The 51,989-nt window shown below is 51.5% G+C and carries 52 protein-coding genes, 2 tRNA genes and 1 pseudogene (1 of these 55 running past the window's edge); 4 read left to right on the forward strand and 51 right to left on the reverse strand.

Features of this window, described 5'->3' with window-relative positions; translation table 11 throughout:
* Positions 1 to 372, reverse strand: partial view of an FtsW/RodA/SpoVE family cell cycle protein gene (locus tag QO008_RS01460; RefSeq protein ID WP_126465440.1) — the 5' end (the start) only. The gene continues 897 nt to the left of window position 1, outside the view; only the first 372 of its 1,269 coding nucleotides appear in the window; the start codon lies at positions 370 to 372; the stop codon falls past the left edge of the window.
* Positions 373 to 376: 4 nt separating this feature from the next.
* A complete protein-coding gene (locus tag QO008_RS01465) occupies positions 377 to 814 on the reverse strand; it encodes an FHA domain-containing protein (RefSeq protein ID WP_307383678.1) in 438 nt (145 codons plus the stop codon).
* A gap of 131 nt (positions 815 to 945) precedes the next feature.
* Between QO008_RS01465 and QO008_RS01470 the strand changes: the two genes are divergently transcribed.
* From QO008_RS01470 to QO008_RS01485, 4 genes are read left to right on the forward strand one after another with little or no spacing between them, the layout of a single operon-like run.
* Positions 946 to 1,545, forward strand: coding sequence for a regulatory protein RecX (locus QO008_RS01470; protein WP_164715216.1), 600 nt, complete (start codon positions 946 to 948; stop codon positions 1,543 to 1,545).
* Positions 1,536 to 1,808: a GIY-YIG nuclease family protein gene (locus tag QO008_RS01475; protein ID WP_164715218.1), complete on the forward strand. Its 273-nt coding sequence runs from the start codon at positions 1,536 to 1,538 to the stop codon at positions 1,806 to 1,808. Before QO008_RS01470 ends, QO008_RS01475 begins: the two co-directional genes overlap by 10 nt.
* Positions 1,798 to 2,592 (forward strand): threonine/serine exporter family protein, encoded by a 795-nt coding sequence (locus tag QO008_RS01480; RefSeq protein WP_307383680.1) that lies wholly within the window; start codon positions 1,798 to 1,800, stop codon positions 2,590 to 2,592. Before QO008_RS01475 ends, QO008_RS01480 begins: the two co-directional genes overlap by 11 nt.
* Position 2,593: 1 nt before the next feature.
* Positions 2,594 to 3,094, forward strand: coding sequence for a threonine/serine exporter family protein (locus QO008_RS01485; RefSeq protein WP_126465444.1), 501 nt, complete (start codon positions 2,594 to 2,596; stop codon positions 3,092 to 3,094).
* Positions 3,095 to 3,133: 39 nt separating this feature from the next.
* Here QO008_RS01485 and QO008_RS01490 read toward each other — a convergent pair whose 3' ends face one another.
* The 49 genes and pseudogenes from QO008_RS01490 to QO008_RS01730 form a co-directional block, all read right to left on the reverse strand.
* Positions 3,134 to 3,550, reverse strand: a complete 417-nt coding sequence (locus QO008_RS01490) for a SoxR reducing system RseC family protein (RefSeq protein WP_126465445.1) — start codon at positions 3,548 to 3,550, stop codon at positions 3,134 to 3,136.
* A 4-nt stretch (positions 3,551 to 3,554) separates the two neighbouring features.
* Positions 3,555 to 5,333, reverse strand: a complete 1,779-nt coding sequence (gene aspS / locus QO008_RS01495; protein ID WP_126465446.1) for an aspartate--tRNA ligase — start codon at positions 5,331 to 5,333, stop codon at positions 3,555 to 3,557.
* Positions 5,334 to 5,341: 8 nt separating this feature from the next.
* Positions 5,342 to 6,874, reverse strand: coding sequence for a Mur ligase family protein (locus QO008_RS01500; protein WP_307383683.1), 1,533 nt, complete (start codon positions 6,872 to 6,874; stop codon positions 5,342 to 5,344).
* Complete coding sequence (hemZ, locus tag QO008_RS01505) at positions 6,871 to 8,247, reverse strand: coproporphyrinogen dehydrogenase HemZ (RefSeq protein WP_307383685.1); 1,377 nt, start codon at positions 8,245 to 8,247, stop codon at positions 6,871 to 6,873. Before hemZ ends, QO008_RS01500 begins: the two co-directional genes overlap by 4 nt.
* The gene (locus QO008_RS01510) at positions 8,244 to 8,864 is read right to left on the reverse strand and encodes an MBL fold metallo-hydrolase (RefSeq protein ID WP_126465449.1); all 621 of its coding nucleotides are present in this window, start codon (positions 8,862 to 8,864) and stop codon (positions 8,244 to 8,246) included. Before QO008_RS01510 ends, hemZ begins: the two co-directional genes overlap by 4 nt.
* A complete protein-coding gene (gene dtd, locus QO008_RS01515; protein WP_126465450.1) occupies positions 8,864 to 9,313 on the reverse strand; it encodes a D-aminoacyl-tRNA deacylase in 450 nt (149 codons plus the stop codon). The genes QO008_RS01510 and dtd overlap by 1 nt, the downstream gene beginning before the upstream one ends.
* A 9-nt stretch (positions 9,314 to 9,322) precedes the next feature.
* Positions 9,323 to 11,479 carry a RelA/SpoT family protein gene (locus tag QO008_RS01520; RefSeq protein WP_307383688.1) on the reverse strand — a complete coding sequence of 719 codons (2,157 nt, stop codon included), beginning with the start codon at positions 11,477 to 11,479 and terminating at the stop codon, positions 9,323 to 9,325.
* A gap of 4 nt (positions 11,480 to 11,483) precedes the next feature.
* Complete coding sequence (gene recJ, locus QO008_RS01525) at positions 11,484 to 13,202, reverse strand: single-stranded-DNA-specific exonuclease RecJ (RefSeq protein ID WP_307383690.1); 1,719 nt, start codon at positions 13,200 to 13,202, stop codon at positions 11,484 to 11,486.
* Complete coding sequence (gene scfB, locus QO008_RS01530; protein WP_307383692.1) at positions 13,199 to 14,560, reverse strand: thioether cross-link-forming SCIFF peptide maturase; 1,362 nt, start codon at positions 14,558 to 14,560, stop codon at positions 13,199 to 13,201. The genes recJ and scfB overlap by 4 nt, the downstream gene beginning before the upstream one ends.
* Before the next feature lie 44 nt (positions 14,561 to 14,604).
* Positions 14,605 to 14,751 (reverse strand): six-cysteine ranthipeptide SCIFF, encoded by a 147-nt coding sequence (scfA, locus tag QO008_RS01535; protein ID WP_126465454.1) that lies wholly within the window; start codon positions 14,749 to 14,751, stop codon positions 14,605 to 14,607.
* Between the two features lie 19 nt (positions 14,752 to 14,770).
* A complete protein-coding gene (gene yajC / locus QO008_RS01540; RefSeq protein WP_232006449.1) occupies positions 14,771 to 15,115 on the reverse strand; it encodes a preprotein translocase subunit YajC in 345 nt (114 codons plus the stop codon).
* A gap of 18 nt (positions 15,116 to 15,133) precedes the next feature.
* Positions 15,134 to 16,249, reverse strand: a complete 1,116-nt coding sequence (gene tgt, locus QO008_RS01545) for a tRNA guanosine(34) transglycosylase Tgt (RefSeq protein WP_307383696.1) — start codon at positions 16,247 to 16,249, stop codon at positions 15,134 to 15,136.
* Positions 16,246 to 17,277, reverse strand: a complete 1,032-nt coding sequence (queA, locus tag QO008_RS01550) for a tRNA preQ1(34) S-adenosylmethionine ribosyltransferase-isomerase QueA (RefSeq protein WP_307383699.1) — start codon at positions 17,275 to 17,277, stop codon at positions 16,246 to 16,248. The genes tgt and queA overlap by 4 nt, the downstream gene beginning before the upstream one ends.
* Positions 17,278 to 17,287: 10 nt before the next feature.
* The gene (locus tag QO008_RS01555) at positions 17,288 to 18,517 is read right to left on the reverse strand and encodes a SpoIID/LytB domain-containing protein (RefSeq protein ID WP_307383702.1); all 1,230 of its coding nucleotides are present in this window, start codon (positions 18,515 to 18,517) and stop codon (positions 17,288 to 17,290) included.
* Positions 18,514 to 19,524: a Holliday junction branch migration DNA helicase RuvB gene (gene ruvB / locus QO008_RS01560; RefSeq protein ID WP_126465458.1), complete on the reverse strand. Its 1,011-nt coding sequence runs from the start codon at positions 19,522 to 19,524 to the stop codon at positions 18,514 to 18,516. Before ruvB ends, QO008_RS01555 begins: the two co-directional genes overlap by 4 nt.
* Positions 19,525 to 19,537: 13 nt before the next feature.
* The gene (ruvA, locus tag QO008_RS01565) at positions 19,538 to 20,128 is read right to left on the reverse strand and encodes a Holliday junction branch migration protein RuvA (protein WP_307383706.1); all 591 of its coding nucleotides are present in this window, start codon (positions 20,126 to 20,128) and stop codon (positions 19,538 to 19,540) included.
* 7 nt (positions 20,129 to 20,135) lie between these two features.
* Positions 20,136 to 20,630 carry a crossover junction endodeoxyribonuclease RuvC gene (ruvC, locus tag QO008_RS01570; protein ID WP_126465460.1) on the reverse strand — a complete coding sequence of 165 codons (495 nt, stop codon included), beginning with the start codon at positions 20,628 to 20,630 and terminating at the stop codon, positions 20,136 to 20,138.
* A gap of 38 nt (positions 20,631 to 20,668) precedes the next feature.
* Positions 20,669 to 21,325: a hypothetical protein gene (locus QO008_RS01575; RefSeq protein WP_126465461.1), complete on the reverse strand. Its 657-nt coding sequence runs from the start codon at positions 21,323 to 21,325 to the stop codon at positions 20,669 to 20,671.
* 164 nt (positions 21,326 to 21,489) lie between these two features.
* The gene (asnA, locus tag QO008_RS01580; RefSeq protein ID WP_126465462.1) at positions 21,490 to 22,488 is read right to left on the reverse strand and encodes an aspartate--ammonia ligase; all 999 of its coding nucleotides are present in this window, start codon (positions 22,486 to 22,488) and stop codon (positions 21,490 to 21,492) included.
* A 221-nt stretch (positions 22,489 to 22,709) separates the two neighbouring features.
* On the reverse strand, positions 22,710 to 23,345 hold the full coding sequence (locus QO008_RS01585) for a zinc dependent phospholipase C family protein (RefSeq protein ID WP_307383710.1): 636 nt from the start codon (positions 23,343 to 23,345) through the stop codon (positions 22,710 to 22,712).
* A 68-nt stretch (positions 23,346 to 23,413) separates the two neighbouring features.
* Positions 23,414 to 25,081, reverse strand: coding sequence for a glycosyl hydrolase family 18 protein (locus QO008_RS01590; RefSeq protein WP_307383714.1), 1,668 nt, complete (start codon positions 25,079 to 25,081; stop codon positions 23,414 to 23,416).
* 81 nt (positions 25,082 to 25,162) lie between these two features.
* Entirely contained in the window at positions 25,163 to 25,507 is a 345-nt protein-coding gene (rplS, locus tag QO008_RS01595; protein ID WP_126465465.1) for a 50S ribosomal protein L19, read from the reverse strand.
* Positions 25,494 to 26,243 (reverse strand): tRNA (guanosine(37)-N1)-methyltransferase TrmD, encoded by a 750-nt coding sequence (trmD, locus tag QO008_RS01600; RefSeq protein WP_307383718.1) that lies wholly within the window; start codon positions 26,241 to 26,243, stop codon positions 25,494 to 25,496. Before trmD ends, rplS begins: the two co-directional genes overlap by 14 nt.
* The gene (gene rimM / locus QO008_RS01605) at positions 26,240 to 26,740 is read right to left on the reverse strand and encodes a ribosome maturation factor RimM (protein WP_307383720.1); all 501 of its coding nucleotides are present in this window, start codon (positions 26,738 to 26,740) and stop codon (positions 26,240 to 26,242) included. The genes trmD and rimM overlap by 4 nt, the downstream gene beginning before the upstream one ends.
* Complete coding sequence (locus QO008_RS01610) at positions 26,724 to 26,963, reverse strand: KH domain-containing protein (RefSeq protein ID WP_126465468.1); 240 nt, start codon at positions 26,961 to 26,963, stop codon at positions 26,724 to 26,726. Before QO008_RS01610 ends, rimM begins: the two co-directional genes overlap by 17 nt.
* A 301-nt stretch (positions 26,964 to 27,264) precedes the next feature.
* A pseudogene (gene rpsP, locus QO008_RS01615) lies at positions 27,265 to 27,510 on the reverse strand (30S ribosomal protein S16); the annotation flags it as partial.
* Positions 27,511 to 27,525: 15 nt separating this feature from the next.
* A complete protein-coding gene (gene ffh, locus QO008_RS01620) occupies positions 27,526 to 28,866 on the reverse strand; it encodes a signal recognition particle protein (protein WP_126465470.1) in 1,341 nt (446 codons plus the stop codon).
* Positions 28,856 to 29,215 (reverse strand): YlxM family DNA-binding protein, encoded by a 360-nt coding sequence (ylxM, locus tag QO008_RS01625; RefSeq protein WP_126465471.1) that lies wholly within the window; start codon positions 29,213 to 29,215, stop codon positions 28,856 to 28,858. Before ylxM ends, ffh begins: the two co-directional genes overlap by 11 nt.
* Before the next feature lie 71 nt (positions 29,216 to 29,286).
* Positions 29,287 to 30,450, reverse strand: coding sequence for an alanine racemase (gene alr, locus QO008_RS01630; RefSeq protein WP_126465472.1), 1,164 nt, complete (start codon positions 30,448 to 30,450; stop codon positions 29,287 to 29,289).
* A gap of 94 nt (positions 30,451 to 30,544) precedes the next feature.
* Positions 30,545 to 31,882: a signal recognition particle-docking protein FtsY gene (gene ftsY, locus QO008_RS01635; RefSeq protein WP_126465473.1), complete on the reverse strand. Its 1,338-nt coding sequence runs from the start codon at positions 31,880 to 31,882 to the stop codon at positions 30,545 to 30,547.
* Positions 31,851 to 35,405 carry a chromosome segregation protein SMC gene (gene smc, locus QO008_RS01640; protein WP_307383763.1) on the reverse strand — a complete coding sequence of 1,185 codons (3,555 nt, stop codon included), beginning with the start codon at positions 35,403 to 35,405 and terminating at the stop codon, positions 31,851 to 31,853. Before smc ends, ftsY begins: the two co-directional genes overlap by 32 nt.
* The gene (locus QO008_RS01645) at positions 35,405 to 36,388 is read right to left on the reverse strand and encodes a radical SAM protein (protein WP_307383724.1); all 984 of its coding nucleotides are present in this window, start codon (positions 36,386 to 36,388) and stop codon (positions 35,405 to 35,407) included. Before QO008_RS01645 ends, smc begins: the two co-directional genes overlap by 1 nt.
* Positions 36,372 to 37,046, reverse strand: coding sequence for a ribonuclease III family protein (locus tag QO008_RS01650; RefSeq protein WP_126465476.1), 675 nt, complete (start codon positions 37,044 to 37,046; stop codon positions 36,372 to 36,374). The genes QO008_RS01645 and QO008_RS01650 overlap by 17 nt, the downstream gene beginning before the upstream one ends.
* Complete coding sequence (acpP, locus tag QO008_RS01655; protein ID WP_126465477.1) at positions 37,043 to 37,276, reverse strand: acyl carrier protein; 234 nt, start codon at positions 37,274 to 37,276, stop codon at positions 37,043 to 37,045. Before acpP ends, QO008_RS01650 begins: the two co-directional genes overlap by 4 nt.
* Positions 37,273 to 38,229, reverse strand: coding sequence for a phosphate acyltransferase PlsX (gene plsX, locus QO008_RS01660; RefSeq protein WP_307383727.1), 957 nt, complete (start codon positions 38,227 to 38,229; stop codon positions 37,273 to 37,275). The genes acpP and plsX overlap by 4 nt, the downstream gene beginning before the upstream one ends.
* A 202-nt stretch (positions 38,230 to 38,431) precedes the next feature.
* Positions 38,432 to 38,515 (reverse strand) — tRNA-Leu (locus QO008_RS01665).
* Positions 38,516 to 38,556: 41 nt separating this feature from the next.
* Positions 38,557 to 38,633 (reverse strand) — tRNA-His (locus QO008_RS01670).
* Positions 38,634 to 38,679: 46 nt separating this feature from the next.
* Complete coding sequence (gene rdgB, locus QO008_RS01675; protein ID WP_307383729.1) at positions 38,680 to 39,264, reverse strand: RdgB/HAM1 family non-canonical purine NTP pyrophosphatase; 585 nt, start codon at positions 39,262 to 39,264, stop codon at positions 38,680 to 38,682.
* Between the two features lie 47 nt (positions 39,265 to 39,311).
* A complete protein-coding gene (locus QO008_RS01680) occupies positions 39,312 to 40,520 on the reverse strand; it encodes an N-acetylmuramoyl-L-alanine amidase (protein ID WP_307383733.1) in 1,209 nt (402 codons plus the stop codon).
* An 85-nt stretch (positions 40,521 to 40,605) separates the two neighbouring features.
* Positions 40,606 to 41,613, reverse strand: coding sequence for an AIR synthase related protein (locus QO008_RS01685; protein ID WP_126465481.1), 1,008 nt, complete (start codon positions 41,611 to 41,613; stop codon positions 40,606 to 40,608).
* Positions 41,614 to 41,625: 12 nt separating this feature from the next.
* A complete protein-coding gene (locus tag QO008_RS01690; RefSeq protein ID WP_126465482.1) occupies positions 41,626 to 43,086 on the reverse strand; it encodes a type IV pilus biogenesis protein PilM in 1,461 nt (486 codons plus the stop codon).
* 72 nt (positions 43,087 to 43,158) lie between these two features.
* Entirely contained in the window at positions 43,159 to 43,866 is a 708-nt protein-coding gene (locus QO008_RS01695; protein WP_164715219.1) for a prepilin peptidase, read from the reverse strand.
* A gap of 4 nt (positions 43,867 to 43,870) precedes the next feature.
* Positions 43,871 to 44,236: a prepilin-type N-terminal cleavage/methylation domain-containing protein gene (locus tag QO008_RS01700; protein WP_307383739.1), complete on the reverse strand. Its 366-nt coding sequence runs from the start codon at positions 44,234 to 44,236 to the stop codon at positions 43,871 to 43,873.
* Positions 44,237 to 44,246: 10 nt separating this feature from the next.
* Entirely contained in the window at positions 44,247 to 45,437 is a 1,191-nt protein-coding gene (locus QO008_RS01705) for a type II secretion system F family protein (RefSeq protein ID WP_307383741.1), read from the reverse strand.
* 8 nt (positions 45,438 to 45,445) lie between these two features.
* On the reverse strand, positions 45,446 to 46,786 hold the full coding sequence (locus QO008_RS01710) for a GspE/PulE family protein (protein WP_307383745.1): 1,341 nt from the start codon (positions 46,784 to 46,786) through the stop codon (positions 45,446 to 45,448).
* The gene (gene topA, locus QO008_RS01715; RefSeq protein ID WP_307383747.1) at positions 46,770 to 48,860 is read right to left on the reverse strand and encodes a type I DNA topoisomerase; all 2,091 of its coding nucleotides are present in this window, start codon (positions 48,858 to 48,860) and stop codon (positions 46,770 to 46,772) included. The genes QO008_RS01710 and topA overlap by 17 nt, the downstream gene beginning before the upstream one ends.
* 23 nt (positions 48,861 to 48,883) lie before the next feature.
* Positions 48,884 to 49,963 (reverse strand): DNA-processing protein DprA, encoded by a 1,080-nt coding sequence (gene dprA / locus QO008_RS01720; protein WP_307383765.1) that lies wholly within the window; start codon positions 49,961 to 49,963, stop codon positions 48,884 to 48,886.
* Entirely contained in the window at positions 49,960 to 51,486 is a 1,527-nt protein-coding gene (locus QO008_RS01725; protein WP_307383749.1) for a YifB family Mg chelatase-like AAA ATPase, read from the reverse strand. Before QO008_RS01725 ends, dprA begins: the two co-directional genes overlap by 4 nt.
* Position 51,487: 1 nt before the next feature.
* Positions 51,488 to 51,847 carry a YraN family protein gene (locus tag QO008_RS01730; RefSeq protein WP_126465490.1) on the reverse strand — a complete coding sequence of 120 codons (360 nt, stop codon included), beginning with the start codon at positions 51,845 to 51,847 and terminating at the stop codon, positions 51,488 to 51,490.
* Positions 51,848 to 51,989 lie beyond the last annotated feature (142 nt).

Genomic DNA, 51,989 nt, shown 5'->3' on the forward strand with positions numbered 1-51,989 from the left:
TACGGCGAGGGCGAGGGAACCGAACCGCTCGAGATTGGGCAGGATGCGCACGATAAAATAAGTGGCATAAAAAAACAAAACCCCTATAAAAGCCCATTGGAGTTGCTTGATACCCGTTTCCGGATCGATACGAAAGATCGTAGTGACACCAATCGTCAGTAAAAGGGATACGATTAAAAATATATAATTATCGCCCGTCGTGATCTTGCCCAAGATAAAGTTTGAAATATAGATTACGAAGATCAGGCCGCCGGCTAAAAACAGAAACTGTCTATCCAGCTGGCCGTCGTAGGTATAAAATACCAAGACGATGGCGAGAATTTCGAAGATCAGCAAGAGGTCGCGCGGACGTCTGAGCAATTTTTCTCTCATGGGATCACCTACCTTGATCGACAAACAGGAATTGGATAAATCCGACGCCGATGCGGTCGCCGTTTTTCAGTTCTGCCTCTTCATAGAGCGTATTCCCGTTTAAGAAAGTTCCGTTGGCACTGTGGAGATCTCGGATATAATACTTTCCGTCTGCTTTTTCGATCACCAAGTGATTTTTAGAGACGAAATTGTCTTTGATCACGATATCATTTTTGCTGCTTCGACCCAATTTCGTCGTGCCGCGCAATACATAGTATTCCTGCATTTTGAAGTTCAACGAATCCAGTCGGTTGACGACTTTCAGATACGCCTCATCTTTTTGAATATCTGTCGCCTTCATAGATCGGATGTCCAAATAGATCATCCGAATGATCGTAAAGATAAACAGATAGATGATAAATATAAATATATATTTTAAAATTTGCGACAGTATTGCAATCATCTGACACCCCATTCAATTTTAAGTAAATATTATCACAGAAAGGGCGCATTATCAATGAAAGCCGCGCCTCACCCTTTGGGGATCGAGATCGCAAAAATCGCGATCTATGATAAAATAAATCCGTGATGTCTATGATTATTTTACGAATTGAAAAGGCGGGGAAAGATTTCATCCTCCGCGGCGATAATGAGGAAGAAATACGCATTACAGAATCCGTTTTCGTGCGTCATAATCTCTATAAAGGCAAAGATCTGTCGCAAGACGAGATTCGAGAAATCCACGCGGATTCAAAGAGACAAGAGGCGATCGATATTGCTCTATCCAAGCTCAGAAACCGCAAGACCGAAGGCGAGATTCGCAGACTGCTTTCAGAGCGGGAATTTGCCGATACGACGATCGATGCCGCGATTTCCTATCTGGAGACGTACGGATACGTCGACGACAGAGAATATGCGATCTTATATTGCCGCGACAAAAAAAATATCAACGGCTACGGACCGATTAAAATCGCCTATCTGTTGCGACAAAAAAAGGTGCCGGACGATTGCATCGACCGGGCGCTAGCGGAGTATTCCGTCGAAGAAGAAATCGAAAAGATTCGTGCCCTCACGGAAAAACGATTTGTTCGAGGTGGTTCTTTGAAAAAAGAGAAGCCGAAGATCATTCGATTTTTTATGAACCGTGGCTTTCACTACGATGCGATTCGGAAGGGGATGTCGGAATGGACATAATTTCGCATTACGTCTATATACTCCGCTGCGCCGACGGAAGCCTGTATACAGGCTATACCACCGATCCCCCGCGTCGCCTGAAGGAGCACAACGCGGGGATCGCCGCCAAATATACCCGCGGTCGACTGCCCGTAAATATGGTATATATAGAAGAACAAGAAAGCCGATCGGATGCGTTGAAGCGGGAATACGCCCTGAAGCAATTGACCCGACAAAAAAAATTGGATTTGATACGAAGAAAGGAGGACGCCAATGAAAAATAACAGACCGAGCATTCAATCCGCTGCGGAAGCGAAGGAACTGATGAATCTCGCATTGACCACCGGGCAAATGCTAATCGGCAACGGCGCGGAGATCTATCGGGCGGAAGATACCATTATGCGTATGTGCGAATCCCGCGCCAATATCCGCGACGTCGACGTCTTCGCCTTAAGTTCCGCCATATTTCTGTCCCTCGATTACGACAACGAGACCATTACGATTTTTAAGGACATCGATTCCTATGGAACGCATTTGGGACGCATACAGGCGCTGAATGCCTTCTCGAGAGAATTCGTCGAGAGCGATATTTCCCTTCGGGAGGCGCGGGAGCAGCTCCTGTCGATCTGGTCCATACCGGTCGCCCCGCCCCTTACAAAAATGTTCTTTACCGGCATGTGCAGCGGCTCATTTGCCATGCTCTTCGGCGGAAACTGGGCGGATCTCGTCTATACGTTTTTTGTCGGCGCGATATTGAGTTTTTGCTTATACCTAATGTCGAAACGGAATCTCACCTTTTTTCCGGAAGCCTTCTTCGGTACCTTGATCATCTCACTGCTCGCCCTTGTCGGTTCCTTTTGTTTCGCCGAACTCCATATGGATATGATTATTATCGGCTCTATTATGCCCTTGGTGCCGGGTATGACGATCACCAATTCCTTTCGCGATATCATCAGCGGCGACTATCTCTCCGGCGTTATCGGAATTACGAAGGGCATCTTCGTCGCCCTCGCCATCGCTCTGGGCGTGGGCTTTGTCTTGAGTTTCTTAAAAGTATTGGGAGGCTGATATGTCCGGAAATATTCTATTGCTGTTTATAATCTCCGTCGCTGCGACCATCGGCTATGTGGTGCCCGTCGACGCCCCGAAACGCGCTATTTTACCCGGCGCCGTTATCGGCGCGATCGCCTATCTGATTTATTTGAAGGTCATGGATTTGGGCGGAAACGCCTTCTTCGGCGCCTTTGTCGCGGCATTTATGATCGGCAGCTGCGGCGAACTCTGCTCGCGCATCTTCAAAATGCCGTCGACCATCTTCAGTATGTCCGGCTTGATTACCCTGGTACCCGGCGGCGGCATGTACTATACCATGAGCTATCTGATCCAGGAAAATATGGATTTGTTTCTGAAAGAAGCGGTAAAGACCTTTTCAATCGCCATCGCGCTTTCTGTGGGCATCGTCGCCTCTACCCTTTTTTCGAGATCGCTGAAGAGTTTTCGACAGAGATCTATGAAAAACTCCTCCCGCCCTTTCGGCCGCTACCGGGACTTTCCGTCGATCAAATCATAAATTATGAACATGAAAAAAACGCGGGTCACCCGCGTTTTTTTACATGATTCTTTTCATCCTGGGCGAAGTGTCCTGTTCTCTTCCCGCATCCGCCCGTTTTAATACGAAATAACTAATAAGCAGCGACAAAAATCCCAATCCAAAGATATACAGATCCCGATTTGCTACGCTATCTGCGATCAAGTATTGACCGGCAAAGACGGCGATCAAAAATATCGCTAAGGGGATGCCGTACAATTTATAGATCGAACGCAAGACAAAGGTGTCGTTTACATACAACTCGACCCAATCTCCCACCTTGGCACCCAGTTCATTGGGCACTGCAATGTATTCGGTCTTCGATTCACAGGCGCCATTTGTGCAGGTGGCACAGGCGGAACCGCATGCGCCCTTTCGCGTCACTTCCATATATGCCATGCCGTCTTTTACCGATACGACATGTCCCAGTTGATCCATAGAATCACTCCTCTACTACGCGTATATGCACTTCTTTCAATTGTTCCGCGGGAAGTTCTACCGGCGCTCCAGTCAACAGGTCGCTCGCCGATTGCGTCTTGGGAAAGGCGATTACGTGCCGCATATTTTTCTCTCCCGTAAGAAGCATGATCAGGCGGTCCAAACCATAGGCGAGTCCGCCGTGCGGCGGCGCACCGTAGCGGAAGGCTTCGATCAGAAATCCGAATTTTTCTTCCGCTTCTTCTTTGCTGAATCCCAGCGCCGCAAACATCTTATTTTGTACCGCAGCGTCGTGGATCCGAATGGATCCGCCGCCCATTTCGTCGCCGTTGATGACGATGTCGTACGCCTTGGCGCGACAGTTTGCGGGATCGGATTCGATCTTGTTCAAATCTTCGTCCATGGGAGCGGTAAAGGGATGGTGTTTTGCGACATAGCGCGCTTCCTCTTCGTCGTATTCGAAGAGGGGGAACTCTACGATCCAAAGCGGTGCGAGCACGTCTTCGGGGATCAGGTCCATCTCCTCGGCGATGTGGTTTCTCAGATTTCCCAACGCAGCGTAGACCACGTCGTTTTTATCGGCCACAAAGAGTACGAGGTCGCCTTCTTCCGCGCCCGTGCGTTCAAAAATCGCATCCATACCTTCTTCGCCGACGAACTTCAGCACCGGCGACTGCGTGCCGTCAGCATTCCGCTTCGCCCAGGCGAGTCCGTGGGCGCCGAAGTCCTTCACATAATCGGTGAGTTTGTCTATTTTTTTTCGGGAATAGAAGGCGGCGCCATCTTTTACGACGATGGCGCGCACGCTGCCGCCTCCCGCCACGGCGTCGGCAAATACCTTAAAGCCCGATTCCGCCACCAAATCCGAAACATCCTTCAGCTCCATCGCAAACCGCACGTCGGGCTTATCCACCCCGTAGCGATCCATCGCCTCTCGGTAGGTCATGCGGGGAAATGGCGTGGGAATTTCTTTTCCCAAAATTTCACGGAAGAGATGGGAAAGATAACGCTCGTTGACGTCGATCACATCTTCCGCCTCTACAAAGCTCAATTCCATATCGATCTGCGTAAACTCGGGTTGGCGGTTAAAACGCAGGTCCTCGTCGCGGAAGCAACGGGCGATCTGAATATACCGATCAAAGCCGCCGACCATCAAAAGCTGTTTCATCAGCTGCGGGGATTGCGGCAACGCATAAAACGCGCCTTCGTGAATGCGGCTGGGAACCAAGTAGTCCCGCGCCCCTTCGGGGGTGGGCTTGTTCAACATAGGTGTTTCTACTTCCGCAAAGCCTTCCGCATAGAAGAAGTCCCTGGTTAATTTATATACCCGGGAACGCGTTCTGAGAATCTCTTGGCTGCGGGGCTTGCGCAAATCCAAGGTTCGGTATTTTAGGCGCAGGTCGTCGGAAACCGCGTCGTCGTCTTTGACATAGATCGGCGGCACGTCGGATTCGGACAAAATTTTCAGCTCTTCTGCCAAGATCTCTATTTTCCCCGTGGGAAGCTTGTCGTTTACAGAACTGCGCGGGCGCACGGTGCCTACCACCGCGACGACAAATTCCGATCGCAATTTGGTCGCCTTTTCGAATAAGGCGGCATCCGTCTCGCCATTACAGACCGCCTGCACAATGCCGGTGTAGTCGCGAATGTCGGTAAATACCAAAGAACCCAGGTCGCGCGATTTGGCGACCCACCCCATGACGGTGACCTTCTCACCGATATGTTCTTCTCGTAACGTCCCACATAAATGGCTCCGTTTCAGAGCACCCAGTGCTTCTCCCATGATTCCTCCTAACAAATTCTATTGTCTATTTTCTGCAACCAATACGTCTTTTCTTCGCCACGGGAACGATCGGCGAGATCCTGCCAGATCACCTTCGCGGCATGATCCATGCCCTGGCAGCCGGCGAGGAGCAAGACGTCTCCGGACTCTACCGCCGGCAGAATGCGGCGGATGGAATCGTCCAGTCGTTCGATAACGGGGATTTCGTAGCCCGCGTCCTGCATGACATTTTGAAAGGCTTCCAATTCCGCATCGGTGACCACATCCTTCGAAGAAACCGCCTCGACGCTTTTGGTCGCATAGAAAGTCTTTAGCGGCAACCTCGCCATCCATTTCGCCGTTTCCACGGCATTTTCTCGATTGAGTTCGGCGCCCCGGCTGCCCCGAATGGCATAGAGGATGTGAAGATTCTTGTATTCCATCGCGTGCAGGGTCTCGAGGGTGACCTCTATGTTTTTCGTATTGGCAAAATGGTCGTCGAGGATCATATAATCGCCGCGGTAGATCAGTTCAAAACGCCGTTCCACGCCCGAAAATTCTTCCATGGCGCGTCGGACGGTTTGGGGATCGACGCCGCCCAACAGTCCGAAGGTCATTGCCATCATGGCATTTAATACCGAATGGTATCCCGCCACCTGTAAATGCACGGGGATTTCTACACTCGGAAGCGTCCACCGGCCTTTCGTCGATTCCCGCGCCACGCGATACGTAAACTCGGCAAAGCCCGTCGAAATGTCTATACCCTCGATGCGCGCCATCGCCTCTTCGTCGATGGCGGCGGTAAACACCTGTCCCTTGGTGTCTTCGGCAAGTGCCGCAATCAAAGGCGCATCCACATTTAATAGCACGGCGGTGTCTTCGTCGGCATGGCGGATCAGTCGGCTCTTATAGTGAAAGTAGTTTTCGAAGGTGCCGTGCTGTTCCAAGTGCTCCACGGAAATATTGTTAAAGCTGACGATGTCGAATTCGATGCCGCGCGACCGATAGAGTTCCTGGGCGGAGGAAGAAACCTCCATTACCACCACTTCGATCCCCGCATCGGCCATATTTCTAAGATGTTCTTGCAGGTGGATGCTTTCCGGCGTCGTCAAAATCGCAGGAATCGACACATCACCGTATTGTACCGCCACGGTACCCACCATGCCGACCCGATAGCCCGCCGCCTTAAAGATATCGCGAACCATAAAGGCGGTAGAAGTCTTGCCATTGGTGGCGGTGACGCCGAATATTTCCATCTGCCGCGAAGGATGGTCAAAGTAGATACAGGCGAGGTCGGCAAGCGCCTTGCGCGTGTTTTCGACGCGCACCTGCGGAATATCTGCTTCCACGAATTTTTCTACGACCGCAAGATAGGCACCCTTTTCTTTGGCTTGTGCGACATAATCGTGTCCATCCGCCAAGACGCCTTCGATGGCGACGAAGATGTCTCCCGTCTCGATCTCTCGAGAGTCGTGGGAGATGCGGCGAATTTCAACGTCTTCATCTATTTGTCCTCTCCGCTCGGCAATGGGTATGCCGGCGAGCAATGTATTGAGTTTCATAGTAATTCTCCTAAATACTTGGATTTTTTCCGCACGACTTCGCCGAAACGATCCGTATAGTCTCTTAAATTACGGAAATTCGAAAACTTCATAACGGTCTTTCCGGACGCATCGACCAATTTCGTCGTCGCCGACATTCCCACGCCGATGACCGAATGGATTTCTTCCATCATAATCATATTATACAACGATTCGTACCCGGGCAGCGAATAGCCGATATTCGATCCATTGCCGAGTATCCTCTTCTGCCGGTACAGATAATGGGGAATGTAGCCGGCCGCTTTTAAGCGGTTATAGCTGTATTGTTGCATGCGCGTCGTATTCTTTTGGAAGACGCCGCGGTTTTCGAAGATCTTCGATCCGTTTTTCAAAGACAATACGTGCACGGTGATATTTTCGGGAGAGAGCGGGATCAACGAATCCAAGGTATACGAGAGTTCGTCCATCCCCTCTCCGTCTAGGCCGAGGATCAAATCCATATTGATCGCCATATCCGTGGTATTTCGTACCAAATCGTATGCGTTTAAAATGTCCTCTTTATTGTGAGGACGTCGAATGCGCACCAAGGTCTCATCGACCATGGTCTGGGGATTGATGCTGATCCTCGATACGGGATAGCCTTTGAGCATCGCCATCAATTCCGGCGTAATCGTCTCGGGCCTTCCGGCTTCGAGGGTAAACTCCCGGTCGCCAAAAGAGCGCAAGCGATCGAGTATCATCGCCAGCTCTTCCGCCGCGATGGAGGTGGGCGTGCCGCCGCCAATATATATGGTCGCGGGCGCCTTGTCGAGTTTTCTGAGAACGAAGTCCAGCTCCATCAGCAGGTACTTCATATAGTGGCGTACGGCTTCTTTGTTTCCGGACCCGATGGTGGGATAGCTGCAGTACTCGCACCGACTCGGGCAAAAGGGAATGTGGATATATAGCGAGTATCCTTTTCCCTTTAAGTGATCGGTCTTTGCCGCTTCCAAACGGGCAATCTCCAGCAACAGATCGGCGATCTCCGGATGCACTAAATACGACTCGATCAAAAAGTCTCGTGCCGCATCTCCCATAATTTTTCTGCGTTTTTGCATAAATTTGACCGGTCTCGTACCGGTCAAAGAGCCCCATAGGGATTTTTCCTTCGCGGGATGATCCACTTCGCGCACGATCCAGGCGGCGATATGGCGTTTGGTTTCGTACTCCCCTACATTTTCGAATGTCTTTTCGTATTGGCGCTCGCCCACGGACAAAATGGCGCGCTTTGTATCCGCCGTCGTCTCGAGTACGAGAAAAAGCTCGCCCGAGGTCTCGAAGGCGGGAAAATAAATCCGCAAGAGCTCGTATAGGGTGTGGATCTCGGAATCCGTTGCGTTTACGATACGAATCATAGGAGCTGCCGAATAAAGGGATTAGAGCGCTTCTCATCGTCGATGGTGGTCTCGAAACCGTGACCGGACAATACGACGGCGTTTTCGTCGCAGTTTGTCAGTTTTCTGAGGGAATCCGCCATGGCGTGGATATCGCCCAAGGGAAAGTCGGTCCTTCCGATCGACCCTTGAAACAAGGTGTCGCCGCTCAAGATCAGGTCCTCGTAAAAGTAGCAGACGGAACCGGGGGTATGCCCGGGCGTATGCATCACGCGAATTTCGCCACATTCGAGTTCGATCGTATCGCCGTCTTCGACCAACACGTCGGGCGCACGATCGGGCACTTCGCCGCCCAACATGGCGACAAAGTTGTGGTCGGCGCTCTCATAGATCACCATCTCCTCCTTGTGCATATATACTTTCACGCCCAAAGCGTCGCGAACGCGATTTAAGGCCGATATATGGTCGCCGTGGGCGTGGGTAAGCAAAATAGCCTCGACTTTTACGCCCGCAGCTTCGACGATGGCGAGAATTTTATCGCCCTCTGCACCGGGATCTACGAGAAATCCGCGCTTCTTTTCGTCATAGACCAAATAGGCATTGGTCATACCGCCGACGAGTATTCTCTGATAGCCCATTAGAAGCTCCTTTCGCTGTCTAATAAAATCGTCACTGGACCGTCGTTAATCATCTCTATCTGCATATCGGCGCCAAATTGACCCGTAGCGACAGAAAATCCCTTCTTTTCTACATAGGCAATCAAATCCTCGTAGACCGCTTCCGAGATCTCTCCTTTGGCGGCGCGGATATAACTGGGACGGTTGCCTTTTTGGGCATCGCCGTAGAGCGTAAACTGACTGACAATCATAATTTCGCCCCCGGTGTCTTGGACGTTGACGTTCATAACGCCTTCTTCGTCGGGGAAAATTCGTAGGCCCGTGATTTTCTTTCCGATATATTCGATATCCTTTTTGTCGTCTTCTTCTCGAATGCCTATGAGTACCATCAATCCCGCGTCGATCCGCGAAATAATTTCCCCGTCGACGGAGACGGTAGCATATTTTACTCGTTGCACCACTGCGCGCACGTTGACCTCCTAACCGCTGACCCGATATACTTCAAATACATTTTCGATATTTTTGAGCTTCTTTAGCAGACGCGAGAGCTCGTCGATATGATGGATTCGCACCGTAATGCGAACCACCAAAAAATGATCCTTGTCTTCCCGCGCCGAAAGGTTTTGAATGTCCAGTCGGGAATCGTGAATCCGATTGGCGATATCTGCCAATACATTGTTTTTGTTGGCGGCGCGAATTTCGATCTCCGCGCTATACGTCTCGTTTTCGCCCATATCCCACCGAACAGGAATCAATCTCTCTTCTTCCAGGTTGTTCTTCAGATTGATGCAGTCCGAGCGGTGGATGCTGATCCCGCGGCCCATGGTAATAAATCCCACGATTTCGTCTCCGGGTACAGGCGTACAGCACTTGGCGATGCGGACCTTTACATTGTCGATACCCTTTACCTGAATGCCGTTGGTGTTTCGCTGTTCCTTCTTTTCCGCCACCGGGATCTCTTCGGCGCGCACCGGCGCAGTCCTGTGCTTTCGCTCTTCCTTCTTCATATAGTCGGAGAGTTTCGCGGTCACCTGCCGCACGCTCATACTGCCGTAGCCGATCTGCGCGTATAGATCGTCGAGGTCGTCGAATTTCAGACGCTCCTTTACATCTTCCATCCAATCGTCACGAACGAAATCGGAGGGTCGGTATCCCAGTTTTTTGGCCTCTTGTTCGATCATTTCTCGTCCGCGCAGGATATTCTTGTCCCGATCCTTGACCTTAAAGTACTGTTTGATCTTGGTCTTCGCCTGCGGGCTCTGTACGATTTTTAGCCAGTCGAGAGAGGGCTGTGAATTCTTATTGGTAATGACTTCGACGATCTCCCCGTTTTTGAGTTTGTGGCTCAACGGGACGATCCGGCCGTTGATCTTTGCGCCCACACAGGTATTTCCCACTGCGGTATGCACCCGGTAGGCGAAGTCGATGGGCGTAGAGCCATCCGGCAGATTGATCACATCGCCATTGGGCGTAAAGACAAATACTTCGTCGGCAAAGAAGTCGACCTTCAAAGTTTCCATAAATTCGTTGGGGTCTTTGAGGTCCTTTTGCCACTCCAAAAGCTGGCGCAGCCAAGTCAGATTTTCGTCAAAACTGGTGGACTTCTTCGTGCCTTCTTTATACTTCCAATGGGCCGCAATCCCGTATTCGGCGGTTTTGTGCATCTCCCAAGTGCGAATTTGTACCTCGAAGGTCTCGCCCCGATCGTCGATGACCGTGGTGTGGAGGGACTGATACTTATTCGGCTTCGGCATGGAGATATAGTCCTTAAATCGCCCGGGGATCGGCTTATACATGGTGTGAACCACGCCCAGCGCACCATAGCAATCCTTGATGTCATCTACCAAAATCCGAATCGCCTGCAAGTCGTAAATCTCGCCGAAGGTCTTCCCCTTTTTGATCATCTTTTTATAGATGCTGTAAAAGTTCTTCGGCCTTCCCGTAATGTCGGCGGCAATTCCGACTTTTTTGAGTTGATTCGAGATGTCTTCGATCAGCGCTTGAATTAACGCTTCCCGCTCGCTCCTCCGCTTATCGACCATTTCTACGAGATTATAATAATTGACGGGGTCTAAATAGCGCAGAGAAAGGTCTTCCAGTTCCATTTTCACCCGGCTCATCCCCAACCGATCGGCGAGGGGCGCATAGATTTCTATGGTCTCCATGGCTTTGTCGCGTTTTTTCTCGGGAATCATATATTCCAAGGTACGCATATTGTGCAGGCGGTCGGCAAATTTTACGATCACCACGCGGATGTCTTTCGCCATGGCGAGGACCATCTTCCGTATATTTTCCGCCTGTTTTTCCTGTTTGGTCTGGTAGGAAAGCATCTTTAATTTGGTCACGCCTTCTACCAGATCGGCGACTTCCTCGCCAAAGAGTTCTTTTACCTCGTCATAGGTGACCTCGGTGTCTTCAATGGTATCGTGCAACAGTCCCGCAATGATCGTCGGGACGTCCATATTCATTTCCGCCAAAATAAGCGCAACATGCAGAGGATGGACGATATAGTCCTCCCCTGAATTGCGCTTTTGTCCTTTATGATGGCGATCTGCAAATTCGAATGCCTTGTATACCTGATCGAATTCCGCATCGGGATTATAGGAACGAATGGCTTCGATTAGTTGTTCAATCATTCTATCACCGCTTCTTGGACGGTCGCAGTGCTTCTATCTGAATCTGAAGTTTCCGATTGCCGCCATAGGTATCGATCTTGGGGCAATAGGCGATATCCATAAAAATGCTTCCGTCCGCTCGTCTTGCCCGGCGAAGAAAGTCCGTAAACTCTTCCGCCGGTTGAAATAATATACCGTCGTATTTCCTACCATTATAGAACAGATCCATACGAATTACATTGTTATTTTTTCCGAACACGCGGTACTGCAAAAGCTGCACATCGGTGGCGCCAAAAATCGGTCGTGCGTTTCCGTTTCCGAAGGGCGCAAATCGCGAAAGCCGCTCTACCGTATCTTCGCTCACGTCCTGTAGCGAAAGAACCGCATCCAGTCGTATGCGGGGCACGAGATCTCTGGGATCCAACCGGCTCTTTTCGATGACGTCGAGCTTAAAGGGGAGGTAGTTTCCGCGCGCCAGACTCAAGCCGCACGCCATGGCATGGCCGCCGAATTTGCTGAGATATTTCTCGCTCTTTCTGATTTCTTCGACCATATTATAGGCTTCGATGCTGCGTCCGGAGCCCTTGAGGCCGTCTTTTGCGCCGGTGATTACGATACAGGGGCGGTGATACTTGCCCTTGATCTTTCCCGCGATGATGCCGGCGATGCTCTCGTCGATGGATTCGTCCTTTAAGATATAGATGGGCTGTACCGCTTCCTTGGGATTTTCCAGTTGTTTCTCCAAGCGCGCAAGCCCCTCTTGGGTAAGAGCCTGACGCTTTGCGTTCAGTTCGCGCAGATACGCCGCAATCTCCTTTGCCCGCGAAGGATCGTCGGTTACAAACAATTCTACGGCATCGCCCGCGGTATCCAAACGGCCCGCCGCATTGATCGTGGGCCCGAGTATAAACCCCAGATGATAGCCGCTGATTTCGGATCGAATCGCACAGGCATCGCAAAGCGCCCGTATGCCGATCTGCTCCGTATGATTGAGCCGCTCGAGACCCAAGGTGACGAGGTTGCGATTCTCCTCGACCAATTCCATTACGTCGCAAACCGTCGCAATGGCGGCATAGGCGATAAAGTCGGGATCCATGTCCTCCGACTTTCCGGCGATGGTATAGAGATAGCGGATCAATTTGTAGCTCAATACGCCGCCGCACAGACCTTGAAACGGATACGAACAATCCTTTCTGTGGGGATCGACGACCGCATCCGCCGGCGGCAGTTTGTCCTTCCCTTCGTCTTGTACCACCTGGTGGTGGTCGAGGACGATCACAGAAAGCCCCAACGATTTGGCGCGCTCGATCGCAGCAAATTGGGCGATGCCGTTGTCGCAGGTGATGAGGAGTTCTACGCCGTCTTCTGCCGCCGCTTCCGCCATATCGGGCTGCAGGCCGTATCCGTCTTCCCGCCGATGGGGGATGACATAATCTACCGTATACCCCAGCCCGCGAAGCCCGCGAAGTAATATGGTCGTACTCATTACCCCGTCGCAATCGTAGTCGCCGACAATGCGGATTTTACCGCGGGTCTTTTGAATGATATTCCCGGCTTTTACCATATCCTTCATAGATATGGGCGAGTGCAGTTGTTCCGCATCGGGATGGAAATACTTTTGGATTTTCTCTTTCGTATCGATCTTTCGATTGATCAACACGCGGTATTCCCATTCCCGCAATCCCAATGCGCGAAAATCTATTTCCTCTTTCGGTTTTTCATTCTTCAAAGACCAGTACTTCATTCCGCCTCACTTATCTCATTTGCGTATACAGATAGCGCACACTCCAGGCGCTTTTTCTCCATGATACATCCGATTTCGAAGGGCTTCAGAATATCGCCGTTGTTGTGATAGGCATTGGCATGGCAGCCGCCGGAACAAAAGTATTTCGCCCAGCAGTCGCGGCAATCTTCTTTGTGGAACACATCCGCCTTGTGGAATTTGTCTTGCAGCGCCTTGTTCTCGATGCCGTCGTAGACATTGCCCAGTTTGAACGCTTCTTCGCCGACGAATTGGTGACAGGGATAAATGTCGCCGGTGGGCGTTACGGCCACATATTCCGATCCCGCACCGCACCCGATGCTTTTCTTATAGGCACAGGGGCCGCCCGAAAGGTCGATCATATAGTGGAAAAAGAGAAAATCCGGATCTTCTCTTCGAATTTCGAGATATTTTTCGCTAAACCGCTCGTACTCTTCGAGGATGGCGTCCAGATGCTCTTTTCGAATCGCATATTCCCGTTCGGGGTCGGTGACGACCGGTTCCATCGATGTCTTTTTGAAGCCGAGATCCCGGTAGTGGAGAATGTCTTCGGAAAAATCAAGATTGTGAGAGGTAAAGGTACCGCGTATATAGTAATCCTTGTCGCCGCGCTTCTCTACGAGTTTTTGAAATTTCGGGATGATCGCATCGTAACTGCCCTTTCCGTTCACCGTAGGACGCATTGCGTCGTTTAATTCGCATCGACCGTCCAAAGAAAGAACCACATTTTCCATTTCCCGATTCAAGTAATCGATGCTCTCATCGTCCAACAGGAGGCCATTGGTGGTCATGGTAAAGCGGAAGCGCTTGTCGTACGCCTTCTCCCGCTCCCGTCCGTATTCGACCAGCGCCTTTACCACATCGAAATTCATTAACGGTTCGCCGCCAAAGAAGTCCACTTCGAGATTATGTCGATTTCCGCTATTTTCCAGCAAAAAGTCCAATGCGCGTTTGCCCGTTTCCAGATCCATCATCATGCGCTCGCCGTGAAAATCGCCTTGGGAGGCAAAACAATATTTGCAGCGCAGATTGCAGTCGTGACAGACGTGGAGGCACATCGCCTTAATATGGCAGTCGGGATTGAATGCGCCCAGATCCACATCCGTATCCTCGGAAAAGAGCAATCCCTCTTCCATCAGATAGCGGAGCTCATCGTAGCCCTCGGCAACGTCTTCTGAGCCGAAGCGATCGGCGAATTTTCGGATCATCTGCTCCTTGCTGGCGTCCTCCATATCCGGTGCCATTTCAAAAATCATATTGTCGACGACGTGGACCGAACCGCTCGCCACGTCCAACAGGATATTTTTGCCATTGCCTTGAAAACGATGAATTTTACGCACGAATAACTCCTTCTAAAAGAAAAAGGTGTGGGAGACCCACAACCTTATCTATCCATATTTTCACACTTTTGATTGCCTACGGTGCAGCTGGTTTTGCAGGCCGATTGGCAAGAGGTTTGACATTCGCCGCATCCGGCCTTTTCCATGTTCTTCCGCAGGGAACGCTTGGTTAAAGTTTTTATGTACTTCATCGTATCTCTCCTATCTATTTTATTCAGTTTCTTCTTCGCTGCTCTTTTTATGGGCGGGCTTCAAAACGGATTTAATCGACCATTTCATGAGTTCCAGTCTCGTCTTCATGCCGCTGGACTCGACGAGCACGACATCTTCTTTGATTTGAACGATCTTCGCCACAATGCCCCCATAGGTCTGAATCTTATCGCCTACGGCAAGGTTTTCGAGCATTTTCGCCGCTTCTTTTTCTTTCTTTTTGTTCGGACGGATGATGCCGAAATAGAAGATCGCCATCATCATGACGATGGTCACCAATGTAGGAATCATCGACGCCTGTCCTTGTGCAGCTCCTAACGGAAAAGTTCCGCTTCCAAATTCCATAATCACCCTCCTGTCGATCTACTTACTATTATAACCATACTTTCGATAAAAGTCATCTTTATATTGAAGGAAGTAGTCGCCTTCGACCGATGCGCGAATGCGCTCCATCAGTTGAAGCAGAAAGTACAAATTGTGGTAGCTCGCAAGACGTAGGGCCAGTACCTCCTTCGTTTGGAAGAGGTGGCGTATATAAGCGCGGGAATAGTTGCGACACACGTAGCAATCGCATTCGGGATCCAAAGGTCTAAAATCCTTCGCATATTCCGCATTTTTGACGACGAGCTTTCCTTCGCTCGTCATGCAGGTGCCGTTTCTCGCGTTTCTCGTGGGCAGCACGCAGTCCGCCATATCGATGCCCCGTTCTACCGCTTCAAATAAATAGTCCGGCGTACCCACGCCCATCAAATATCGCGGTTTGTCCTTGGGCAAAAAGTCCGTCGTAAAATCGAGGATGTCGCACATTAAGTCCAAAGGCTCGCCGACGCTCAATCCCCCGACCGCATAGCCGGGAAAGTCCATTGCGACCAACTGGTCCGCACTGCGCCGCCGAATCTCTTTATACATTCCGCCCTGTACGATGCCGAAAAGATTTTGATCCACCCTGTCGTCGTGATACTCTTTACAACGCAGCGCCCAACGGCTGGTTCGCTCGCTGGACTTCTCGATATATTCCCGCGTGGCGGGATATGGCGCACATTCGTCGAATGCCATTATGATGTCGCTGCCCAGGGTGTGTTGAATCTCGATGGACTTTTCCGGCGAGAGGAATTGCTTAGAACCATCGATATGGCTGCGAAATGTCACGCCTTCTTCGGTAATCTTGCGACGATGGGCGAGGCTGAAGACCTGAAAACCGCCGCTGTCGGTGAGGATGGGGCCGTCCCAGTGCATAAATTTATGCAGACCCCCGGCCTCTTTCATAATCTCCATGCCCGGTCGCAAAAACAGATGGTAGGTGTTGCTCAAGATAATTTGCGCGCCGATCTCCTTCAATTCTTCGGGCGTCATAGTCTTTACGGTGGCAAGGGTACCCACCGGCATAAAGATCGGAGTTTGAATCGTGCCGTGGGCGGTCTCCAACACACCGCGGCGGGCTTTTGTATCGGAGGAGGTATGGGTTACGGTAAATTTCATCGAGCGCCCCTTTCTAAAAACATCGCATCGCCGAAGGAAAAGAAGCGGTATCGAGCTTCTACGGCATGACGATAGGCATCGAGTATGACGTCTTTTCCGGCGAAGGCCGAAACCAACATCAAGAGTGTGGATTCCGGCAGGTGAAAATTGGTGACGATGGCATCGACACAGTGAAATTCGTAGCCGGGGTAGATAAAAATATCCGTATCACCCGCATCGGCGACGATTGCACCGTGTTTTTGGATACAGCTTTCCAAAGTGCGAATCGATGTGGTGCCTACGGCGATCACGCGTCCGCCCACTGCCTGCGCACGGCGAATGGTCTCTGCGGCCGCCTCGTCGATGCGGTAGCGCTCCGAATGCATATGGTGCTCTTCGATATTTTCCACTTTGACGGGGCGAAACGTCCCCAGTCCTACATGCAGCGTCACCTCCGCCACGGCTACACCCTTCTCGCGGATCCGTTTAAACAGATCCTCCGTAAAGTGCAGACCGGCTGTGGGCGCCGCCGCAGAGCCAAGGTATTTCGCATACACCGTCTGGTAACGATCGGGATCCTCCGGCGTCTCGTGGATATACGGAGGCAGGGGCATCTGTCCCAGTTTTTCGAGAATTTCGTAAAACACCCCTTCATAGCAAAAGCGAATATGCCGCAATCCGTCTTCGGTAATGGCCTCGACGACGCCCCGTAACCCCTCGGGAAATACGATCTCGCCTCCGAGCTTAAGCTTTTTCCCCGGTCGAACCATGCATTGCCAGAGATCCGCGCCCAAATCCTTGACCAATAAAACCTCGATCCGCTCTTCTCTACCCGGCCGTGCGCCGAAAATCCGCGCGGGCAAGACCTTTGTGTTGTTCAGTACCAAAACGTCCTCCGGATGGAGCAATTCTAATATGTCTGCAAACATAAGGTCTTCATAGCTTCCGTCCGCTTTTACATAGAGCAACCGGGAGCCGTCTCTTCTGTCGGCGGGGTGCTGGGCAATTAATTCTTCCGGCAAATCATAATAAAAATCTCTGGTCTTCATAGAATCCTTTCTAGCGAATTCGGGTTCCCGGGAAATAAAAAGCCAGGATCTCCGGATACGTCTTTCCCTTCTTCGCCATTTCGATGGCGCCGTATTGGCTCATGCCCACGCCGTGACCATACCCCCTGCCCCGCACGCGGAGACCGCGAGAAATGTCGATCTCCTCGGTGGCGGGAAAGACAGGCTGAAAAATCTCGCGAATGCCCGCGGCGGTGATCATGTTTTGAAGCGAAACGGCACGTGTCTCGCGGGCGGTGCGAACATGCTCATCGCCCAATGGGCGTTTGCCCCAAGCGGTTATCACCTCGGGCCGCTTTGTTTCCGCCAAATGTATTTCCATCGACTGGAAGTTCGTACTCTTTAGCTGCACCGATCCCATTTTCATTCGAAATGCGTTCCCCGTCATTTCCAAATTGTCCTTCGTGCCTTCTAAACGCAGATTGTGAATCCTTCCGCTATTTGTGCGCGAAAGGACGACGAGGCGTTTCGGTTCACCGATGACGGGAAATGCCTTTTGAATGACCTCGATCGAAAACTCCGCCGTCCAAGTACTATGGGTGGTATTTACGGAATCGGGATCGTCCATCCCCTTCAAATACGGAACCGGGGCCCCGCCCCATACGTCTTCGATGGATTCGGTCCTGCCGCCGCTGGTCGCATGGAATATCGCATTGGCGACACTCTCGCCGTAGTACAACACCTTCCCCGCCGTAGCCGCCACGGCGGCATCGGTTCGCGGATCTTCGACGGCCATGCCGCCGTACGCCTGCGAGGCGGTGCCGTCTTCGAGATTGTAACCGTACTGGATGTATTTGTCGCGATTGGCGACGGCAAAGCTCCTAGATACCACCGCTTGCGCCTTTAAGGCCTCGGCGGCGGTGTCGTTTCCAATTTCTTTGGGCACGACCCCGCGCAGATAGGATTCCATATCGACGATATTGACGACCACCATATTCGATCCCTTCGGCAAAAGTTCTATTTCGCCTCGATAGGGTCTGCCGTCTACAGAAAGCGTTCCGGCGGGCGAACTGTATCGCACGCCTTTTTTCGCATCCACTGCGGAAATGCGAATCTCGTTTCCTGCGGGCGCCCCATCTTTCGCTATGCCCGAATCCGACGAGAGTACCACCTGCTTACGCTCGGATCCGAGTTTTATCCGCAGATTTTCCGCATAGGCGATCCCCGGTCGAGCGCTAAAGAACAGCAAAAGGAGCAGGGCGACGATCGACAGTCTTTTCATATTTCTTCCTCCGTAAAGGGAATGCCTAAGTGTTCATAAGCCTTTTTTGTGGCGACCCGCCCCCTGGGCGTTCTCTGCACGAAATTGATCTGCAAGAGATACGGCTCATAGACGTCTTCTATGGTGATGCGTTCCTCGCCCAATGTGGCGGCGATGGCATCGATCCCCACGGGACGCCCTCCGTAATCGCGGATCATCGTATCGAGTATGCGCCGGTCCAAATCGTCCAGCCCGTAGGCGTCGACGTCCAACAGCTGCAGGCCCTCTTCGGCGACCGTCTCGTCGATCAGGCCGTCTCTTTTCACTTCGGCGAAATCTCGAATTCGCTTTAACAGGCGATTGGCGATCCGGGGCGTGCCGCGGCTGCGCTTTGCGATCTCGAGCGCTCCCTTTTCACTCAAGGGAATCCCCAAGATGCGGGAAGAGCGCAACAGGATATGTTTCAGACTGTCGGGATCGTACAAATCGAGATTCAACAATACGCCGAATCGATCTCGCAGAGGAGAAGCCAACTGGCCCGAGCGCGTGGTAGCGCCGATCAGCGTAAAGCGGTTTAAATCCAGCCGAAGTGAACGCGCCGAAGGGCCTTTGCCGACGATGATATCCAAGGCAAAATCCTCCATCGCCGGGTACAGAACTTCTTCCACCGTGCGCGGAATTCTGTGAATCTCGTCGATAAACAAGACGTCATTTTCGTCGAGATTCGTCAAGATGCTCGCCAAATCTCCGGGCCGCTCGATGGCAGGGCCTGAAGTGACGCGAATATTGACCTGCATTTCATTGGCGATAATATTGGCAAGCGTCGTCTTCCCGAGTCCCGGCGGACCGCTGAGGAGGACGTGGTCCAAGGCTTCGTTTCGCATCTTGGCGGCTTCTGTAAAGATCTCGAGCTTTTCTTTCGCTTTGTTCTGGCCGATGTATTCCGATAGGAATTTCGGGCGCAGTGCGCTCTCCATCCGCTCCTCGTCGGGCAATATCGTCTTCGAAACCAGTCGATTCTCTTCCATATTCCCCTCCCTCTCAACCTTGACGGTACAGGGCCTTGAGCGCCTGTTTTAATATCGATTCCATATCGTCGCCTTCCGCAGAGGATATGCCGTAAGTCGCTTCTTTTTCGGTATACCCCAACCCCAACAGCGCTTCGAGCGCCTCGGAACGGGGATCGGATGCGCTCCGTTTCTGAATCGGCTTTGCATTTTCCGTCGGCGCAAAACCGCCAACTTTGTCCTTGAGTTCCAAGATAATGCGCTCTGCCGTCTTCTTGCCGATTCCCTGCGCCTTGGTCAAAAGGGTGACATCTTCTCCTTGAATGGCGGAAATCAGCGTGTCGTCTTCCATACTGCTCAACACGCCCATGGCGACTTTGGGCCCGATGCCCGTTACGCCGATTAGGAGAAGAAAAAGCTCCCGCTCCTCTCGGTTCTTAAAGCCGTATAGTTGCAGCGCATCCTCCCGAACCTGCAGATAGGTATAGAGCATCTGCTCTTCGCCAGAGCCGATTTCCTGTAATGAGGCGGTGGAGACGGATACGCGAAAGGCCAAGCCGCACGTCGACAAAACGACGTAGTCTCCACCGCGTTCGACGACTTTTCCCAAAATTCGATCGATCAATGTGCACCTACTTTAGTCGAAACAATGCTTTGCTCTTTCTGGAATGGATATGGGTGATGGCGATGGCCAAGCCGTCGGCGGCATCGTCGGGCCGCGGAATCTCGGGGAGTTTCAAAAACATCTTTACCATGCTCTGCACCTGATGTTTCTCCGCTCTGCCGTAGCCCGCCACCGCCTGTTTGATCTGCAATGGCGTATATTCATATATCTCCAGACCCATTTCCATACAAGTCAATATCTCGACGCCGCGCGCCTGTGCGACGGAGATGGCGGTGGTAATGTTCTTGTTAAAGAATAGTTCTTCCATGGCCACTTCGTCCGGCCGCTGTTCTTCTAGCAATGCCTTGAGCGCCGTATGAATTTGAAACAGGCGCTCCGGATACGGCGTCGTGCTTTTCGTTACTATCGTACCATATTCCCGGGCGCGCATGCGATTGCCTTCCAGATCTATAATGCCGTAGCCCATCGTCGCGAGACCGGGATCTATCCCCAAAATTCTCATAAAACCCCTTAAAAAAAGGGCTCACAGAGCCCTTATGCTTATGGATGATATCTTCTGAGTACCAGATCGTTTACGCCGCACCAATATGCCGAGGTGTAAATCCGCAATCCGTCTAAGTACAAGAATTTTGTCAACTTGCGGTTCAGTCCCCACAATTCCTGATGCGTTAAAAAATATTCGGGTTCGTTATACTTCCCGTTGGTACTCTTAAAGTTGATCTGCAGCTGTCGGTCCACATAGCGATTTAAGGTAAACACCTTTTTCTTCAGGACCTTCCGCCCGAAACAGACGGCGTGGGAACGCACCAGTCGATCGCCCGCTTCGCGCTCCAGCACGTGCCGTAAACTGCGGTTGCGGAGCCGATGCACGTCCTCTTCTTTGTAGTCGTATTGGAACAACTGCTTTCGCTCAAACAGCTCTGCCACGTCGAAATGCCCCAAGGCGATCACTTCCAATTCATTAGCGAAATTGACCGCCGAATACCCGCGCTTATAGCCTTCCAGATACAGCGCCAGTTCATAACGATTTACATCGTCGTAGATCGCACGCGTAAGGCTGTTGGCGAGTAGCGATCGATTTTCCTTTCGCCGCAGAAACGACAGGACGTCCCGCTTTAGATTCCGCATCGATACATACGAGGGAAAAATGTTCTGGATCTTCTCCTCCAGATCGTAGAGACCGAGCAGGATCTGCATCGCGGAACTATCCTGATCGTACAGAAATCTATGCAGTAATTTCGCTTTTACGTCAGAATAATCTATATTTACAGTTTTCTGTTCCGCGTTGGTCCCGCTCATTCTCTTCCCCCTTCGATTGACATTTATTCTATCATAAAGTCAAAGAGAATTCATCGTTTTTCCTACAGGACCTCCTCGCCCCGCAGACGCGCCTCCATCAAATAGCTGTCCGGCCAAACCGATGCCTGTACTTCGGCGATAGAGCGTTTTTCCAAAAAGAACATGCAGATGCGCGACTGCCCGATGCCGCCGCCGACGGTATACGGTAGGGCTCCGTCCACGAGGGCCTTGTGGTAATCCATCTCTAGGCGATCTTCCGCATCGGCCGCCTTTAGCTGGCGCAGAAGGCTCTCTTCGTCCACGCGAATCCCCATCGAAGAAAGCTCCAGCGCGGAATCCGTCACAGGATTATAAAACAAAATGTCGCCGTTTAGATCCCAATCGTCATAGTCCGGGCTCCTGCCGTCATGGGGCGCGCCGCTATTTAAGTCCTTTCCGATCCCCTGCAAAAACACGGCCTTTTTTTCCCGACAAATCGCATTTTCCCGTTCCTTCGGCGTAAGATCCGGGTAGCGGTCCTCGAGTGCTTGCGCGGTCATAAAGTAAATCGAGCTCGGCAATTTTTTGGAGAGCACATAGGGATAGACGCTGTTGATATAGGTCTCTGTGCGTTGAAATACCGAATAGATTTCGGAGACGATAAAATGCAGATACGCATCGGTTCGGTCTTCTTTGCGGATGATCTTTTCCCAATCCCATTGGTCGACATAGATCGAGTGGATCGCGTCCAACTCCTCGTCGGGGCGTATGGCGTTCATATCCGCATACAGGCCTTCATAGGGATCGAAGCCGTAATTTTTGAGCGCAAATCGCTTCCACTTCGCCAAGGATTGCACGATTTCTACATCGATGCCGTATTTTCTGAGGGAAAAGGACACCGCCTTTTCTACGCCGCTCAGATTGTCGTTTAGGCCCGTCTCCGGTCGTACGAACAACGGTGCCGATACCCGCGTTAAATTCAATGTGTTCGCCAGATCCCGCTCAAAAAAATCCTTTAGGCTCTTGATCGCGATCTGCGTCTCTTTGATCGATAAATTCGTTACTTCTGAATTGTTTCTCATCTTTTCTCCTTAAAAAAAAGCGAAACCTTCATCACAAACGGACGAAAATTTCGCTATGCCACCATTTCAAGTACTACATACTCTATCACATAATAACGGGTAATGCCGTCTGCCCTTTTGAGAGCAGAACCTTCGAGTTGTTCTCCATAAGTCCTTCGCGACAGCTTTCACCGTCCTGTCTCGCTTTGCCGAGGGATTCTTACTTCGTTTCTCTTCACAGGTTATACAGTTTGCAGTTGTGTCTGACGTCCGTAGGCGAATGCCGCCTCACAGACGGTTTGAAATACAAAGACATTCAATACAAATGCGTCGGAGTAGTCGTTTTCGAACGAGATCTCCTTCTGCAAGTATTGGTCAATAAATCGCAAGATTTGTGTTTTCACATATACTTTCAGGTCCTGCAATCCGCCTTGAAAACTGCCCATTGCCATATTCGACGCCATATCCGGGTCCAGAGGATGAGATTTGGCGTATTGATTTAAGGCATTTTCGTAGCGCACGTGTTCGCGGATGTCCTTGGCCGAAGTGAACCGTATTCTGCGGGCGTGAGGATGGGTCATATAATCGCTGAGATAATGACAGATCACACCGAGCTTGTAACTGATCGGCCCGGATAAGAGCCCGTTCCAAGCAGAGTCATATACGATTTTCGACATAAACGGAACCAATGTGATGATTTGATCGACGATGTAGTCGATGCTTTCCGAAAAATAGTGAGGAATAAACTTATACTTTGGATACAGATCCGGAGCAAAAGAACCACGCAGCAATCGCTTCTTGTCAAGAATAATGCCGGTTTCTGTCTCCATATGATGAAAGACCGCACCGGCAACGGACCTATGTGTTTCAGGTACCATGCATTCTCCTTTGTACGTATTCCGTTTCGCCGATCTATTATACCAAAATCGTAGGAATCATACAATGGTTATCGGTAAGAATATTGATATTTTCCGAATTCGTTGGCCATGGTCGTCCACACATCCGGCGTTTCAAAGCCCAAACGCCAGGAAGATACGCCCGCCAAATTGTATTTGCGCATCAAAGAAGTCTTCCAGCGGATCGATTCCGCATCCTCTACCCAAATCTTTTCGGTCTTTCCCCCTACATTTTGTTCGATCATAAACTGTTTCGCCTTATCGTCCCAAGCGGGCATGAGGTTGTGGGAGGTGATATAATTTTGGGTCGTCTGCATGCCCACGGCGGAAGAATTCGTCTTTCCTTCGTTTTCCTGCCACAAACGGGTGTAGAAAGGCACCGAAAGAATGAATTTCTCCTGCGGAATGTCTCTTAAACTCAAGTTGATATTGCCTTCCACCCAGCCGTATTCCGCAACCGAACCGGCTTTGTCGGAACTGCCCCAGTGCTGGTCATAGGCCATTAAAATGACGTAATCGCAGATTTCCGCCAATGCCTTTCGGTCGTAGGGCTCGTCTTCGACGGACTTCGAGATCTGCGGCGTTACGCAGACGGAAATTACGAGATTTTCTTCTCTGCATCGCTCGGCGAGCATCTTGGTAAATTCCGTAATGCCGTCCCGATCTTCGACCTTCGTGTTTTCAAAGTCCACATTGATGCCTTTCATGCCGTAGGATTTTGCCGAAGCGATCAATGTATCGGCGGCCTTTTCCATCGCGGCGGTATTTTGCAAAAAAGCGTGGGTCAGCTCGGGGTCAAAGCTATTGTCTACATAGCCCCATACATCGATACCGAGTTTGCTATACGCATCGGTATAGCGTATATCTCCCCGATCTTTGATCTCGCCGTCGGCATTTACGACCGAAAACCAAGTCGGGATCACGACATTGAGTCCCTCTATGGGTTGAATGGCGCCGATCGCTTCCTCTTTTACAGGGCCGTAGGTATAGTCGTAGGTGATATTGATGGGCTTGGGAATCTTAGACTGCACCGCCCGGGAATCTTTGACGATGTATTCGCCGTCGATGGTCTCCGCTTCTAAATTGTCGTCGCGGATCCAACCCAGATACCCGTCCGCTTCCCGCACGCGGAACCAATCGCCGTCCTTTCCGTAGACTTTGAGGACGGCATCGGACTTTAAGGTCGCTACGATAGGCGAATCTGTCGAAGGTTCTTCGCGCATATTGACGCCGTCGCCGGAAAGTTTGCCCGCGGCGTGTCGTACGTTTCTGTCGTCGATCAGAAGTACATTCTTATCCTTATTGTAGCTGACCGTAACGGGATAATCGTAAAGAAATGCCTCGATGGGCAAATACACCTTTCCGTCTTGCTCAAAGGCGGAATCTCGCAACCCGATTTTCGCATCGTTGATCAAAGCCTCTTTCTTACCCAAGGGAATCACTTTTTTGCCGACGTGGTTTTCGAAAATCACCGTCTTCGCGCTTTCGTCATAGCGAACGGAAGCGTCGAAATACGATTTAATCGCATCGAGGGAGAGGTAGTATTGTCCGTCCTTTCGAATGCCGTCTTCTTTGGGGAGCAGTTCGTCTTCGTAGACGACCTGATAGCTTTCGTAGATCTTCGAATATTCGTTATTGCCGCCGGTCTTATTGAGAATCCAAAAACCGCCGAATAAGATACCCGCCAATATGAACAATAAAAGTAGTAATTTCTTCATAGCACCTGCTACTTTCCGGTTCCGTTAGATAAAGTATTTTATACGATAATAGGCATTGCCAAAGCAATGCCTATGTGTCTTTTAGAACTTTTTCTCTTTAACCTTTGCAGCCTTACCTTGGCGCGCACGCAAATAGTAAAGCTTTGCTCTGCGGACCTTACCGCGCTTGGTGACTTTGATGTGGTCGATTCTCGGGGAATGCAGGGGGAAAGTTCTTTCCACGCCTACGCCGTAGGAAAGTCTTCTGACGGTGAAGCTTTCGTTAATGCCGCCGCCTTGGCGTTTTATGACGGTACCTTCGAAGACTTGGATACGCTCTCTGGCGCCTTCGATAATCTTATAGTGAACTTGAATGGTGTCGCCCACGCGGAATTCGGGCAAATTGTCTTTTAATTGTTCTTGTTCAATGGATTTAATGATGTCCATCGCTATCCTCCTTTAAACTCTTCTTCAGATCTCGAAGATAACGAATATCGGCTTTCGAAAGTTCGGCTTTTGCCAACAACTCCGGACGCCGCATATAGGTCGTCTTCAGGGATTCTCTTCTTCTATATATTTCAATTTTCTTGTGATCGCCGCTTAACAGCACCTCGGGCACTTTATATCCCCGGAAATTCGCCGGTCGGGTATAATGCCCGTGCTCCAATAGGGCTGCGGAATGAGACTCCTCTATCGGCGAGTTTTCGTTGCTCAAAACGCCTTTGAGCAATCTGGCTATGCCGTCGATTAGCACCATCGATGCCAGCTCTCCGCCGGAAAGTACATAATCTCCCAAAGAAATCTCTTCGTCCACATAGTGGTCAAGGGCCCGTTGATCGATCCCCTCATAATGACCGTTGACGAGCACGATATGCTCCTTTTCGGCGAGGGATTTCAACATATTTTGATCCAATACCTTCCCCCGCGGGGAAAGACAGATCACATGGCCGTTCCAGCCTCTATTCTTTTCGATGGCATCGACCACCGGCTGTGCTTGCATCACCATGCCGGGGCCGCCGCCGTAGCTGTAATCGTCGACATTGTTATGTTTGTCTTGGGTATAGTCGCGTATATCGACGCAGCGAAGGTCGATCAATCCCTTTTGAATCGCCTTTCCGATGACAGAGTATTCGCGCATGCTGTCGACGAAGGCGGGGAAGAGCGAAAGCACGGTAAATTTCATGCTTCCATCCCCTCGATCAGCGCGACCGTAATCCCCGTCGCTTCGACGGTTTTTACAAATGCCTTGACAAAGGGGATCATGATCTCCTTGTCCGCATCCCGCACGACCAATACGTCGTTGGCGGATTGAAGCAAGACCTCGGCCACCTCGCCCAAGGCGCGGCCATCGGTATCGGTGACGGGAAGGCCGATAAGATCTTCGATAAAAAACTCATCGTCTTCGGGAACCCTGCGGTCCTCCAGGGGGATATACACCGAAGTCTTGCGCAGTCGCTCTGCCTGATTTCTGGTTTCAATGCCTTCAAACTGCATCAATGCCAAGTTCTTCTGGATCGAGGAAGACAGAACCTCTCGTAAGTCTTCTTCCTCCCCCAAAAATACCCTGCGAATTTCTGTCAATCGCTCCGGCGTATCGGTATAGGGATATACCTTAACGAAACCGCGGATGCCGTGGGCAGAGGTGATTTCGCCCACCAATACTCTATTCTCGGATTTCATCGAAATCCACCGAAACCAATATATTCTCCTTGGTTCCCACCGCCTTGGCGATGGCGCGAATGGAACGGGCGATCTTTCCCTGTCTACCGATCACCCGTCCCATATCGTCGGGATCGACCTGCACGCGAATCGTCGCGCGATCCCCTTCGCGCTCTTCCTCGACTTTCAGTACCTGGGGGTTACGGACGAGCTTTGAAACGATGTATCGAATTAATTCCTCCACAGTCCTGCCTCCTCCGGTTCATACCCGATTACTCGGCTTGCGCTTCTTCGGTTTCTTCTGCAGCTTCTTCCGCTTCGGGTGCTTCTTCTTCGCCTTCGGCTTCTTGGGCTTCCGCCGCTTCCGCTTCCGCGGCAAGACGCGCTTCTTCGGCTTCTTTCGCCTTGCGTTCTTCTTCCGCCTTTTTGGCTTCCGCTTCGGCTTTTTCGAGTTCCGCATCGCGTTGGGCGCGAAGTTCTCTTTCTTTCTGCTTTTCTTCTTCGCGTCTTGCCTTTTGGACTTCGGTATTGTCTACCGCGCCGGTCGCTTCGTAGACGGCATTTTCCTTAAACAGACGCTCGACGGTTGCGGTGGGTTTTGCGCCGTTTTTGACCCAGGTATTGGCCTTATCTGCGTCCACTTTCAAGATCTTCGGCTCGGTGAGCGGGTTGTAATATCCGATTTCTTCGATCAGACGGCCGTTACGAGGCGCTCTGGAATCCGCTACTACGATTCTGTAAAAGGGGTTTTTCTTCGAACCCATTCTCTTTAATCTGATTTTAACTGCCATTGTTTCCTCCCATACTTATCTAAAGGGAAAGGGCATCTTCATCTTTCTCTTACCCTTTCCGCCGTTCATGGCTCCCATCTTTTTCATAATCTTGCGCAATTCCTTAAATTGCTTTAGGAGCCCGTTGACTTGTCTGACATCCGTACCCGATCCTTCCGCAATGCGCTTTCTGCGGGAACTGTCGATAATCTCCGGATGTGTCCTCTCTTTTTTGGTCATCGAGAGAATAATCGCCTCGACGCGGGCAAATTCTTTTTCGTCGATCTTGATATTTTTTAACGCCTTGTTGTTCATGCCCGGGAGCATGCCCAATAGATCTTCGATCGGGCCGAGATTGCGCATTTGCTCCATCTGGTCCAGAAAATCGTCCAGCGTAAAGGTGGAAGAACGGATCTTTTCTTCCAGTTCCTTCGCCTTCTTGTCGTCGACCATCTCTTCGGCTTTTTCGATGAGGCCGAGCACATCTCCCATGCCCAAAATCCGCTTTGCCATCCGATCCGGGTGAAAGGCTTCTAAGGCATCGAGCTTTTCGCCCATGGCGATAAACTTGATCGGAACCTGTGTGACAGAACGAATCGAAAGCGCCGCCCCGCCGCGGGCATCCCCGTCTAACTTGGTGAGGACGACGCCGGTGATCGAAAGCGCTTCGTCAAAGGCCTCCGCCACGCGGACCGCGTCCTGCCCGGTCATCGCATCGAGCACCAAGAGGATTTCCGACGGTTCGACCGCCGCTTTGATGCCCCTGATTTCATCCATCAAGGCTTCATCGACGTGCAACCGCCCCGCCGTATCGACGATGACGACGTCGTGGCCCTTGGATTTCGCGAATTGCAGTCCTGCACCGGCGATGTCCACCGGATCGGCTTCCGTGCCCATCGAAAATACCGGCACATCGACTTTCGATGCCACGACTTCCAACTGTTTGATCGCGGCCGGACGATAGACGTCACAGGCGACCAAAAGCGGCCGCTTGTTCTGTTTCTTCAACAGGCGCGCCAGCTTGGCGGTGGTGGTCGTCTTCCCCGCCCCCTGTAGACCCGTCATCAAAATGACGGTGGGGCTTTTAGAAAAGTCGATCTTCTCGACGCTTTCTCCCATAAGGGCGGAAAGTTCTTCCATAACGATCTTAATGACCTGTTGCCCGGGCGTCAGGCTTTCCATGACGTCGGCGCCGAGGGAACGTTCCTTTACTTTTTTAATAAAGGACTTAACCACCTTAAAGTTGACATCCGCCTCCAAAAGCGCCAGCTTCACTTCTCGCATTGCCGCATCGACATCCTGCTCCGTTACCTTGCCTTTGCCTCTCAGCTTGCCGATGGTATCTTGCAGTTTATCGGTTAGGGATTCAAATATCATAGTATCCCTCCTTTTCCAATCGAGATCGTATCGAGCGTAAGATCATTAGAAATGTTGGATCTTCGGAAAATTCTTCCAATCGTTCCAAATCCGATCGCATTCCCTCGATATTCTCTTCACGGGCTTTCATTTTTCGTGCCAATTGCAAAATCTCTTCGTAGGATCGCAGAGCGGCTTCCGCCCGTTTAATGTTTTCAGAAACGGCTTGCTTGGATATGCCTACGATTTCGGCGATTTCGTTGAGCGAATAATCTTCTCTGTAATGTAAATCCATTACTTGTCTTTGCCGATTGCTGAGCAAGCGCTCATACAAATCCAACAAGACATTCATTCGGATCGTCTTATCCATAGTCACTCCCAAAAAAACAGGGTCAAGGCAAACCCTTGACCCTGAAATTATACTACCCCATAGGGGCTTTGTCAATCTCTCGTGCCCAAAACTTGGTCGATAATATGGACAATTTTTCCATCTCGCAAATACACCCTGGGAAGGCGCATCTTAAAGTGGGTTAAAAACGAAGTGGGGATCTCGTTGTTGGCAGCGGCAATTTCTTCGATGGTGATTTCTTCGTCTCCTTGTTTGCCAAGGAGCACGACCTCGTCGCCGATTTTGCAGTCGACGCCGGTAACATCGACCATCATTTGATCCATACAGATTTTCCCGATTTGCGGGCAGCGCTTCCCGCTGACGAGCACGTCGATCTTTTGCGACAGACTGCGCTCAATGCCGTCCGCATATCCGATGGGAAGGGTGGCGATTTTGGTCTCTTTCTCGGTCACATAAATCTGGCCGTAGCTGACCCCTTCGCCGGCGCCTACGGTCTTTACGTGGCCGATGCGCGCTTTTACGGATGCTACAAACCGAAAATCGTACGCCTCCGCCGCGGGATCGCCTTCCGCCGTTCCGTATTGAATGATTCCCGGACGTACGTATTCCAAATCGTATTTTCGTTCTTTGAGAATGGCGTGGGAATTCGAAACGTGCCGCGGCAATCGGATTCCACGCGCCGCCAATCCCTCTACGACAAATTCGAATCGTTCGTACTGCGTTTCGGTAAATTCGGGATCGTCGTCGGCCTTGGCGAAGTGGGTAAACATCCCCTTTACTTCGATTCCCTCCATTTTGCAGATCGCTTCGATCAAATCAATGCTCTCTTCGGTCGGCTTAAAACCGATGCGGTTCATCCCCGAATCGATGGCGATGTGCACGCCCGCCTTTGTGCCCGATATTTTTGCGAGCTCGTTTAATCGCTCTGCGACGTCGACGCGATAGAGCGCCATATCGATATGATTTTCTATCATTTCATCGTAGAGGTCTTCGGGCGTGTAACCCAATACGAGGATTTCAATATCGGGATGATCGCGCCTGAGCGCCAAGGCCTCATTCCCCGATGCCACCGCAAAATTTCGAATGCCCAAGGCAGAGAAGGTCGTGGCGATTTCCGATGCGCCCAGCGAATAGGCATCTGCCTTGATGACAGAAAGAATTTTTGTCCGGTCCGCAATCATATTGCGAATGCTGTTCATATTATGGACCAATTTGTCCAGATCGATTTCGATCCATGCGGGTCTCATCAGTTTCATACATACCTCCTCCAAAGTCTAGGTTGATTCTCCTGTTTCAGAATATTATCCTCCTTTTTTGGGGGTATTTCAACATACAAAATACAATTTTTAGCTATCTTTGCATCAATGCCTCGGCAAAGTCCTCGCCGGAAAAGTCCTGGAGGTCCTCCATTCCCTCGCCGACGCCGATCAGTTTGATGGGGATGTCCAATTCATGGATTAAGGGAAGCACCACGCCGCCTTTGGCGGTGCCGTCGAGTTTGGTGAGAACCAGACCCGTAAGGTCGGTTACGGCATCGAAGGTCTTTGCCTGAAGAATCGCATTTTGCCCGGTGGTCGCATCCAATACCAATAGGGATTCCCGTCTGGCGTCGGCGTGTTCCCGCTCGATGACGCGGTGGATTTTTTCCAATTCGTTCATCAGATTCTTTTTGTTGTGGAGCCTTCCGGCAGTATCGCAGATCAAGACGTCGATGTTTCTCGATTTTTGTGCCTGAATGGCATCGTAGACCACGGCGGCGGGATCCGCACCTTCTTTGTGACTGATCACCGGCGTATCGGAACGCGCCCCCCAGGTTTCAATCTGCTCGATGGCGGCGGCACGGAATGTGTCGGCAGCGGCGATCATAACCGACTTGCCTTCTTTTTTCAAACGGTAGGCGATTTTTCCGATGGTCGTGGTCTTGCCCACGCCGTTTACGCCCACGACCAAAATTACGGCCGGTGAGGGCTCGATGTCGAGCGCCGATTTTTCTTTGTTTTTTTCGAGAATTCGCGCGATTTCATCGGACAACAACGGCCTTACTTCCTTGGGATCCTGAATCTGCTCTTTGCGGATTCGCTCTTTTAGGCGATCGATCAGAAGCATGGTGGTTTCCATGCCGATGTCCGAGGAAATTAAAATATCTTCTAAATCCTCCATCATATCGTCGTCGATCTTTACATAATTGCCCAAGATGTCGTTGATCTTGTAGTTCATATCGTCGCGCGTCTTGGTGAGACCGGCGACCAGCTTGGCAAAAAAACCCTTTTTTTCGGGCTCGGATTCGCGCGGGACTTCCTCCGCTTCCTCGGGCGATTGATCCGATTCCCCTTCGGAAACTTCCATCTCCACTGTATCCGTATCGATCGGCATAGGACCCGTCGAATCCGCATTTTCTCCTTGAAAATCACCTTCTACGACTTCGGCTTGCGGCTTTTCGATTTCTTCCATTTCCGAAGTCTCGATCGTATCGCTTCCATAAAAGTCTGCGCCCTCCTCGGTCGGTTGCGGCATTTTTTCTGCGCCTTCGCGTTCCTCCGCCTCGGCGGGTGGCGTCGATGAAGCGGCCGCGTCGGCTTCCCCTTCTTCCTCCGGACGGGGTGTGCGCAATTCTTCCTCTTTGCCGCGCTCTTTGGAGTCCGCCTCTTCTTCTTTCTTACCGATCTTTCTCTTGAGCCACTCGAGCATCGATATCGACCTCCTCTAATTGCAAAAACAGTATCCTCGAAATTCCCTTTTCTTCCATTGTAACACCGTAAATTTCATTTGCCATTTCCATGGTCGGTTTTCTATGGGTGATCATAATAAATTGTATATCCTCGATTGTCTGTACATATCGCGAATATCTGCGAATATTCGCCTCATCCAGCGCGGCGTCGATCTCATCGACGATGCAAAACGGCGATTTTCGAAAACGCAAGAGGGCAAAAAGTAGCGCTACGGCTGTCATCGCCCTCTCTCCGCCCGAAAGCAGACTGAGCGACTGCAGCTTCTTTCCCGGGGGTTGGGCGCGAATGCCGATCCCCGCTTCTAAGACATCTCCTTCTTCCCAGTGAATCGAAGCGGTGCCGCCTTGAAACAGGTCCTTAAAGATTTCGTGAAAGTAGGTGTCGATCTTCTGTACCGCTTGTTCCAATTGTTTGCGCATTTCACGGTCCATATCCCGAATGATCGTCTCCAATTTTTCTTTGGAGAGGATCAAGTCTTCGCGCTGTGCGGACAAAAATTCCGTGCGCTCCTTCCAAGCATCGTAGCGCTCTTTTGCGTCGGGATCCACGGGCCCGATGGAATCCAGTTCGCGTTTCAGTTCTTTTTGTCGCCGCCGCAGCGTCGCCACCGATTGCTCTTTCAATGCATCGTCGATCTCCGGCGCTTCGGTATTTTGAAACCGCTGTGCTTTTTCCGCCCACTCCGCCTCGGCGTTTTCTAGGGCAGATTCTATGCGCACCATTTGTTTCTCAAACACAGACTTTTCTTCCCAAATAGATTCTCTCTCGGCGCGCAGATTTTCGATTTTCTCTTGTGTGATGCGTATATTCTCGCGGTTTTCTTCCAAATCGCCTTCGATCGCTGAAAGAGCAGCGTCGGCATCCGCTTCACGGGCGGCTTCTTCGAGATCTTTTTTCTCTAAATCCGCGAGTTCCCTTTCGACAGATTCCTGCTCGTGTAGGGAGTGTCGCATTCTCTGTTCCAACTCTTCGAGGGCATATTCTGCCTGCTCGGCCTTTAACTTGCTTTCCTGTAGGACGGACAAACTCTCTTGTCGGATCACGCGCCCATCCGCCTCTCGGGCAATCCACTGATCCAGTTCTTTTCGACAAGCCGCTGATTTTTCTTCGTCCTCCGCCGGGAGTGCCGAAAGCGCGCGTTGTATCTCTTGGCGCTGTTCTTCCAGATCCTCTTTTTCCTCGGCATAGCGGCGGACGGCCTCTTCTTCCTTTTGCGCTTCAGCGACTGCGCCATCGAGCTGCTCCCGACTCCGTGTCTCGGCGCCTCGAATGCCGATCTGCTTTTCCTCGAGCGCGCGGAGTTCCGCTTCGATCTCTGCTTTTTGCGCGCGGAGGGCATCGATGGTCTCTCGCTCCGATTCCGCTTCTTTTGCGTAACGCGCCTTTCTCGCTTGCGTCTCGTCCATCGTGCCTTCGACGGCCGCAAGGTCCTCCTGCAAGGCTTCGATCGCCTTGTTTCGATTGTAGAGTTCCTTGTCGTTGTTGCGGCTTCTGCCCCCGGTCACGCCGCCCCCGGTCTGGAATACATCTCCGGATACGGTTACGATGCGATATCGGTACTTTAAGTCCCGGGCCAGTTGCTTTGCGCTCTGCGCATCTTCGGCGATGAGGATGCGACCCAGCAGATTTTCTGCGACAATGCATAGGCGATCGTCACAGCGCACGCATTCAGAGGCGATACGAAACGGCACCGCACTGCGGTTTTTTAGACCCGATTCCACCGAACGGGGTGTAAGGGTATTTAAGGGCAAAAAAGTAATTCGCCCGAGCTTCTGCTCGCGCAAATACTTCAGCACCTCGGAAATATGCGCGTCAGTTTTGAGTACGATGTTTTGTCCGGCAAGGCCCAGCGCGGTAGAAACGGCAAGCGTATATTTCTCTTCGATCTCCAAGTGATCGGCGACGGGCCCGATAATATCGCCCGAAAACGGAAGAAAACTCGAACGCTTTAAGAATTCTTTGACGGCATATTGGAATCCCTCGTGATTTTTACTCATTCGCTCGAGGTATTGAATCTCCCCGCTTATGGTATTTCGCTTTGATTCATAAGACATAAGCTCTTTGTCCCATGCCTGCAGTTGGCGAAATCTTTCGGCGACGTTTTGCTCTTTTTGTTCGAGCTCTGTCTCCAATTCGGCACGCGCCTTTTGTGCGGTTCTAAGCTCGCGCGCAAAAGACGCCTTTCTCTCGCCGATTTCTTTCGACTGTGCTTCGAAGAAAGTGATCCGCTTTTTAAGGGATGCGACGCGCGCATTGTTTTCCTTCAAAAGATAGGTCAAGGCCTCGATCCGCGACGTTTTTGTATGGATTTCGTCGAGGTGCTTTTCCCTTTGATCCGAAACCATGCGGTGGGTCTCGGAATGTCGACCGAGTTCTTCCTCCAATTCCCGCCTTTTTTTTGTGGATTTCTCGAGGGCATCGGATTTTTCCTCGAGCTGTCGCGTCCTCTCTTCGATTTCCGGTACGAGCTCGTCTCGAAGGCGCTCGGCTTCTTCGTATTTTTCCCGTAAGGCTTTTGATTCCGTATCGATAGTATCGCGGCGCGTCGTCAGATACGCGGTTCGACTCGCAAAATCCCTGCGGTTTCCGGCGATGCTTTCTTTTGTTCGAATGGCTTCGACCCGGCGATTGCCCGCGTTCTCTTCAGAGGCGGAAAAAGCGCGAAGGCGAGAAGATTCTTCTTCGATCATCTTTTCCGCATCCGCGATGTCGGCGTCGGTGACATGGATCTTTTTTTCGAGATGTATTTTCTCTTCGTTATACTGTCGCCGCTTTGCCTCCAGCGCATCCAATTCTTTTTTTGTAAGTACGTAATGGATTTTTTCCCAAATTTCTTTGCGGTCCGAAAAGCGTTCCGCCTTTTCTTTATTCTCTTCGATCTCTTCCCGATGCGTCATCAATTCCGCATATATATCTTCGATGCGGTCCAAATGCTCTTCCGTGCGCTTTAAATTGCGCAGACTTTCTTCTTTTCTCCACTTGTATTTAGAAATCCCGGCGGCTTCTTCAAAGATCGAGCGACGATCCTCTGAACGCGTGCTCAAGATCTCGTCGATTTGCCCCTGTCCGATAAAAGAATACCCGTTTTTCCCGATCCCCGTGTCGAGAAACAATTCGCGGACATCCTTCTGTCGCACGCGTTTTTTGTTGAGAAAATACTGACTTTCCCCGGAGCGAAAGTACTTGCGGCCGACGGAAATTTCTTCGTAAGGCAAACTAAAAAAGCCGTCCCTGTTGTCAAAGGTCAGAACGACTTCCGCAAAATTCACCGGCTTGTGCCGATCGGTACCGCTGAAGATAATATCCTCCATCGTATTGCCCCGCAGTTGGCGGGCGCTGCTTTCGCCCAAGGCCCACATAATGGCATCGACGATGTTGCTCTTCCCACTTCCGTTGGGACCGACGACGGCCGTAATTTCATCGGAAAACCGGATTCTCGTCCTCTTGGCAAAGGACTTGAAGCCGTACAATTCCATTTCCACTAAATGCAAGTTTCTTCCCAGCTTTCTGTTTCGATTTGCACCTGATGCGGCACGGGGCGAAATACAATGGGCCCGAACCGTTTTTCCAATCGCTTTTTCCCGCAGCCATAGGGACCGACGATGCGGCTAATCTCTTCCGGACTCGCAGAAACCGCACGAAGACGGCGGTGCGATGCTTCTATTTTTCTCACCCGGCGCAGAGATTCGCAAAATCCGCGGAATTGATCGTGATACGGACCGATGACATAGGCATCTCGCGCCATCGAGGGCAATCCCACGCGTATCACGGGAATACGATGCGCTTCATAATACTCCAACAACTCTACCGTGCGATCGATGGCCTCTTTAAGCGATAAAGGGCGATAGTTCCCGGATCGATACCGGTCATAGAGTTCGGTGTTTTCAAACACCACAGTGGGATAAATTCGCACAAAATCCGCGTATTCGGCGATCCATTCGGCGGTCCTCGTCGACTTTTCCCTGTCATCTTCGGGAAGGCCGATCATTTGCTGCAGCCCCACGGCAAACCCCGACGCCTTGGCGGCTTGTACGCTTTGTTCCATCTCGAAAAACGTGATTCCGCGGCGGGAGGCGGCGAGTACGTCCCGATCGACGGATTGGATGCCGAATTCCACCGTATCTACGCCGTGCGCCCGCAAACGACGGCCGACGGCTTCCGTAAAGTCCTCGGGCCGCGTGGAAATCCGAACGCCGGATATCCGCCCATCTGCCATAAAATCCGTCAAGCTCTCTAAGAGCTGGTCTTGGGTAGAGACGGGCAGCATGGTAAAACTGCCGCCGTAGAAGGCGACCTGCGCGCCCGCCTGAGCACGCCGAATGCCCGCCTCCGCCAAATCGCGTACAAGTTCCGGCGTAACGGGATTTTCAATTCGCGTTATGCGGTGCTGGTCGCAATATACACATCGCACGGGACAGCCGGCAAAGGGAATAAATATGGGAATAATTCTAGATTTCGGGGCCAAGCAATCCCTCCAAATACCGTTTCGCCGCCTGCGTTTCCGCGGCCCGCTTATTTCTACCGCTTCCCCGCGCCACGGTCTTTCCGCATATCATGACCCGAGAGACAAATCTACCTGCGATGCCGCCTTTTTTCATGTCGTCCCTCTCGGTTTCATACCCTACAACATTTTCTTTATATAGCCTCTGCATTCTCTCTTGCAGCAAGGACTTATAACTCTTGAGGGCAAATTCCCGGCGGTCGCGAAGGAGCGTGCGTTCGACAAAGCGCTTCGTCTCTTCGTAGCCCCGATCGAGATATATGGCCCCGACCACGGCTTCGTAGACATCGTCTAAGGGCCATGTGAACAGGCCGTCTGTGGCCACTTGCGCGGACACGCGCACAAATCGTTCCAAGTGAATCGACTTCGCGGCTCGATAGAGCGAATCGGCACATACGATGCGGCATTTTAAGGTCGTAAGACGACCTTCGTCTCCTCCGTCCAGGTCGAACAAATAGGCGCATACAATCGAATCTAAGACCCCGTCACCCAAAAACTCCAGGCGGTCATAGGACGGAGCGTCGTGTGTGGCCGCATAGGATCGATGGGTAAAGGCCGCATCCAAAAGCGCTTTATCGGAGAATGTGACCCCGAGAATCTGTTCGACCTCCTCGTATTTCATTCTTCGATATCCATGGTCTCCAACAGGTCCAAGACATCGCCGATGGTTTGGATCCCTTCGAGGCGATCTTCGTCGATCTGAACGTCAAATTCCTCTTCCAAGCTCATCACCATTTCGACGAGTTCGATGGAATCCATATTCAAATCTTCTACGAAATGCAGATCGCGGGACAAGTCCTCGGGATCTTTGTTCAGTTGTTCGGCGATTACGCGATATACTCTCTCTTTCATCGATATTCTCCTTCCATAATAGCAATGGCATTGTTGTCGATCATTTTCTGTAACGAAACCGAAGCGGAAAAAATCGCCTCGGGTCCGGAAGAACCGTGTGCCTTCATCAAGGGCTTTTTGAGTCCCAACAGGGGCGCACCGCCATAGCGGCGATAATCGAGTCCGCCCATGGCTTGCTTTGCGGCCGCAACCACCGTCTGTGCGACATCCGGTGCGTAAGCGCCCGATGCGAGTACGCTTTGAAATCCCCGCTGTACAAATCCGATTACTCCTTCCATGCCCTTTAAGAGGATATTGCCGCTAAACCCGTCGCAGACGATTATATCCGTCGCTTGGGAAAAGACATCGCGCGCTTCGGCATTGCCGATAAATCCGGGCATGGCGTCTTGAAACAGCGAAAAGGCCTCTTTGGTCTGCCGATTTCCCTTGCCTTCTTCGGCACCGACATTCAAAAGCGCGACCCTCGGTTCGGAAACTTCCTGTACCGCAATCATATACGCCCGCGCCATCTTTCCGAAGCTCAAGAGCATTTCGGGGGTGGTGTCCATATTGGCGCCTACATCCAGAATCATGGTGCCGTTTAAGAGAATAGGCAGCGCCGCCCGTTCTACGCCTTCGATGCGACCGGTAATAAACATACCGCCCGCCAGGAGCGCACCGGTGCTTCCGGCACTGATCATGCCGTCTACTTTGCCGTCTCTTAGATCCTTAAGCGCCAAGACCATGGCACTTTTCGACTTTCTACGAATCGCCATGGCGGGACTTTCTTCTTGCGTAATCTCTTCTATCGCATCGACGATACGCTCGCGCGCTACGTTCGGCATTTTTTTTAAGATCTCTTCCGACCCGTAAAAGTACGCGACGATCCCCAGTTTCTTTTCGGCTTCCAATGCGCCTTCTACGATGGCTTCGGGCGCGCGGTCGCCGCCCTGGCAGTCATAAGCAAATTTCATGCATTCCCCCTATCGAAACATTGCGCCAATCTGTGCACAGACCCTATCAGTTCTATTGTATTATAAAGGGCAAGCTGTGTTCAACGCAAGGTCGGGCAAATGGTTCCAAGCGAATTTCCAGAAACGCCATATAAAGGCATAGAAAAAAGCCTAAAAGCAGAGGAACCCTGCTCTTAGGCTTTTTTCAAACAATGTAAATAAATGGTGCGGGAAAGAGGACTTGAACCCCCACGTCATGGACACTAGATCCTAAGTCTAGCGCGTCTGCCAATTCCGCCATTCCCGCCTGCTCGTAAAAACGAGGCTTAAATTCGCAAACGCGAATTATGGGGTGGATAGTGGGGATCGAACCCACGATCTCCAGGACCACAATCTGGCGCCTTAACCTGCTAGGCCATACCCACCGCAAAATTGACGATGGCTATATATTAACATCATTTTAAATCTGTGTCAAATCTTTTCTCCAATCTCCGATAAAGATTTTTTCAACGCATCCAAGGCGCGTCTTCTGTGGCTGCAGGCATTTTTTTCATCTGCCTGCATTTCGGCAAAGGTACGATCGCTCCCTTCGGGAATAAAGAGGGCGTCGTAGCCGAAGCCGTCTTCTCCGCGCTCGCGCTCGGCGATTGTGCCATACACCGTCCCCTCGACGGTATAGATGGTACCGTCTTTTTTCTTTACGGCGATTACGGTCGTAAAATGTGCGTCGCGGCACTGAGCGTCCTCCATCGCCCGAAGGAGTTTGGCGCGATTTTTTGCATCATCGCCGTCTGCGCCGCTATATCGACTCGAATATACGCCCGGCGCGCCGTCCAACGCATCGACAAATAGACCCGTGTCGTCGCCGATGACCACCTCTCCCTCCAGGGGCTCCACTTTTTTTATGGCATTTGCTTCTAAACTATCCCCGTCTTCTACGACATATACGTCGCCGAAGCCCGCCTCGGTTTTGGATACAATCTCCGCAACGGAACCCAGCATCTCTCTGATTTCCTGGAGTTTATGGCGATTGTCTGTGGACACGATAATTTTCATGGTCTCTCCTCGTCTTCCATAAAAAAGAGGAAGGCCTCCGCCTTCCCCTATAGGTATTTTCTGTCGTAGCTTTCTATTCCCTTGGTAATCCCTCTGGCGAGTTTGTCGAGATAAGAATCCTGTTTGATTTTGCTCATTTCAGAGGGGTTGGACATAAATCCGCCTTCGATCAGCGCAGCGGTCATCTCGGTCTTTCTGAGCACCGCGAGGTCGGGACGATTCTTAATGCCCCGACTGTGCGCGCCGGTCTCGGACAAGACGGCATTCAATACCTCTCTGGCGAGACGCGTTTGGTCTCCATCGTCCTTCTTGGCAGCCACATCGTCTTCCGAAGCGTAGAGGACTTCGATGCCGTATGCCTTACTGCTTCCTGCGGAATTAAAGTGGATGCTCATAAATATATCCGCATTTGCGTCATTTGCCATATTCGCCCGGTCGTAGAGCTTGATAAACTCGTCGCGGGTACGCGTCATAATGACATTATAGCCTTTCTGGCGCAAAAGGGCTTCTACCTTTTTAGAAAGTCGCATATTCAGTGCTTTTTCCGTGGTGCCGTCTACGCCGACCGCGCCGCTGTCGCTGCCGCCGTGACCGGGGTCTAAGACGACCGTAACTTTTCCGTTACCGCCTTTTCCCGGTACTGCATTGGGCACAGCCGTATCGACCGGCGGTGCCGTAGGCTCCGTCGCATCGGGCTGCGGCAAGGGCTCGGGCTCAGGTGCAGGTGCGGGCGCCGGTTCCGGTGCCGGCGCCTGTACGGCCCCGTTGGAAATGCCGGCGAGTCTTTTTCCCTGATCCCATTGCACGTCGAATCCTAGAGATTCCGAAAGAAAACGCAGGGGCACCATGGTCTTGCAGGCGCCGCCTTTTTGTACGTATTCCACCAAACGCGGAACGGAGTTTTTATCCAAATTTGTCTTCTGTCCGTTTACATATACGACAGAACTGTTGATTTTCAGTTTTACGTCTTTGTCTTGCATGCGAATGGTCGCAGATTTGGAATTCTGGTCCCACTCCACATTGGCGCCCATCAACTCGGTGAGTTCGCGAATGGGCACGAACGTCCGGTTTACATCTACATAAGGTTCAAAGGAACAGTACAGATTAAACCCGTTGACTTCTACACTTGCCGTCGTCACTTGGCGCTTTTGGCCGTTGGACTTTATCAGAATTTTTGTGCCCATGGCATTTGCCGCGTTGGTGAATCCGAACAGGAGCACCATCACCACTACCAGGCTTGTGAAAAATCGTTTCAAGAGAACCTCCTCGTATGTAACACTTTGTCACTACAATTATGAGTTTGATTCTCCGAATTGTCAATCTTTCCTAGGATTTGTAACTTTATTGTAATTCTGCGAGGGCACTATATAGAGCATCGGCGCCCGGCGGATCGATGGGGGTACGATCGCCTTGATCCGTATAGACAATGCCTTCCTCGTCGGTAATCACGCCGATCTGTGTAAAGGGAATGCCGCGCTGTAAGAGTTCGTCGTGCATGGGCTCGAAATCGTCTGGGTTCATAATGACAATCATGGAGCCGGAGGAGATAAGCCGATAAATATTAATATCGGTCGATTCTTCGATCGCCCGCGTCGCCGGATGTACGGGGATCTTGGATTTTTGGATTTCCATGCCCTTACCCACGGCGACCGCACTTTCCCAGAGGGCGCCCTCTACGCCGCCTTCGGTGATATCGTGCATATATCCGATGCGAAAGTGGGCGGCGACTTCGCCTTCGGTCTGTACGCTGAGGTCGTCTACGAGTTCCGCCCCCCGCCGGATCAAGTCGGATCCCAAAATATGTAAGGCATCGGCGCGGTCGTGACAGAGTATTGCCGTGCCTTCAAGCCCGGCATATTTGCTCATGCACACGAGGTCGCCCGCCTCGATCCGATCCGGCTCGGGGAGATCTTCTTCCCGCACCCTGCCGATCACGGTAGAGATCATAATGGGTTGATTCACCGTATCAGTGATCTCCGTATGGCCGCCGATAATGTCCATATGCACTTCGTCGCAGGCGCTTCTCGCATCGTTCATGATTTTTTCGATGTCGCTGTCCTTGGTACCCAGCGGCAACAAGAGGGTCAAAAGCACGCCCACCGCGTCGGCGGATTTTGTGGAAACGTCGTTGACGCTGACGTGGATCGCGAGTTTTCCCAAATTTTCTACCGCACCGGTGATGGGATCGCTGCTCAATACCGCGAGATCCCCGCCCAAATCCAACACCGCCGTGTCTTCTCCCACTGACGAGCCGACGAGGACTTCTTCCCGTTTTTCTTCGATCTTAGAGAGGACCAGATTCTCGAGTTCCGCATTGGGGAGTTTCCCCGGTTCCGAATAAATTTTCATACTTCACACTTCCTATATTTCTTCCATATCTTCTACTACGGACACATCGCCTTGTGCGTTTAAGGCTTCATTCTGCATACCGCTCGCCGATTCTTCTCCTGAGGACGCCTCCGGCAAAACCATCAGCCGAAAATAAACCACATCTCCGACGCTAGCCGAAGGTTCTTTTGTCACTTTTCCGTCGAGATCCTGCTCCAATGTTTGTATCCACGGATCGATCAGCGTTTCGTCTTTGGTTTCGCCGGTGATCTCGATGGTTCCGTCACGAAATTCGACGCCGGTTAGAATGACGTCTGCGGGCACCGATGCCTGAATAGTCTTGATCTGATTGCCCACATCGGCGGGCGTAGATGCGGCATTCGGCATCTGCTCGGCAACCATCTGCTCTTCCTGCCTGCGATCGCTCTGGGCCGAAAGCGCGCGGTTCTCTTCTTTTAGCTTTTCCCCGTATAGGAAGGTACCCAAGAGAATGCAGAATGCCAAGGCGACGGCAACCAGTGGGAGAATATATTTTTTGCTGGCGGCGGTATGTTTTTCCTTCCCTTGAAAGCGCATCAAGAGTTCCTTATGCGCAAGCCCCGCTGCGATTAAGTCGCCTAGCGGCAGCTGACGATACCGCCCTTCTTCCATGATAGCGCCGTAGATGCCGCTTTCTACCAAACTGCCGGTGACCAGCTCTACTTTGGAAGGAGAAAACCCGTTGCTCATGCGCTCGAGCAAGGCGAGGTTCCCGTAAAAAGCCGCCTCGGTCTGTTGGCAAAAACGTTCCCGGTCGATCTCCGAAACCCGTTCTTCATAATTGTCCCGCAGAACGCGCGCCATTTCCGAAAACTCCAGTCCCTCATTCGTAAGCAGAGAAACCATCGCCTCATTTTGTTCCGTACGAGCGTAGTATCGATTTTCGTTGACATAATGAAAGCCCAAATGCCCGATGGCAATCGAGTACATGCGTCCCCCACCCAGATGGTGGCAAAAATCCAGAGACAGCACACTCAAAGGCACGATCCCTTCAAAGGTCATATCACATCGTTTTGCCAGATCCCGATAGGCTTCGGTGATCGCTTTCGGCAAGATCGCTACCAATAAGTGGTGCACGCCTTCTGCTTCAATATAGTCTGTATAATCCAAATCGTATTCGTCCGGTTCCTGAACGAATAAATTCTCCCGCTCGTTTTCGATCAAAGACTCCACTTCTTCTGTCGACATCGACGGGATGTTTAGGGAGCGTACCACCGCCTGCGCGGTATTGACGATAAACAGACAGCGGTCTTTTTGGATGCCTCGTTCCTCGAGGGCACGCTTTAGAATATATTGAAGCTGCGATGCGTCTTGAATGCGGCCGTCTTCGATGACGTGGACGGGAATGTCAACGGGTTCGAGTTCACCCGAGGGCGCATCGTCCTCCCAACGGCCGATATAGGCCGTACGGTCCTCGATATAGAGTACCGTCAGGTTTTTATTAAATAGTTTCATAGCTTCCTCCTTAGAATATTATAACCCTCCCGGAAGAAATTTCTATGAAAAGCCGCCATTCCGAAGAAAAGTCTATACGATCCATAATCGCATTATAATAAATCCCGCGAGCAAAAAGGGATACATCGCCACCGCCTCTTTTCGGCTTTTGCCCTGAAAAAGCAGCATCACGCCGTAGACCGCCGCCATAGAAAAGGATACCGTAAAGAATAAAAAGGCGAGATACACCCCGGGCAATAGGAGCGCCAAGGCCGCGGCGTAGTACGCATCGCCGTCGCCGACGCCTGCGGGAAACAAAAGTGTGAGCAGGCGAAATAACAAAAATATCGCAAGACCGCTCAAGGGGTATATTTCCCTTGCAAGGATTGCAAAAATGACGAGACTTCCGATTCCAAAAAAAAGATCCAATGTGTATACGGCGCGGTATTCGGCGTCCTCTTGCGCCAAATACAAAAAATATACCGCCACCCCACCGCCTAAAAATCCCGTAGCGCCTATGCTGTAATGGGCTACGGCCGCAGAAAACAATACACCTGCCGCTATTTCTCCCACGAAATGGCGTAGCGGTATTCGGTAGCCGCAATCGCAACGCCCGAGGCGCAGCAGATACCCGAAAACGGGCACCAGAAAATACGGCGGAATCGCCCGGTGACATTTGTCACATCGACTGCGGGTAGATATCCAGTCGATCCCCGCCTCTCTGCGCTCGGCAAACAATGCGAGAAAGGAATATAGGGAAGCGCCCAAAAGAAAAATCGCCGTTTGAAGAAGGATCTGCACGACTCTACTTTTCCGTATCCTCTATGAGTTTGTCGCCTTCGACTTTGACCTTGCCCGGCTTCACTACGATTTTTCCATCATTTACGGTGACGGAAAATTCTTCGGCTTTTAATTCTTTTGCCGGTTTGGGCAACTTTTGATCTTCTAAATACGGTATCAATTTGTCCGCGCGGATCTCTTTGTCCTCCGGGTGATCGGTCGCATAGAGGATCGCCGCATTTTTGATCACGCGGACATTCGCATTGTGCGTAGATGCCTGGGCGCTCAGATTCGACTTTTGATACCGGGGAATGGCGATCGCAATCAGAAGTGCGAGGATAGCGATGACGATAATCAACTCGATCAAGGTAAATGCCTGTTTCTTTTTCATGGTTTCCCTCCTAAAAACTATTGACCATATCGAACATGGGTACGGCGACGGCAAAGACTATAAATCCGACGATGCACGCCATCATCAATATTATTGCGGGCTCTATGTAAACGGCAAATCTCCGCATGCGGTATTCTTGCCGGCTCTCTTCCATTAAAATAAGGACATGCAACATCTCCGATAGTTTCGAGGACGCTTCCCCGATGGCGACAAATTCGGATACCTCCGCCGGAAAGAGCGACGCCTCTTTCATGGCCGCAGACAATCTCTTCCCGGCGGTCAACTGCCTCGAAATTTCGGAAAGGCGGTCCCGTATATATACATCGACGGTGCTTTCTTCGGCATTTTTAAGAATCGACAATACGTCCACGCCGCTATCCGCCTGCATCTTCATACTGCGCAAAAATCGCAGTATAAAGGGTTTTTGTGTAAAAATGACACACGGCGGAAAGTGGTAGAGCCATTTTCGAAATAGGAGTTTGGTTTTTTCGGCGGAAGCAAAAAGGAGAACGCCCAAACACAATAGAGCCATTGCCGCAATATAATAGCTTCCGTAGGACGCCATATGTTCGCTGATGCCCAACAAAAGGCGGGTTGCGGGCGGTAATACGGCGTTTTGGGATTGAAAGACTTCCAAAAATACGGGCAAGATGGCGGATAAGACGATGCGCAGGACGAAAATTGCCGTGACCAAGAGCACAGCCGGATACGCGAGGGCATTCAAGAGCCTTTTTTGCATTTCGCTCTCCTTATGAAAATACGCGCCCAACTCGCGATACACCATGGAAAGCGTACCCGCCGTCTCTCCACTGCGGATCATGCCCGGTACAAAAGCGGGAAATCCGCCCGCTTCGGCAAAAGCGGCGGAAAGCATCGCGCCCTGTTGCAGACGCTCATAGATCGCCTGTAATTTTTCTTTCTTTCGGCCGCGGGACTGATTCGCCATCAATCCAAATACCGCCCCTACATCCATGCCGCCTTCGGTCATATAGGAAAGTTTCAGAAAAAATACTGACAAATCTTCGGCCGAAAACTTTCGATTTGCGAGCAAATCTCGCTTCCAGATCGATTGCGTCTTCAATGTGACGATGCGGAAACCTCGGTCTCTGAGCCGTTGTTCCGCCGCCGATGGATTTTCTGCCTCGATCTTTCCATCGAGCAATACCATATCCTCGTCGTATACCTTATATTCAAAAATCATACCGGCTCCTAAAGGGTCATCGTGGTGCGATACGCTTCTTCTATGTCGATTGTGCCATTTTGGATTTTTCTTCGTAGCGCTTCTTTCAGAGAAAGCATGCCCCGTTCTATGGCATAGGCGCGAATTTCGTCGATATCGGCATCCGCGGCGATGCGGCGCCGCATCCCATCATCCACGGTCAAAATTTCAAAAACCGCTTCTCTGCCGGCGTATCCGTTTCGACAACGCTCGCAACCGACGGCGCGATAGTGGATGCCGTCGACTTGAAAAAACGCATCTTTTCGATCGTCTTCGGTCTTGCAATAAGGACAAAGGGTCCGCACCAAGCGCTGAGAGAGGATGCCGATCACGCCGGCGGAAATCATATACGCGGGAATCCCCATATCTCGAAGGCGTAACACCGCGGCGGGCGAATCGGTGGTATGCAAGGTCGAAAAGATCAAGTGTCCGGTAATGGAGGCGCGCAGAGCGATTTCCGCCGTTTCCCTTGAGCGAATTTCTCCCACCATAATCACTTCCGGATCCTGCCTTAGGATCGATTCCAAGCCCGATGTAAAGGTGACATCGGCTTTTTCGTTGACCTGCATCTGATTGATTCCTTCGATCGCGTATTCGACGGGGTCTTCTATGGTGACGATATTTCGATCCGGCTGATTGAGCCGCTGTATGAAGGTATACAGCGTAGATGTCTTTCCGCAGCCCGTCGGCCCGCACAAAAGAATCAACCCCTGCGGCTGGCGCAAAAGCGCATCCGTCGTGCGCAGGTTTTCGCCCTCGAGACCGATTCCCACGGGTGTGTAGTCCATCCCTTCGGGATCCAAAATGCGCAGCACCAATTTTTCCCTGCCGCCGACGGGTATGGCGGAGACGCGCACATCGATTTTTCTGCCGTCCCGCTCAAACGAAAATCTCCCGTCCTGCGGTCTCCTCCGCTCGCCGATATCCATGGCAGCGAGAATCTTTAGGCGGGTCGCGAAACCGGAGTACAGCGCATCCGGATACGTTCCGTACACAAAAAGAGTGCCCTCCCGACGCATGCGAACCCGCCAATTCTCTTTTTGGGGTTCGACATGCACGTCGGAACAGCACTCTTTTACGGCATCGTCCAGAATGGCATTGGTCATCGATACGGCATCGTCGTTTTGCCGTCGTCCGCCCGATTCGGGCGTTTTGGAAGACATATCGGAAATTTTCTCGAGTATAACCTTTCGACGAATCACAAAAGAGAGGTCGTCGCGAAGCTCGGGAGAAGGCTCCTTTGCTTCGAAAACGAACCCGTCTTCGCGTTCACCGATGAAATTTACCCGAAATCTCTTGCAGATCGCATCGAGATCACGCTTCGTTTCCATCCTTTCCCTCCCAGACACTGTAATCACAGTCCTTATTGTGACATAGGATTCGAGTCCCTTTTCGGGTCTCCTTTTTGGTTAAAATATCGCCGCATTTGGGACATTTTTTGTCGATGGGACGATCCCACGATACGAAGTCGCACGCCGGGTATTGGTCGCAACCGTAGAACTTTCTACCCTTTTTACTGCGTTTGACTACGACTTCGCCGTCCTCGCATTGGGGACAGGTCACGCCAATTTTTTCTACCAACGCCTTGGTGTTTCTACATTCCGGAAAACCGGGACAGGCGAGAAATTTCCCGTATCGGCCCATCTTAATGACCATATTGCGACCGCACTTCTCGCACACAATGTCGGTGGGCTCGTCGCGGATTTCGACTTTTTCGATCTCCTTATCCGCCACTTCCAGATACTTCGCCAACTGCTTATAGACTGCATCTACTGCCTCTTGCCATGCCATATCTCCTTCGGCCACAGCATCCAAGCTGTGTTCCATATCCGCGGTAAAGTCTTCGTCGACAAAGCGCGGAAAGTATTCCGTCAGAAGATCGTTGACCGTCTCTCCCAACTCCGTCGGCACGAATTTCTTCTCTTCCATCACCACATAGTAACGAGACATCAAGGTATTGATGATCGGGGCATAGGTACTGGGTCTGCCGATCCCCAGCTCCTCTAAGAGCTTGATCAGGGATGCCTCGTTGTAGCGCGCCGGAGGTTGGGTGAAGTGTTGTTCGGGGAGAATGTCGGCGACTTTTAGCTTCTCGCCTACTTCCAAGGCGGGGATTTCCTTGTCCTTTTGCTCTTTTGCAGGCAGTACGCGGAGAAAGCCGTCGAAGACCAAAGTCGAGCCGCTCAGGCGGAATACCTCGCGATTGCTCAGAAGTTCCACCTTCTGCGTGTCGTATTTTGCCGCGGTCATTTGCGATGCGACAAAGCGCGACCAGATCAAATTATACAGGCGAAATTCGTCGCGACTCAAACTGTCTTTTACGGAAAGCGGCGTGCGCTCCACATTTGCCGGGCGTATACACTCGTGCGCATCCTGGGTATTGTCCTTTTTCTTCGACCAAGAGTACGGACGGGAATATTTTTCGCCGTAGTTTTCGAGGATATGCTTTTTCGCCTGATCCACCGCCTGGGCGGAAATGCGCGTCGAGTCCGTACGCATATAGGTAATCAGACCCACCGAACCCTCTCCGGAAATGGTGATCCCCTCGTAGAGGCGCTGCGCCACTTGCATGGACTTGCGGGTCGAAAAATTCAGGCGCTTGTTTGCCTCCTGCTGCATCGTAGAAGTGGTAAAGGGCGCCGAAGTGGAACGCTTACGGGATCCCTTCTTGACATCGCGCACCGTGAAATGTTCTTTGTCCATGCGCGCGAGAATGGCATCGGCTTCCTCGCGATTGGCGATCGAAACCGATTCCGCCGTATCCCCTTTCAATACGCCGAAATATTTCGCTTCGAGCGTCCGCCTGCTTTTTTTCAATTTGGCGAGAATGCTCCAGTACTCTTCCGGTACGAAGGCGTCGATTTCGCTTTCTCGATCGCAAATGATTTTTAAGACCACCGACTGCACCCTGCCCGCGCTCAGGCCGGATTTGACCTTTTTCCACAATAACGGACTAATCTTGTAGCCCACCAGGCGGTCCAAAATGCGGCGCGCCTGCTGGGAATCGACCAATTCCATATTGATGGGCCGCGGATTTTTGATGCCGTTTTTCACTGCATCTTTTGTGATCTCGTTAAAGGTAATCCGCACATCGCCCTCGGGATTCATGTCGAGAATGTGGGTCAAGTGCCAGCTGATGGCCTCCCCTTCCCTGTCCGGGTCCGTCGCCAGCAGGACTTTATTGGCCTGCTTTGCTTCTTTTTTTAACTCTTTGATAATCGGGCCTTTACCCCGAATGTTGATGTATTTAGGCGCATAATTGTCTTCCACGTCGATGCCCAGTTTCGACTTCGGCAAATCGCGGATATGCCCCACAGAAGCGACGACTTTGTAATGACTCCCCGCCATCTTCCGAATCGTCTTCGCCTTGGTGGGCGACTCCACGATAATCAAATTTCTAGCCACGCTATCCCTCTATCCTTCTGTCTCTATTCGATGATCTCTATAGAATCTCCGTCTGCACCGGAGATATAGTTCTTTAATTCCAACATTGTCAAAAGCGTCAAAACTTCGGCGATTTCGAGACTCGTCTTCTCGGAAAGCGCCTCGGCGTTTTGATAGCCGTTTTTTATACTATCATATATTTCTTTTTCTTCCAAAGTCAGATCTTCTCTCTGCGGTGTGGCGAGGGGCCGCACGCCTTGATACACCGCCGACTCCAAAATATTTTTCGGGTCTAATACGATCTGTGCCCCGTCTCGAATCAGGGCGTTGGTCCCCTTGCTGTATACCGAGTCCAAATTTCCACAGATCGAGAACACTTCTTTTCCCATCTCCCCGGCGAGGCGCGCGGTAATCAAGGACCCGCTCCGCTCTTTGGCTTCCACCACCAATACGCCGTCTGCCAAAGCGGCGATAATGCGGTTGCGCTCGGGAAAGCGAAAGGGCTTGGGTGTCGTAAAGGGCGGGTATTCGCTGAGCACCAATCCGCCTTTTAATATCCGCTCGTAGGTATGCCGGTTGCTTGCAGGATAACAGGCGCCGATGCCGTTTCCGAGCACCGCGATCGTCTTTCCGTCTACATCCAACGCGGCGGTATGGGCGATTTTATCTATACCCAATGCCAAGCCGCTTACGATGCATACGCCGGCCTCGGCGATGGAGCGAACGAACTTTTCGCACATCCGCTGTCCGTAGTCGGTGTGCTTCCGCGCCCCCACCACCGAGAGCGACACATTCTCCAAAAGATGCAAATCCCCCAGGGCATACAGTACCACCGGCGGCCTCTCCGTAAGCGCCAAGGCCTCGGGATAAAAATCATCGCCGATGACGAGGATATGTACGCATTGCCGTTCGATCAACGAGAATGCACGCGACAAATCTCGTTTCATCCATTTGTCGACCTTGTCTCTAAGACGCGGCGGAATATGTGAAATTGCAGTCCAGCTGCCCCGCGACAAAAATCGCTCGAATTCTTCCGTGTTCCCGATAAGCGTCAACAATTCATCGCAGCGCGCGCCGGCGACGGACAGACGAATCAGCGCTTCGCGCACTTCGGATGCGATCATGGCGACCAATATTTTCCCTCCACGGTTTTATAGCGAACGGCCTCCAAAATATCGGACTCACAAATTTCGTCGTGGTCCGCCAAATCGGCGATGGTACGCGCCACTTTCAAGATCTTGTGAATGGAGCGTCCGCTGAATTTGTACTTGTGATAAGCGGCATCTAAAATCTTTTGACACGAAGGACGCAGTGCGCAGTGTTTTTCGACATCGCGATCGTGAATATGCGCATTGGAAAGAATCGGACCGTCCTCAAAACGTTTTCTTTGCCGCGCCCGCGCCGCCTCCACGCGACTTCGAATGACGCGGGACGATTCGCCAGTGTCCTTTTCGCGCATCTCCTCGAGGGTGACGGGCCGCACCTCTACGTGAATGTCGATTCGATCCAAAAGCGGATGCGAAATCTTCTCGAGATAACCGCGGATCTGATTGGTGCTGCAATTGCATTCGTGATTGGGATCGCGGTAATAGCCGCAAGGACAAGGGTTCATGGCGGCGATCAATTGAAAGCGCGCCGGATACGACAAACTCGCCGTCGCTCGGGCGATATGTATGGTGCCGTCTTCGAGCGGCTGGCGCAGGACCTCCAAAACCTTCGACTGAAACTCGGGGATCTCGTCGAGAAACAACACGCCGCGATGGGCGAGCGAAATCTCGCCGGGTTTCGGTACCCGTCCGCCGCCGATGAGCGATACCCCGGAAGCAGTATGGTGCGGTGCGCGAAACGGCCTTTTCGTAATCAATTTGTTCTCGTGCAATGTGCCGGCGACGGAGTGAATCTTTGTGACCTCCACCGCTTCTTCGAAATCCATCCGCGGTAAGATGCCGGCAAAGCGCTTGGCGCTCATGCTCTTTCCGCTCCCCGGCGGCCCGATCATCAGCAGATTGTGCCCGCCTGCTGCCGCGATCTCGAGCGCCCGCTTCAGTTGACTTTGGCCCTTAATATCGGCAAAGTCCAAATCGTATTCGGTATCGTCTTCCATGGGATTTTCGCGATAGGCCGGCTGCACATCCGATTCTCCCTGAAGGAGCGCCACCACTTCTTCTAAGGAGGGCATCGGATAAATATCGACGTCTTGTACGACGGCGCATTCGTGTTCGTTTTCCGCCGGTACGACAAATTTTCGATACCCCAAACTGCGCATAGAGATCACCATGGGAAGCGCACCGCGTACCGGAGATAAGGCGCCGTTCAGTTGCAGCTCTCCCAAGAATACGTATTCGCTTAAGTCTTCGCAATCGATCATGCCGAGTGCGGCTAGCATCGCGATCGCAATGGCGAGGTCCATTTGCGAACCGTCCTTTCTCCGATTGGCCGGCGACAGATTGATCGCAATGCGGCCCGGCGGATAGGGATAGCCGGAATTCTTAATCGCGCTGCGAACCCGCTCGCCGGATTCGCGAATCTGTGCATCGGGCAGCCCCACCATCAACAATTTCGGCAACCCCCGACTCAGGTCACACTCCGCCTCTACCAAAAACCCCTCCAGCCCCTCCAGGCTACAGGTGTTGACCCTCCCATACATTTCAATCCTCCAAATCGTTGCCGTCGAATGCGCCTTCCAAGTGGTACAGTTTCGGCGGTTGCATCAGATAGACTTCGATAATGTCGAATCGAATGTTTCGATCCCACATGCCGTAACGCGAAATATAGTATTCCGCCGTCGTATAAATCTGCCTTCTCTTTCGCGCATCCACCGCCTCCAGCGGTCGTCCGTAGCGCAAAGATTGTCTGGATTTTACCTCGGTAAAGACGAGGAAATCCTTATATGTACTGATGATATCGATTTCTCCTCTGGCAAAGCGGAAATTGTTCTCTAAAATTCGGTGTCCCTTGTCTCGAAGAAATTTCGTCGCAATCGCCTCTCCCCGATCCCCCGCGTTCATAGCCACCTCCCGTCTCGTCTACTATACCCCGACGGAGATTTTTATACCTTGAATTGTCAAGTCAAGTGCAACTCCACTGAATGGTAAACCTCATAAGGCGTTTTCCAGTTTAAGCATTTACGTGGCCGGCGATTGATCTCTT

This window comes from Aedoeadaptatus ivorii (assembly GCF_030815095.1).
Lineage (GTDB): Bacteria > Bacillota > Clostridia > Tissierellales > Peptoniphilaceae > Aedoeadaptatus > Aedoeadaptatus ivorii.

What these genes read in the sequence shown, in the direction of transcription:
- QO008_RS01465 (WP_307383678.1), bottom strand. Translation starts at nt 814, where the DNA reads ATGATTGCAATACTGTCGCAAATTTTAAAATATATATTTATATTTATC.
- QO008_RS01470 (WP_164715216.1), top strand. Translation starts at nt 946, where the DNA reads ATGATTATTTTACGAATTGAAAAGGCGGGGAAAGATTTCATCCTCCGC.
- QO008_RS01475 (WP_164715218.1), top strand. Translation starts at nt 1,536, where the DNA reads ATGGACATAATTTCGCATTACGTCTATATACTCCGCTGCGCCGACGGA.
- QO008_RS01480 (WP_307383680.1), top strand. Translation starts at nt 1,798, where the DNA reads ATGAAAAATAACAGACCGAGCATTCAATCCGCTGCGGAAGCGAAGGAA.
- QO008_RS01485 (WP_126465444.1), top strand. Translation starts at nt 2,594, where the DNA reads ATGTCCGGAAATATTCTATTGCTGTTTATAATCTCCGTCGCTGCGACC.
- QO008_RS01490 (WP_126465445.1), bottom strand. Translation starts at nt 3,550, where the DNA reads ATGGATCAACTGGGACATGTCGTATCGGTAAAAGACGGCATGGCATAT.
- aspS (WP_126465446.1), bottom strand. Translation starts at nt 5,333, where the DNA reads ATGGGAGAAGCACTGGGTGCTCTGAAACGGAGCCATTTATGTGGGACG.
- QO008_RS01500 (WP_307383683.1), bottom strand. Translation starts at nt 6,874, where the DNA reads ATGAAACTCAATACATTGCTCGCCGGCATACCCATTGCCGAGCGGAGA.
- hemZ (WP_307383685.1), bottom strand. Translation starts at nt 8,247, where the DNA reads ATGATTCGTATCGTAAACGCAACGGATTCCGAGATCCACACCCTATAC.
- QO008_RS01510 (WP_126465449.1), bottom strand. Translation starts at nt 8,864, where the DNA reads ATGGGCTATCAGAGAATACTCGTCGGCGGTATGACCAATGCCTATTTG.
- QO008_RS01520 (WP_307383688.1), bottom strand. Translation starts at nt 11,479, where the DNA reads ATGATTGAACAACTAATCGAAGCCATTCGTTCCTATAATCCCGATGCG.
- recJ (WP_307383690.1), bottom strand. Translation starts at nt 13,202, where the DNA reads ATGAAGTACTGGTCTTTGAAGAATGAAAAACCGAAAGAGGAAATAGAT.
- scfA (WP_126465454.1), bottom strand. Translation starts at nt 14,751, where the DNA reads ATGAAGTACATAAAAACTTTAACCAAGCGTTCCCTGCGGAAGAACATG.
- yajC (WP_232006449.1), bottom strand. Translation starts at nt 15,115, where the DNA reads ATGGAATTTGGAAGCGGAACTTTTCCGTTAGGAGCTGCACAAGGACAG.
- tgt (WP_307383696.1), bottom strand. Translation starts at nt 16,249, where the DNA reads ATGAAATTTACCGTAACCCATACCTCCTCCGATACAAAAGCCCGCCGC.
- queA (WP_307383699.1), bottom strand. Translation starts at nt 17,277, where the DNA reads ATGAAGACCAGAGATTTTTATTATGATTTGCCGGAAGAATTAATTGCC.
- QO008_RS01555 (WP_307383702.1), bottom strand. Translation starts at nt 18,517, where the DNA reads ATGAAAAGACTGTCGATCGTCGCCCTGCTCCTTTTGCTGTTCTTTAGC.
- ruvB (WP_126465458.1), bottom strand. Translation starts at nt 19,524, where the DNA reads ATGGAAGAGAATCGACTGGTTTCGAAGACGATATTGCCCGACGAGGAG.
- ruvC (WP_126465460.1), bottom strand. Translation starts at nt 20,630, where the DNA reads ATGAGAATTTTGGGGATAGATCCCGGTCTCGCGACGATGGGCTACGGC.
- QO008_RS01575 (WP_126465461.1), bottom strand. Translation starts at nt 21,325, where the DNA reads ATGCAGATCCTGCTCGGTCTCTACGATCTGGAGGAGAAGATCCAGAAC.
- asnA (WP_126465462.1), bottom strand. Translation starts at nt 22,488, where the DNA reads ATGAGAAACAATTCAGAAGTAACGAATTTATCGATCAAAGAGACGCAG.
- QO008_RS01585 (WP_307383710.1), bottom strand. Translation starts at nt 23,345, where the DNA reads ATGGTACCTGAAACACATAGGTCCGTTGCCGGTGCGGTCTTTCATCAT.
- QO008_RS01590 (WP_307383714.1), bottom strand. Translation starts at nt 25,081, where the DNA reads ATGAAGAAATTACTACTTTTATTGTTCATATTGGCGGGTATCTTATTC.
- rplS (WP_126465465.1), bottom strand. Translation starts at nt 25,507, where the DNA reads ATGGACATCATTAAATCCATTGAACAAGAACAATTAAAAGACAATTTG.
- trmD (WP_307383718.1), bottom strand. Translation starts at nt 26,243, where the DNA reads ATGAAATTTACCGTGCTTTCGCTCTTCCCCGCCTTCGTCGACAGCATG.
- rimM (WP_307383720.1), bottom strand. Translation starts at nt 26,740, where the DNA reads ATGAAATCCGAGAATAGAGTATTGGTGGGCGAAATCACCTCTGCCCAC.
- ffh (WP_126465470.1), bottom strand. Translation starts at nt 28,866, where the DNA reads ATGATATTTGAATCCCTAACCGATAAACTGCAAGATACCATCGGCAAG.
- ylxM (WP_126465471.1), bottom strand. Translation starts at nt 29,215, where the DNA reads ATGGATAAGACGATCCGAATGAATGTCTTGTTGGATTTGTATGAGCGC.
- alr (WP_126465472.1), bottom strand. Translation starts at nt 30,450, where the DNA reads ATGAAACTGATGAGACCCGCATGGATCGAAATCGATCTGGACAAATTG.
- ftsY (WP_126465473.1), bottom strand. Translation starts at nt 31,882, where the DNA reads ATGCTCGAGTGGCTCAAGAGAAAGATCGGTAAGAAAGAAGAAGAGGCG.
- QO008_RS01650 (WP_126465476.1), bottom strand. Translation starts at nt 37,046, where the DNA reads ATGAAATACGAGGAGGTCGAACAGATTCTCGGGGTCACATTCTCCGAT.
- acpP (WP_126465477.1), bottom strand. Translation starts at nt 37,276, where the DNA reads ATGAAAGAGAGAGTATATCGCGTAATCGCCGAACAACTGAACAAAGAT.
- plsX (WP_307383727.1), bottom strand. Translation starts at nt 38,229, where the DNA reads ATGAAATTTGCTTATGACTGCCAGGGCGGCGACCGCGCGCCCGAAGCC.
- rdgB (WP_307383729.1), bottom strand. Translation starts at nt 39,264, where the DNA reads ATGAAAATTATCGTGTCCACAGACAATCGCCATAAACTCCAGGAAATC.
- QO008_RS01685 (WP_126465481.1), bottom strand. Translation starts at nt 41,613, where the DNA reads ATGAAAATTTATTCGGAACCGGGGAAACTCCCCAATGCGGAACTCGAG.
- QO008_RS01690 (WP_126465482.1), bottom strand. Translation starts at nt 43,086, where the DNA reads ATGAAACTATTTAATAAAAACCTGACGGTACTCTATATCGAGGACCGT.
- QO008_RS01700 (WP_307383739.1), bottom strand. Translation starts at nt 44,236, where the DNA reads ATGAAAAAGAAACAGGCATTTACCTTGATCGAGTTGATTATCGTCATC.
- QO008_RS01705 (WP_307383741.1), bottom strand. Translation starts at nt 45,437, where the DNA reads ATGATTTTTGAATATAAGGTATACGACGAGGATATGGTATTGCTCGAT.
- QO008_RS01710 (WP_307383745.1), bottom strand. Translation starts at nt 46,786, where the DNA reads ATGGAAACGAAGCGTGATCTCGATGCGATCTGCAAGAGATTTCGGGTA.
- dprA (WP_307383765.1), bottom strand. Translation starts at nt 49,963, where the DNA reads ATGATCGCATCCGAAGTGCGCGAAGCGCTGATTCGTCTGTCCGTCGCC.
- QO008_RS01725 (WP_307383749.1), bottom strand. Translation starts at nt 51,486, where the DNA reads ATGTATGGGAGGGTCAACACCTGTAGCCTGGAGGGGCTGGAGGGGTTT.
- QO008_RS01730 (WP_126465490.1), bottom strand. Translation starts at nt 51,847, where the DNA reads ATGAACGCGGGGGATCGGGGAGAGGCGATTGCGACGAAATTTCTTCGA.